This is a genomic window from Ralstonia sp. 110700041-2, assembly GCF_056280165.1.
The window spans coordinates 114004-165123 of sequence record NZ_JBSFAI010000017.1 but is presented as its reverse complement, the minus strand read 5'-3'; the positions used below and the strand labels follow the sequence as shown (position 1 = coordinate 165123).

General features: G+C 65.6%; 44 protein-coding genes, 1 tRNA gene, 2 pseudogenes and 1 riboswitch (1 of these 48 only partly in view). Of the genes and pseudogenes, 19 read left to right on the top strand and 28 right to left on the bottom strand.

The annotated features are described in order from the left end of the window. Positions 1-345, top strand: a pseudogene (locus ACUXH0_RS22815) (hypothetical protein); the annotation flags it as partial. 18 nt (positions 346-363) lie between these two features. Here the strand turns inward: ACUXH0_RS22815 and ACUXH0_RS22810 are convergent. From ACUXH0_RS22810 to ACUXH0_RS22790, 5 genes are all read right to left on the bottom strand, one after another. After that, on the bottom strand, positions 364-723 hold the full coding sequence (locus ACUXH0_RS22810; protein ID WP_012436818.1) for a DUF4369 domain-containing protein: 360 nt from the start codon (positions 721-723) through the stop codon (positions 364-366). Between the two features lie 14 nt (positions 724-737). After that, positions 738-1649: a bifunctional hydroxymethylpyrimidine kinase/phosphomethylpyrimidine kinase gene (gene thiD, locus ACUXH0_RS22805; protein ID WP_182594632.1), complete on the bottom strand. Its 912-nt coding sequence runs from the start codon at positions 1647-1649 to the stop codon at positions 738-740. 264 nt (positions 1650-1913) lie between these two features. Next, positions 1914-2609 (bottom strand): hypothetical protein, encoded by a 696-nt coding sequence (locus ACUXH0_RS22800; RefSeq protein ID WP_012436820.1) that lies wholly within the window; start codon positions 2607-2609, stop codon positions 1914-1916. A 75-nt stretch (positions 2610-2684) separates the two neighbouring features. Further along, positions 2685-4079: an alkaline phosphatase gene (locus ACUXH0_RS22795; RefSeq protein WP_012436821.1), complete on the bottom strand. Its 1395-nt coding sequence runs from the start codon at positions 4077-4079 to the stop codon at positions 2685-2687. A gap of 16 nt (positions 4080-4095) precedes the next feature. Next, complete coding sequence (locus ACUXH0_RS22790; protein ID WP_012436822.1) at positions 4096-5553, bottom strand: alkaline phosphatase; 1458 nt, start codon at positions 5551-5553, stop codon at positions 4096-4098. Between the two features lie 225 nt (positions 5554-5778). Here ACUXH0_RS22790 and ACUXH0_RS22785 point away from each other — a divergent pair. From ACUXH0_RS22785 to ACUXH0_RS22765, 5 genes and pseudogenes are all read left to right on the top strand, one after another. Then, a pseudogene (locus ACUXH0_RS22785) lies at positions 5779-6524 on the top strand (AAA family ATPase). Between the two features lie 42 nt (positions 6525-6566). Beyond that, positions 6567-6650, top strand: a riboswitch (S-adenosyl-L-homocysteine riboswitch). 108 nt (positions 6651-6758) lie between these two features. Next, the gene (gene ahcY / locus ACUXH0_RS22780; protein WP_004628358.1) at positions 6759-8183 is read left to right on the top strand and encodes an adenosylhomocysteinase; all 1425 of its coding nucleotides are present in this window, start codon (positions 6759-6761) and stop codon (positions 8181-8183) included. 54 nt (positions 8184-8237) lie between these two features. Continuing rightward, positions 8238-8582, top strand: coding sequence for a phage holin family protein (locus tag ACUXH0_RS22775; protein WP_004628357.1), 345 nt, complete (start codon positions 8238-8240; stop codon positions 8580-8582). A gap of 10 nt (positions 8583-8592) precedes the next feature. Beyond that, entirely contained in the window at positions 8593-9423 is an 831-nt protein-coding gene (metF, locus tag ACUXH0_RS22770) for a methylenetetrahydrofolate reductase [NAD(P)H] (RefSeq protein ID WP_004628355.1), read from the top strand. A gap of 29 nt (positions 9424-9452) precedes the next feature. Then, positions 9453-9920 (top strand): TfoX/Sxy family protein, encoded by a 468-nt coding sequence (locus tag ACUXH0_RS22765; protein ID WP_012436823.1) that lies wholly within the window; start codon positions 9453-9455, stop codon positions 9918-9920. Between the two features lie 4 nt (positions 9921-9924). Here the strand turns inward: ACUXH0_RS22765 and ACUXH0_RS22760 are convergent, their stop codons facing one another. Together ACUXH0_RS22760 and ACUXH0_RS22755 are read right to left on the bottom strand one after the other, a co-directional pair. Further along, on the bottom strand, positions 9925-10539 hold the full coding sequence (locus ACUXH0_RS22760) for a pyridoxamine 5'-phosphate oxidase family protein (protein ID WP_012436824.1): 615 nt from the start codon (positions 10537-10539) through the stop codon (positions 9925-9927). Between the two features lie 17 nt (positions 10540-10556). Then, on the bottom strand, positions 10557-11162 hold the full coding sequence (locus ACUXH0_RS22755) for a 5-formyltetrahydrofolate cyclo-ligase (protein ID WP_012436825.1): 606 nt from the start codon (positions 11160-11162) through the stop codon (positions 10557-10559). Positions 11163-11205: 43 nt separating this feature from the next. Between ACUXH0_RS22755 and ACUXH0_RS22750 the strand changes: the two genes are divergently transcribed. The 4 genes from ACUXH0_RS22750 to ACUXH0_RS22735 all read left to right on the top strand — a co-directional run bounded on the left by ACUXH0_RS22750 (position 11206) and on the right by ACUXH0_RS22735 (position 16543). Beyond that, positions 11206-13158, top strand: a complete 1953-nt coding sequence (locus ACUXH0_RS22750; RefSeq protein WP_004628348.1) for a lytic transglycosylase domain-containing protein — start codon at positions 11206-11208, stop codon at positions 13156-13158. A gap of 183 nt (positions 13159-13341) precedes the next feature. Further along, the gene (locus ACUXH0_RS22745; protein WP_004628346.1) at positions 13342-14346 is read left to right on the top strand and encodes a complex I NDUFA9 subunit family protein; all 1005 of its coding nucleotides are present in this window, start codon (positions 13342-13344) and stop codon (positions 14344-14346) included. A 224-nt stretch (positions 14347-14570) separates the two neighbouring features. Beyond that, entirely contained in the window at positions 14571-15260 is a 690-nt protein-coding gene (locus tag ACUXH0_RS22740) for a glutathione S-transferase family protein (protein ID WP_004628344.1), read from the top strand. Positions 15261-15310: 50 nt separating this feature from the next. Then, positions 15311-16543 (top strand): multifunctional CCA addition/repair protein, encoded by a 1233-nt coding sequence (locus ACUXH0_RS22735; protein WP_137910862.1) that lies wholly within the window; start codon positions 15311-15313, stop codon positions 16541-16543. 30 nt (positions 16544-16573) lie between these two features. Here the strand turns inward: ACUXH0_RS22735 and ACUXH0_RS22730 are convergent, their stop codons facing one another. From ACUXH0_RS22730 to def, 15 genes are all read right to left on the bottom strand, one after another. Then, complete coding sequence (locus ACUXH0_RS22730) at positions 16574-17479, bottom strand: glutamate/aspartate ABC transporter substrate-binding protein (RefSeq protein WP_012436827.1); 906 nt, start codon at positions 17477-17479, stop codon at positions 16574-16576. A gap of 83 nt (positions 17480-17562) precedes the next feature. After that, positions 17563-18396, bottom strand: coding sequence for a beta-keto acid cleavage family enzyme (locus ACUXH0_RS22725; protein WP_024542034.1), 834 nt, complete (start codon positions 18394-18396; stop codon positions 17563-17565). Next, the gene (locus tag ACUXH0_RS22720) at positions 18393-19748 is read right to left on the bottom strand and encodes an aspartate aminotransferase family protein (RefSeq protein ID WP_012436829.1); all 1356 of its coding nucleotides are present in this window, start codon (positions 19746-19748) and stop codon (positions 18393-18395) included. The genes ACUXH0_RS22725 and ACUXH0_RS22720 overlap by 4 nt, the downstream gene beginning before the upstream one ends. Before the next feature lie 16 nt (positions 19749-19764). Beyond that, positions 19765-20673: a MurR/RpiR family transcriptional regulator gene (locus tag ACUXH0_RS22715; RefSeq protein ID WP_012436830.1), complete on the bottom strand. Its 909-nt coding sequence runs from the start codon at positions 20671-20673 to the stop codon at positions 19765-19767. 183 nt (positions 20674-20856) lie between these two features. After that, a complete protein-coding gene (locus tag ACUXH0_RS22710; protein WP_004628332.1) occupies positions 20857-21162 on the bottom strand; it encodes a hypothetical protein in 306 nt (101 codons plus the stop codon). A 286-nt stretch (positions 21163-21448) separates the two neighbouring features. After that, positions 21449-21524, bottom strand: a tRNA-Phe gene (locus ACUXH0_RS22705). Positions 21525-21591: 67 nt separating this feature from the next. Beyond that, the gene (locus ACUXH0_RS22700; RefSeq protein WP_004628331.1) at positions 21592-22302 is read right to left on the bottom strand and encodes a response regulator; all 711 of its coding nucleotides are present in this window, start codon (positions 22300-22302) and stop codon (positions 21592-21594) included. 36 nt (positions 22303-22338) lie between these two features. Next, entirely contained in the window at positions 22339-24810 is a 2472-nt protein-coding gene (locus ACUXH0_RS22695) for a sensor histidine kinase (protein WP_012436831.1), read from the bottom strand. After that, a complete protein-coding gene (locus tag ACUXH0_RS22690) occupies positions 24807-25577 on the bottom strand; it encodes a DUF4390 domain-containing protein (RefSeq protein ID WP_012436832.1) in 771 nt (256 codons plus the stop codon). Before ACUXH0_RS22690 ends, ACUXH0_RS22695 begins: the two co-directional genes overlap by 4 nt. Positions 25578-25590: 13 nt before the next feature. Then, entirely contained in the window at positions 25591-26922 is a 1332-nt protein-coding gene (gene rsmB, locus ACUXH0_RS22685; protein WP_012436833.1) for a 16S rRNA (cytosine(967)-C(5))-methyltransferase RsmB, read from the bottom strand. 103 nt (positions 26923-27025) lie between these two features. Beyond that, entirely contained in the window at positions 27026-27886 is an 861-nt protein-coding gene (htpX, locus tag ACUXH0_RS22680) for a zinc metalloprotease HtpX (protein ID WP_012436834.1), read from the bottom strand. Between the two features lie 120 nt (positions 27887-28006). Continuing rightward, positions 28007-28663: a LysE family translocator gene (locus ACUXH0_RS22675; RefSeq protein WP_012436835.1), complete on the bottom strand. Its 657-nt coding sequence runs from the start codon at positions 28661-28663 to the stop codon at positions 28007-28009. A gap of 31 nt (positions 28664-28694) precedes the next feature. Beyond that, positions 28695-29678 (bottom strand): methionyl-tRNA formyltransferase, encoded by a 984-nt coding sequence (fmt, locus tag ACUXH0_RS22670; protein ID WP_012436836.1) that lies wholly within the window; start codon positions 29676-29678, stop codon positions 28695-28697. Positions 29679-29735: 57 nt separating this feature from the next. Next, positions 29736-31760 carry an ArnT family glycosyltransferase gene (locus tag ACUXH0_RS22665; protein ID WP_012436837.1) on the bottom strand — a complete coding sequence of 675 codons (2025 nt, stop codon included), beginning with the start codon at positions 31758-31760 and terminating at the stop codon, positions 29736-29738. Between the two features lie 10 nt (positions 31761-31770). Next, entirely contained in the window at positions 31771-32286 is a 516-nt protein-coding gene (gene def / locus ACUXH0_RS22660) for a peptide deformylase (protein WP_004628316.1), read from the bottom strand. A gap of 252 nt (positions 32287-32538) precedes the next feature. Between def and ACUXH0_RS22655 the strand changes: the two genes are divergently transcribed. The 4 genes from ACUXH0_RS22655 to ACUXH0_RS22640 all read left to right on the top strand — a co-directional run bounded on the left by ACUXH0_RS22655 (position 32539) and on the right by ACUXH0_RS22640 (position 38286). Further along, on the top strand, positions 32539-33726 hold the full coding sequence (locus tag ACUXH0_RS22655) for a LysM peptidoglycan-binding domain-containing protein (protein WP_012436838.1): 1188 nt from the start codon (positions 32539-32541) through the stop codon (positions 33724-33726). Between the two features lie 25 nt (positions 33727-33751). Further along, positions 33752-34960: a DNA-processing protein DprA gene (dprA, locus tag ACUXH0_RS22650; protein WP_012436839.1), complete on the top strand. Its 1209-nt coding sequence runs from the start codon at positions 33752-33754 to the stop codon at positions 34958-34960. Positions 34961-35021: 61 nt separating this feature from the next. Beyond that, a complete protein-coding gene (locus tag ACUXH0_RS22645) occupies positions 35022-35402 on the top strand; it encodes a thioredoxin family protein (protein ID WP_012436840.1) in 381 nt (126 codons plus the stop codon). Positions 35403-35655: 253 nt separating this feature from the next. Beyond that, a complete protein-coding gene (locus ACUXH0_RS22640) occupies positions 35656-38286 on the top strand; it encodes a DNA topoisomerase III (protein WP_012436841.1) in 2631 nt (876 codons plus the stop codon). A gap of 74 nt (positions 38287-38360) precedes the next feature. On the opposite strand, the gene ACUXH0_RS22635 is transcribed toward ACUXH0_RS22640, so the two are convergent. Next, complete coding sequence (locus tag ACUXH0_RS22635; protein WP_004628304.1) at positions 38361-39299, bottom strand: LysR family transcriptional regulator; 939 nt, start codon at positions 39297-39299, stop codon at positions 38361-38363. Positions 39300-39751: 452 nt separating this feature from the next. Between ACUXH0_RS22635 and ACUXH0_RS22630 the strand changes: the two genes are divergently transcribed. Beyond that, positions 39752-41440, top strand: coding sequence for an AMP-binding protein (locus ACUXH0_RS22630; RefSeq protein ID WP_009239398.1), 1689 nt, complete (start codon positions 39752-39754; stop codon positions 41438-41440). A gap of 36 nt (positions 41441-41476) precedes the next feature. Here ACUXH0_RS22630 and rodA read toward each other — a convergent pair whose 3' ends face one another. The 5 genes from rodA to ACUXH0_RS22605 form a co-directional block, all read right to left on the bottom strand. Continuing rightward, complete coding sequence (rodA, locus tag ACUXH0_RS22625; protein WP_004628301.1) at positions 41477-42628, bottom strand: rod shape-determining protein RodA; 1152 nt, start codon at positions 42626-42628, stop codon at positions 41477-41479. 23 nt (positions 42629-42651) lie between these two features. Continuing rightward, entirely contained in the window at positions 42652-45057 is a 2406-nt protein-coding gene (gene mrdA / locus ACUXH0_RS22620) for a penicillin-binding protein 2 (protein WP_004628300.1), read from the bottom strand. A 42-nt stretch (positions 45058-45099) separates the two neighbouring features. Further along, positions 45100-45612 carry a rod shape-determining protein MreD gene (mreD, locus tag ACUXH0_RS22615; protein ID WP_004628297.1) on the bottom strand — a complete coding sequence of 171 codons (513 nt, stop codon included), beginning with the start codon at positions 45610-45612 and terminating at the stop codon, positions 45100-45102. Positions 45613-45628: 16 nt separating this feature from the next. After that, complete coding sequence (mreC, locus tag ACUXH0_RS22610; RefSeq protein ID WP_182594633.1) at positions 45629-46675, bottom strand: rod shape-determining protein MreC; 1047 nt, start codon at positions 46673-46675, stop codon at positions 45629-45631. Positions 46676-46914: 239 nt separating this feature from the next. After that, positions 46915-47958, bottom strand: a complete 1044-nt coding sequence (locus tag ACUXH0_RS22605; protein WP_004628293.1) for a rod shape-determining protein — start codon at positions 47956-47958, stop codon at positions 46915-46917. Between the two features lie 498 nt (positions 47959-48456). Here ACUXH0_RS22605 and gatC point away from each other — a divergent pair, with 498 nt between their 5' ends. From gatC to ACUXH0_RS22585, 4 genes are all read left to right on the top strand, one after another. Further along, positions 48457-48756 (top strand): Asp-tRNA(Asn)/Glu-tRNA(Gln) amidotransferase subunit GatC, encoded by a 300-nt coding sequence (gene gatC / locus ACUXH0_RS22600; RefSeq protein ID WP_004628291.1) that lies wholly within the window; start codon positions 48457-48459, stop codon positions 48754-48756. A 98-nt stretch (positions 48757-48854) separates the two neighbouring features. Then, positions 48855-50354 (top strand): Asp-tRNA(Asn)/Glu-tRNA(Gln) amidotransferase subunit GatA, encoded by a 1500-nt coding sequence (gene gatA, locus ACUXH0_RS22595; protein WP_009239396.1) that lies wholly within the window; start codon positions 48855-48857, stop codon positions 50352-50354. Between the two features lie 39 nt (positions 50355-50393). Continuing rightward, the gene (locus tag ACUXH0_RS22590; protein WP_004628287.1) at positions 50394-50879 is read left to right on the top strand and encodes a hypothetical protein; all 486 of its coding nucleotides are present in this window, start codon (positions 50394-50396) and stop codon (positions 50877-50879) included. Then, positions 50876-51120 carry the start of a dienelactone hydrolase family protein gene (locus ACUXH0_RS22585; RefSeq protein WP_004628285.1) on the top strand. It continues 721 nt past the right edge of the window, so the window shows 245 of its 966 coding nt (coding positions 1-245); its start codon is at positions 50876-50878; its stop codon lies beyond the right edge, outside the window. The genes ACUXH0_RS22590 and ACUXH0_RS22585 overlap by 4 nt, the downstream gene beginning before the upstream one ends.

Here is a 51120-nt window from a genome sequence, read left to right as displayed (position 1 = left end):
AATCTGTTCTTCGGTGAATCGCTTCTTCATGACCGTTCCTCTCTTGGGAACGGACTCTACATCGTCAACGTACTAATCGCGGGGAGCAGGTCAGGACCGGCGCGGGCAGCCAGCTTTGCCGTCAATGCCGCGTTTGCGGCGGCGTATGCCGACCAGAGCGGCAAGAGTGCTGTCGTCACCAGTGTGGCGGATTCCACCGACAGCTGGGCAGTGCTGATTGGGCCGCCGCCGGGTTGGCAGCCCAAGCCGCCCGTGACGTACTGGCCGCGCGCACGAGGCGAGAACCGGGCGTACTGGGCTTGGTTTGGGGAACGGACCGACGGCAATAAGGCCAACGTTCAATGAGCCCGGTACGAGACAGGTTCAGCGCGCCTGACACGTCACCTGCACATTGTTCACATCGCCATTGACCGTGCCGCTGCCATTCGTCACCACGCAGTTGGCCGATGCGGGCTGCGTGCTGATCGTCACCACATAGCTGCCGTCGAACGGCACCAGCCCGCCAAACACGAACGGGCCGTTAGCGGCCAGCGTGAGCGAATCGCGGCCGTTGTTGAGCAATACGATCGACTGCCCGCCGGGCAGTCCGGACAACGTGCCGCCAATCGAGAAAGCGCTGCCGATGGGCGAGCCCAGGCTGATGTAGCCATTGCAGGCACCGAGCAGGGCGCACAGCGCTGCCACTGGCAGACAGCGCACCAGCGGGATCGGCAGGCGTTTCATGGCGGCTCCCCTGATCAGTCTTCCTCGACATCCACGTCGAGTGAACGCGGCGCTGCGAGCGGTCGCGGTGCGAACCCGTGGTTCAACGGACCCGCCCCGCGCCCAAGGGCCAGATGCCGGCCCGCGCCAATTGCGTGCAGCAGGTAATCGAGCGAGGCTTCGATGGCCGCTTCCAGCGCATCGCCACGCGCCAGACGTGCGGCAATGGCGGCCGACAGCGTGCAGCCCGTGCCGTGCGTGTGCGGCGTGTCGATGTAGGTGTGGGCGTAGATGCGCTCGGCGCCGTCGGCGGTGACGAGCACGTCTTGCAGCACGCCGTCTTCGCTGGCGGTAGACGCGCCGGCCAGATGCCCACCCTTGAGCAGCACGGCGCGGGGCCCAAGCGCCAGCAGGTCGCGCGCGGCGGGCAGCATGTCGTCGGCGGTGCGCACCTCGCGGCCGAGCAGCGCGCTGGCTTCCGGCAGGTTCGGCGTGACAAGCAACGCGCGCGGGAACAGCCATTTCGCCATCGCCTGCGCCGTGGCGTCGCTACCAAGCTGCGCGCCGCTGGTGCTGACCATGACCGGATCGACGACGAGGTTAGCGATCGGGTGGCGGTCCAGCGCCGAGAGAATCGCTTCCACCACCTGCGGCGTGCCGAGCATGCCGGTCTTGGCGGCGTCCACGCCAATGTCGCTTGCCACGGCGTCGATCTGCGCGGCGACGATGTCTGGGGTGAGCGATTCCACCGCCGTCACGCCCAGCGTGTTCTGCGCGGTGATAGCGGTGATGGCCGACATGCCGTAGCAGCCGAGCGCGGCAAACGTCTTCAGGTCAGCCTGGATGCCCGCGCCGCCGCCGCTGTCCGAACCGGCGATGGTGAGCACGCGCGGCACGTGCGAGGCGGGAGCGGCAAACGCAGCGAGGGTCGGGTCGGTGATCGTCATGTCGTGCGAATGTTTGGGGGGTGTTTCGCACTATAGCGCTATCGCGGCCGGATCGATGTGCGGGGTCCTGAACCTGATTGGCGAGGGTTTCCGCCTCAAGCGCGAGGCTCAGACCGTGGAACGCGACGGTTTTTGGCTCGAACGCGAGGCTCTGACCGTCGAACGCGACAGTTTCAGCCTGACACGCCAGGGTCGCAGGATGGGACGCCGTGCCTTCAGGCTCGAACGCAACGTCCGGCCGCTCGAGCTGCAGACGGCGGCACTTCAGTCCATCAGGTCGGTGTAATCGGCGGCGGCGTAGCGTTGGGCGCGTTCCCACGGAGCCGCGGCGGGCGCCGGCAATGCCGTCACGCGCGTGAGCTTGCGTTGCGTGCCGGTGGCGTTGCGCGATTCCACGCGACGCGGGTATTGGCCGGCCACGTCCCAATCGACGGTGACGGTGCGCTCGCCCCGCGTCGCGCGGTAGGTCTGCACGCCATTGCGTACCGGGCCTTCGGCACGCATGCCTTTGAGCGCGGCCGGGTCGAGCAGGTGATAGGCCGTCGCCCACGAGCCGTCGAAGCCGATGTTGGAATATTCGGCCGGTTCCACGGCGTAGTTTTTCTGCTGCGAGGCGCTCACCACGCGCACGGTCAGCGCGCCCTTGGCGTCGCGCTCAATCCAGCGCGGGGCAGTGTCGGTATCGGCGTGTTTGTGGCCGGCGTGGGCATTGGCGTGGTCATGCTCGGCGTGCGCCGACGCGGGCGGCAGTTCGCGGGCGATCCAGACGCGGTCGCCCTGCCGGTAGACGCGCTCGGCAAAGCGGACGTCGCGCTGAATGCCGTCGGCGCCGAGCGACGACAGTTGGTGTTCGACGCGCAGGGCGGTCAGCGAGTTGGACGAAGCCGGCCCGGCGGCCTGTGCCGTGGCAGCGAGCGCAGCGAGGGCAAACGAAAACAGAATGCGGACAGATCGGGTCATACGAATGCGGTCAGGCTGAAACGAAAAAAGCGCATGCCGATTGCCACGGCATGCGCATCAATGGAAACGCAGGAATCAGAGGCCCATGGCCGTCTTGACCACGCCGAACACTTTCGTGTTGTCCAGCGTGCCCTTCAGCGGTGCGCTGCCCGGACCAGAGGAGAACAGCATCACATCCCCGCCGCCGTGCGTTTCCGAACCAGGCGTGCCGAGCTGCACACCCACTTCCTGGAGGTAATCGTCTGCAGCCGTATCGACCGCGGCCACGTTGTCGCGGGTGGCCTTGCGCGTTGTGCCGCCGTTGCCGAATACCAGCGTGGTGTACGGCAGGCCGTCGGCGGCCAATTGCGGCTGGCCGGTCTTGATGTCGTTCGACACGCCGAGGATCGGGTTGCCTTTGCGGGGGTAGCCGTTGATCGTCATCGTGTGGTCGTGGTCGGCTGTGACGACGATGAGCGTGTTCGACAGATCCGCCGTGCCCAGCGCACGCTTGATGGCTTCGTCGAATGCGCCGGCATCTTCCAGTGCGCGCTTGGCATTGGTGCCGTGTAGCGCATGGTCGATACGGCCACCTTCCACCATCAGGAAGTAGCCCTTGCCGTTTTTCTGCAGCACGCGGATGGCCTTCTCGGTCATGTCGGCCAGGCTGGGCTCATCCACATTGTTCTTCTTGCGGTCCAGGTCGTAGTTCATGTGGTCCAGGTTGAACAGACCGAGCAGCTTGTTCGTCGTGGCCGGGTTGACGGCCGTCAGTGCCGTGCCAGTGGTCACGTACGTGTAGCCGGCGGTCTGGAACTGCGCGGTCAGGTCGGTCGTGTCGGTGCGCTTGCTGCCCGTCGTGCCTTGCGGCAGGTAGTGACGGCGGCCGCCGCCGAGCAGCACGTCCAGGCCATCCTTGAGCGCGGCGTTGTACAGCGCGTTGCCAGGCGTGCCTTGCGCGGCGATTTGGTTTTCACCGTCGCGGTGGCAGATGTGCGAGTACGTGGCGGCCGGCGTGGCGTGCGTGACGCGCGTGGTCGTGACCGCACCCACCGACTTGCCGGCACCCTTGGCCAGCTCCAGCAGCGTCACGGCCGGCGTGCCGTTGTTGGCTGGGCACGTGCTGTCTGCACCGCTCACGTAGCCCTTGCCCGTGGCATCGCTGGCCTTGGTGTCGGCCGACATGGAGATGACTTCGTTGTTCATCTTCACGCCGGTCATGTATGCCGACATCGACGGCGCGCTGTCGGTGGTCTGCGCATCGTTGGAGTACGTCTTGATGCGGGCCGTGCGCTTGAGCGATTCCATCGTCAGGCGGCCGGCCTCGCCCACCTTGTAGATGCGCGTGGCAGTGACGGTGGTTGGACCCATGCCATCGCCCAGGAAGAAGATCACGTTCTTGGCTTCACCGGCGGCGTGCGCCTGGGCGCAGGCAGCGGCTGCCAGTGCCAGCAGGCCGGCGCGGAAGATGCGGTTCGATTGCGTGTTCATGATTGCCCTCTCCCTCTTACAGACCCACGGCCTGCTTGATGAGGCCGAAGACCTCGGTGTTGTCCATCGTGCCGGTAAAGCGCTCGGCACCCAAGCCGCGTGCGCCGATGAAGACATCGGTGCCGCCGTGCGTTTCGCCGCCCGGTGCAACCGGGATCACGGCTTCCTGGTGGTAGCTCTTGTCGTACACGGCGGCATCCGTCAGTGCGCCGCGCGTGGCCGGGCGGTTCTCGCCGGTGCCGAAGCCGATGATCGTGAACGGGTTGCCGCCGGTGTCGGTGGCGTTGGCGCCCGTCACGTAGTTCTTCAGCAGGCCGAGCACGCCGGGGTTGCTGTCGCTGGTCGGGCCCGTGCGCTTGGCGTAGCCGTTGAGCACCAGCGTGTGGTCGTGGTCAGCCGTGACGACGATCAGCGTGTTCTTCAGGCCCGGGTCGATCGTGTTGAGCTTGTCGATCGCGCCGCGGATGGCGGAGTCGAACGCCACGGTGTCCTGCAGTGCCTTGCGGGCGGTGGTCTCGTGCAGCGCGTGGTCGATGCGGCCTCCTTCCACCATCAGGAAGAAGCCCTTCTTCTTGGCGGCGAGCACGTCGATGGCCTTGTTGGTCATCTCACCCAGGCTCGGCTCCTTGCTCGGGTCGCGGTCCAGGTCGTACGACATGTGGCTGCTGGTGAACAGGCCCACGACCTTGCCGTCGGTGGCTTGCAGCGTGTCGAACTCGGCCTTGTTGCTGGCATAGCGGTAGCCGCCCGCCTTGAGTTCGGCGATCAGGTCACGGCCATCGGTGCGTGCGCCGCCTGCGGTGGTCGGCTGGAAGTGCTTGCGGCCACCGCCGAAGACCACGTCCACACCATCGCCCAGCGCAGCGTTGAAGCCCTTGCCGGCCGGCGTGAGTTGCGCGGCGATGGTGTTCTCGCCGTCGCGGTGGCAGATGTGCGAATACGTAGCGGCCGGCGTGGCGTGCGTGATGCGCGTGGTGGTGACCACGCCCGTGCCGTAGCCCGCGGCCTTCATCAGTTCGAGCAGCGTCGTGACGGGCTTGCCGTTGCCGCTCGGGCAGGTGCTGTCGGCGCCCGAGAGGTAATCCTTGCCGCCCGCGTCATAGGCCATCGTGTCCGGCGACATCGAGATGACCTCGTTGTTCATCTTCACGCCGGTCATGTAGGCCGACATCGACGGCGCCGAGTCGGTCACCTGCGCGTTGTTCGAGAACGTGCGCACGAAGCCGGTTTCCGGCAGCGTGTCCATGGTCAGCTCGCCGTCTTCGCCCACCTTGTAGATGCGCGCGGCGGTCATGGTGGTCATGCCCATGCCGTCGCCCAGGAAGAACACGACGTTCTTGGCGGGCGTGGTGGGCGTACCGGCGTCGGGCGCTGCGGTGCCGGCGTTGCTGGATGTGCCGTCGCTGCCGCACGCTGCCATGGCGAGCGCGGCTGCCACGGCGGCGGCGTACTTCGTAAGTTTGTGGTTGTGCATCGTTGGCTCCCTGAACGATGCCCGGCACTTTGGAGGCCGCGTGTTGCATGTCCGTGATGCGGGTGCGCCACTTCCTAACCGGATCGCAAGGTTCGCCTCTGACAGCGCATTGACACTGCGGCGTGGTGCACGCTACGGAGGGTCGATTGCCTGAGCAGGCAACCGGTCCCGGGCCAGCAGGCGGCGCGATACGATGCGGCATCTGCGATTTGGCCCGCGCTTTCCATGCTCACTCGCCAGTTCGTCAGCCATGTCACGCTGCGGCGCGAGACCGTTACCGCCTTCGACGCCGATCCGTTCAGCCTGCCGGCCGTGCGCGCCCTCAATACGCTGGAGTTGCATCCCAAAGTCACGTTCCTCGTTGGCGAAAACGGCTCAGGCAAATCCACGCTCATGGAGGCGATTGCCGTGGCGCTCGTCTTCAACGCCGAGGGCGGCTAACTTCCACTTCAGCACGCATGCGTCGCACTCCGAGCTGCACGCGCATCTGCGCATTGCCAGGGGCTTTCGCAAGCCGCGCACCGAGTTCTTCCTGCGCGCCGAGAGCTTCTTCAACGTGGCCACGAATATCCAACAGATGGATGACGAGCCCGGCCTGGGCGGGCGCGTGATCGATGCCTACGGCGGCCGGTCGCTGCATGCGCAATCGCATGGGGAATCGTTTCTCGCGCTGCTGATGAACCGCTTCGGCCCGAACGGCCCGTACCTGCTCGACGAACCGGAGGGCGGCGCTGTCACCGCAGCGGCAACTGGCGGTGCTCTCGCGCCTGCATGGTCTGGTGCAGGCGGAAAGCCGGTTCGTGATCGCCACGCACTCGCCCATCCTGATGGCCTATCCCGACGCGTGGATCTACCAATGTGACGGCGGCGGCATCCGGCGCATCGCCTACGAAGGGACCGAACACTTTGAGGTCACGCGGGACTTTCTGGCGAATCCGCAGCGGATGCTGAATATGCTGCTGGAGCAATGAACGGCCGTGGTGGCGGACGGCCGAATCCGCTACAATCCAGCCCATTCCGAGGAGCGTTGCAACGACCGGCCCAAGTTCAGACGGGGCGGCCGCCAGGCTCGGAAGTTCAAACGGCGCTCGCAGTATCGTGGCTGACACGATGGCGAGAACGCTTCTATCCGGGGCCCCAGCATGGGCCCTGTCCCAGTGGTCATCTCCCCGCGTGCGGTCACCCCTCTTTTTCGGAGTGATCCAATGAACGCTGTCACCGATCTGAAACACGACTACCTCGTCGCCGACATCAAGCTGGCCGACTGGGGCCGCAAGGAAATCGCCATTGCCGAGACCGAAATGCCCGGCCTGATGGCGATTCGCGATGAGTTTGCCGCGAGCCAGCCGCTCAAGGGCGCGCGCATTGCCGGCTCGCTGCACATGACCATCCAGACCGCCGTGCTAATCGAGACGCTCAAGGCACTCGGCGCCGACGTGCGCTGGGCCTCGTGCAACATCTTCTCGACGCAGGACCACGCTGCCGCCGCGATTGCCGCAACGGGCACGCCGGTGTTTGCGTTCAAGGGCGAATCGCTCCAGGAATACTGGGACTTCACCCACCGCATCTTCGAATGGGCCGATGGCGGCACCCCCAACATGATCCTGGACGACGGCGGCGACGCAACGCTGCTGCTGCATCTGGGCGCCAAGGCCGAGAAGGACGTCTCCGTGCTTGCCCATCCGGGCAGCGAAGAAGAAACCTTTCTGTTTGCCGCCATCAAGGAAAAGCTGGCCAAGGACGCAACGTTCTACAGCCGCAACCTCGACGCCATCAAGGGCGTGACCGAAGAAACCACCACGGGCGTGCACCGCCTGTACCAGATGGCCCAGCGCGGCGAACTGCGCTTCCCGGCCATCAACGTCAACGACTCGGTCACCAAGAGCAAGTTCGACAACCTGTACGGCTGCCGTGAATCGCTGGTCGACGGCATCAAGCGCGCCACCGACGTGATGATCGCCGGCAAGGTGGCGATCGTGGCCGGCTACGGCGACGTGGGCAAGGGCTCGGCACAGGCACTGCGCGCACTGTCGGCGCAAGTGTGGGTGACCGAGATCGACCCGATCTGCGCGCTGCAGGCCGCCATGGAAGGCTACCGCGTGGTCACGATGGACTACGCTGCCGAGCACGGCGACATCTTCGTGACCTGCACGGGCAACTACCACGTCATCACGCACGATCACATGGCCAAGATGAAGGACCAGGCCATCGTCTGCAACATCGGCCACTTCGACAACGAGATCGACATCGCCTCCGTTGAGAAGTACCAGTGGGAAGAGATCAAGCCGCAGGTCGATCACGTGATCTTCCCCGACGGCAAGAAGATCATCATCCTGGCCAAGGGCCGCCTGGTGAACCTGGGCTGCGCTACGGGCCACCCGTCGTACGTGATGAGCAGCTCGTTTGCCAACCAGACCATCGCGCAGATCGAGTTGTGGACGGAAGCGGTGAAGGGCTCGAACAAGTACCCGGTGGGCGTCTACACGCTGCCCAAGCACCTGGACGAGAAGGTCGCGCGCCTGCAACTCAAGAAGCTGAACGCGCAACTGACCGAGCTGACCGACCAGCAAGCTGCGTACATTGGCGTAAGCAAGGAAGGCCCGTACAAGGCTGACCACTACCGCTACTAAGCCGTACCTGCCGGCGGCAATCTCCGCCGCCGGCATTCAACCCGAGGACTCCCCATGAGACTGCTCGCTGTCTGGGTCATCAACGCGCTGGCGTTGCTTCTTGTCGCCTATCTGCTCAAAGGCATTCACGTCAACGGCTTCGGCTCCGCGCTGATCGCGGCGCTCGTGCTGGGTCTGGTCAACACGCTGATCCGCCCGATCCTGGTGATCCTCACCCTGCCGGTGACGCTGCTCACGCTCGGGCTGTTCATCTTCATCATCAACGCGCTGCTGTTCCTGTTTGTCGGCAACCTGCTGGCGGGCTTCCAGGTGGCCAGCTTTGGCGCCGCGCTGCTGGGTTCCATCCTGTACAGCGTGATCTCGTGGCTGCTCTCGAGCCTGTTGCTGCGCGAGGCTTAAGGTTTCTGTCATGCAAGACCGTCAATTCAGTTTCGAATTCTTCCCGCCCAAGACGGCGGAAGGCGCCGAGAAGCTGCGCAACACACGCGCGCAGCTTTCGCCGCTCAAGCCGCGCTTTATTTCCGTGACGTTTGGCGCGGGCGGCACCACGCAGCAGGGCACGCTCGACGCCGTGGTGGAAATCCAGCGCGAAGGCATCGAGGCGGCGCCGCACCTGTCGTGCGTGGGCTCGTCGCGCGAGAGCATCCGCGGCATTCTCAACACGTATCGCGAGCACGGCATCCGCCGCATCGTGGCGCTGCGCGGCGATATGCCGTCAGGCATGGGCGAGATCGGTGAATTTCGCTTCGCCAATGAGCTGGTCGAATTCATCCGCCAGGAAACCGGCGAGGCGTTCCACATCGAAGTGGCGGCGTATCCGGAATACCACCCGCAGTCGCGCTCCGCCCGGCACGATCTGGAGAACTTCGCCCGCAAGGTGAAGTCCGGTGCGGACTCCGCTATCACGCAATACTTCTTCAACGCCGACGCGTATTTCCAGTTCGTCGACGACGCACGCAAGCTCGGCGTGGACGTGCCCATCGTGCCCGGCATCATGCCGATCACGAATTCGTCGCAGCTCATGCGCTTTTCCGAGATGTGCGGTGCGGAAGTGCCGCGCTGGATCGCCAAGCGCCTCGAAGGCTTCGGCGACGACCGTGAATCGATCCGCGCCTTCGGTCTGGACGTGGTGACGGCCATGTGTGACCGCCTGCTGCAAGGCGGCGCGCCGGGCCTGCACTTTTACACGCTCAACGCCGCCGGCTCCACGCGGGCGATCTGGCAGCGGCTGGGCCTGTAACCAGCAAGAGCACAGCAAAGGAGATCGTCATGGCAGCCGCACCCGATCCGCTGATCGCCTGGTTGCTTGACGAACTCCGGCCGCTCGCGGCACAGATCGGCGAGATCCGCGCCCGCCGGATGTTCAGCGGCGCGGCGCTGTATTACGACGACATCGTGTTTGCGCTCGTGCTGCGCGGCACGTCTTACCTGCGCGTGGACGACCTCACGCGCGAACGTTTTCTCGCTGAGAAATGCACGCCGTTCAGCTACGAGCGCAACGGCCGCACCATCAGCATGACGGGCTATCTGAGCACGCCGGCAGAGGCGCTCGATGGTGGACAGCCATTGCGCGACTGGGCGCGGCTGGCTATTGAAGCGGCGCTGCGTGACGCGAATGCCAAGGCGGCCAAGCCGAAGCGCGCCGCAGCGAAGACTGCCAAGGCGCCTAATGTGCCCAAGGCAACAAAGACAACGGCGACCAAGAAGGTCGCCGAAAAAAAGACAGCCAAGCGCTGAACCCTCAGTACAGCGTGGTCTTCAGGCGCTCGGGCAATTCGCGATCATAGGCGTCGCCATCAAATGCACCACCGCTGATGTGCTGCAGGATCTTGCCTGCGGTGGGTACGGCCGGTTTGTTTTCCTGCGCGCCGCGTTCCCACAGCTTTGAGCGCACCAGCGCCTTCGAACAGTGGAAATACACCGTCTGCACCTGCACGAGGATCACGCTGCGCGGCAGCCTGCCCTGCACCGCAAATGACGCGAGCAGCTCCGGATCGGCCGAGATGGTGGCTGTGCCATTCACGCGCAATGTTTCACCCACGCCCGGCACGATGAAGAGCACCGACACGCGGCCGTCTTCGACGATGTTGCGCAGGTTGTCGATGCGATTGTTGCCGGGTCGATCGGGAATCGCCAGTAGGCGTTCGTTCAGGATGCGGACGAAGCCCGGCGCGTCGCCCTTCGGCGAGGCATCCGTGCCCTGCGCGCCCACCGATGACAGCACGATGAACGGCGACGCCTCCACGAACGCGCGGTAGTCGGCGTTCAGGTGGTCGATCTCCTTGAGCAGCGAGCGCGGGTTCGGGGCGCCATACACCGCTTCAAGGTCGGCAAAGGTTTTCAGCGTGTGGGACATGGTCTTCCTGTGGCGGATTAAAACGCGCCGCACTCGGTGACGATGCAGTCCATCGCGATGTCGTGCGATTGCGGTGCGATGGATTCCACGCGGCTCACTTCGTATGCCACGCCAATCGTGCGGGGGCGGTGTCCGGCGGCATGCAGCGCAGCGAGCGTGCGGTCATAGAAGCCGCCGCCGTAGCCAATGCGATAGCGCTGCGCGTCAAAGCCCACGCAGGGGATCAGCAAGGCATCGGGCGTTTCCGTCTCACCCGAGCGGGGGATGGGGATGTTGTACGCGCCGGGCGTCATTTCACAATTGGGCGTCCATCGCCGAAACTGAAGTGGCGAAACTTTGTCAGTCACTACAGGCAGCAGTGCATGGCGCGTGGCGTCGGCCGCCAGCCAGTGGTCCAGCACGGTCAACGCATCGAACTCTCCCTGCGTTGGCCAGTAGGCGGCCAGGCGCTTGACGGGCAGTGTATTCAGCAACCCAGCCAGGTGATGCGCCAGCGCAGCATCGTGGGCAATGCGATCCGGCAGCGCGGCGCGTGCATCGAGCAACATGGTGCGCAGCGTGCGGCGCGATTCGATTGGCGTGGTGGGATTGGCCGGATCGTGCGGGTTGCCTAAGGCTGGCATGGGATAATTCGGCAGACCTAACAGTGATTGGATGGGGCAGGAGATGACATTGAAGGCCAAGGCAGTATATCGCGCGGTCGCGCTGGCTTTTGCGGGCGTGGTGGGCATGAGTGTGGTCGGCCCGACGCCGCTGGCGGTGGCCGCAAAGCGCCAGGCGCCGCAGGGCATTCCAGCCAATCCGGATGACGCGTTTGTCGAGCTGCGCAACGCGGCGCGCCGCAACGATGTGTCGCGCAGCTGGGAGCTGGCCGACAGCCTCTCCGATTACCCGATCCAGTCCTACGTGCAGTACTTCCGCATCAAGCCGCAGCTGTACGATGCCAGCGGCTATGCGCGTACCGATGCCCCGGAAGATGAGATCCGCTCGTTCCTGCAGCGCTACAAGGGCGAGGCGATCGCCGACCGGCTGCGCAACGACTGGCTGCTTGTGCTCGGCAAGAAGCGCGATTGGGCCACCTTCGATGCCGAGTACCCCAACTTTGTGCTGAAGGACGATGCGCAGGTCGAGTGCTATGCCCTGCTCTCGCGCGCGATGAAGGGCCAGAACGTGGCAGCCGATGCACGGAACACGCTGTCGGATCCCAAGGGCTATGGCGAAGGGTGTGTCGACCTGATCGGCTATCTGGCGCAGTCCAAGCAGTTCACCCGTGCGGATGTGGCCTTTGCGGCGCGGCTGTCGCTGGAGCAGAACCTCGTCACGCAGGCGTCGCGCATTGCCGCGCTGCTGCCCGACGGCGATCGCGTGGACAACGATACGCTGGCCAACGTGACACGCATGGCGCGCAACGATCCGTCGCAGGCGACGGCGTATCTGTTGGCGCAAACCGGCAGCCTGTCGCGCGAAGAGCAAGGCGCGGGCTGGGGCGTCATCGGCCAGTACGCCGCCAAGAAGCAGACGCCGGATGCGCTGGACGCCTACCGTCGCCAGCTGACGCTCGGCGGCGATGCCTACCTCTCCGACGAGTCGCAGGAGTGGCGCGTGCGCGCGGCCCTGCGCGCGGGGGATTGGAAGATGGTGCGTCAGGCCGTTGAAAAAATGCGTCCCAGCCTGCGCGATCGAGACCCCGCCTGGACGTACTGGTATGGCCGTGCGCTCAAGGCCGACAATCGCAACGATGAAGCTCGCCAGCAGTTCCAGTCGATTGCCGGCCAGTTCAACTTCTATGGCCAGTTGGCGCAGGAAGAACTCGGTCAGCGCATCACCGTGCCGCCCCGCACGACCGTGGCCGACGCCGAGATCGACGTGATGGGCCGCAACCACCCGGGCTTTGGGCGTGCCAAGAAGCTGTACGACCTGAATCTGCGCTTCGAAGGCAACCGCGAGTGGAACTGGGAGCTGCGCAACATGAGCGACCGCGAGTTGCTGGCCGCAGCCGAATATGGCCGCAAGCTCGGCCTGCTCGATCGCACCGTCAATTCGGCGGACAAGACCAAGACTGAGCACGATTTCTCGCTGCGCTTCCCGACGCCGTACCTCAATGTGGTCCAGCGCAACGCCGATGCGGTGGGGTTGGACATTGCCTGGGCCTACGGCCTGATCCGCCAGGAATCCCGCTTCATCATGGACGCACGTTCGTCGGTGGGTGCCTCGGGCCTGATGCAGGTGATGCCGGAAACCGCCAAGCACATTGCCAAGAAGATTGGCCTGCCGGGGTTCCGCGTTTCGCAGATGAGCGACATCGATACCAACGTGCTGCTGGGTACGGCCTACCTGTCGATGATCCTGACCAACCTGGACAGTTCGGTCACGCTGGCGACTGCCGGCTACAACGCGGGCCCAGGCCGCCCGAAACGCTGGCGCTCGACGCTCGCGCGCCCGGTGGAAGGCGCGATCTTCGCCGAGACGATTCCGTTCAACGAGACGCGCACGTATGTGAAAAACGTGCTGTCGAACGCGACGTACTACAGCGCATTGCTGACCGGTCGCCCGCAGTCCTTGAAGGACCGCCTGGGCAAGGTGGTGCCGGAATCCGTGACGCCGGACGATCTGCCGTAAGCGCATCATCGTCATCCGGTTGTCACCCAATGCCCGCCGCAACGCGGGCATTTTTCATGGGCGCGTGCGCTGGCTGGCGCACAGAAGTGTGGCCTGCGGCACGCCGTGTCGACTTACCTTGGGGGCGATCGCGTTCGGGATGTATTGTGGTGTTGCCCCCCCACCCGTCTTGGAGATGCCTCCATGCAGCCCTCCAATCTGCTCATCTTTGGCGGTACCGGTTTTATCGGTTCGCAGTTGCTGTCGCGGCTCGTGACGGAGACATTTTCTGCGCCGGGCCTGCCCGAAGGCCGCATGATCGTGCCCACGCGCGATCCTGAGTCGTCCCGCGCGCACAACCTCACGCTGCTGCCCCGTGTGGACGTAATGGATGCCGACATCTACGCCGACGACGCCCTCGACGCGCTGTTCCTGGCGCTGACCGAGCGCGGCGGCGAGCACTGTGCCGTCATCAACCTCGTCGGCGTGCTGCAGGATGCGCGCGAGATGCCGTACGGGCCGAACTTCCAGCGCGTGCATGTCGACCTGCCCCGCCGCATCGTCGCCGCATGCCGACGCCATGGCGTGAACCGGCTGCTGCACATGAGCGCGCTGGGCGCCGACCCGGCCGGCCCATCGATGTACCTGCGCAGCAAGGGCGACGGCGAACGCGTGGTCATGAACAGCGAGCTTGACTGGACGGTGTTCCGTCCCTCGGTAGTGTTCGGGCCGCAGGACCACTTCCTGAATCTGTTCGCGAGCATGCAGCGGATGGCGCCGTTTGTGCCGCTGGCCTGTGCCGATGCGCGCTTCCAGCCCGTGTACGTGGACGACGTGGCCGCCGCGTTCATCAATGCGCTCAAGAAGCCGGCGACGATCCGGCATGCTTACCCGCTGGTCGGGCCGCGCGTCTATACGTTGGCCGAACTGATGCGCTTTGCCGGACGTGCCAGCGGCCACCCGCGCTGGATCGTGCCGCTGCCCGAAGGCCTGGGTCGCATGCAGGCCGCGCTGCTGGAGCACCTGCCCGGCGCGCCGATCTCGCGGGACAACCTCGACTCCATGCGTGTGGACAACGTCAGCATGGAACCGGTCGCGCCCGAACTCGGCATCCACCCGCTCGGCATGGAGGCCGTGATGCTGCCGGCCCTGGCCGGCTTGGGGCCGGACCGCGGATTGCGTGCTGCACGTACGCGGGTCCATCGCTAGCCGCTACGGAAACGCGGAGGATTCGCCCTGTTTGTGAATCCGCTTCACAACCGTGGCCAATCCGTTTCATTTTGTGGCGCTGCAGCGCAGGGCTAGAATGGTTCGCTCGCCTTCGCGCTGCCGCTCGCCGCTTCCGATACAACAAAACTAGAGCGCCCGGCATTCCTGCGCGATGCTGGCGGGCTCCCACAACAATTGCAGTGCACTCTCCAAGGACGGGAATCATGAAACTGGTCATCGGCAACAAGAACTATTCGTCGTGGTCGCTACGGCCGTGGCTGCTCGCCAAGCAGGCCGGCATTCCGTTCGAAGAGATCCGCGTGCGCCTGCTGAGCGAGACCTTTGCCGCCGACGTGGCACGCCATTCGCCCGCCGGCCGCGTGCCGGTCTTGGTGGACGGCGACATGAACGTGTGGGATTCGCTCGCCATCTGCGAGACGCTGGCTGAGCGCTTTCCGCGCGCGCAACTGTGGCCGGCTGACCCGAAGGCCCGCGCGCATGCCCGCTCGATCTGCGCTGAAATGCACAGCGGCTTCACCAACCTGCGCAACAACATGCCGATGAACGTGACGGCCGTGCTGCCCGGCATGGGCTGGAACGTGGCGGTGCAGCGCGACATCGACCGCATTGCCGCTATGTGGACCGAGCTGCGCCAGAAGTACGCGGCAGAAGGCCCGTTCCTGTTCGGCCACTTCACGGTGGCCGATGCGTTCTACGCGCCGGTGGTCAGCCGCTTCGCCACGTATGGTGTACGTCTGCCGGAGGCCGCCAAGGCCTACGCCGACTCCATCCTCAACCTGCCCGCCATGCAGGAATGGATCGACGGTGCGCGCGCCGAGCATGACTTCCTCGCCGACGACGAGCCGTACCGCACTGCGCCGGACGAAGACACGCTGGTTGCCGCCAATCAATGACGGAACGCGCATCACAGACGGAAGCCATCGTCGATCCAGCCACGCACGGGCTGGATGTGTATGCCGTGGGCGGCGCCATTCGTGACGCGCTGCTCGGGTTGCCGGTGCAGGACCGGGACTACGTTGTGGTCGGGGCCACGCCCGAAGATATGGAGGCGCGTGGCTTCCGCGCCGTCGGCAAGGATTTTCCGGTGTTCCTGCACCCGGCCACGCAAGCCGAATACGCGCTCGCCCGCACCGAGCGCAAGACGGCTGCCGGTTACAAGGGTTTTTCGGTCTACTACGCACCGGACGTCACGCTCGAAGACGACCTCATCCGCCGCGACCTGACCATCAACGCGATGGCGCAGCGCGTGGCGGAAGACGGCGCGCTGGTGGGCCCCGTCGTCGATCCGTATGGAGGGCAGGCTGATCTGGCCTCGCGCACGTTCCGGCATGTATCCGATGCGTTCATGGAGGATCCGGTGCGCATCCTGCGGCTGGCGCGGTTTGCTGCGCGCTTTGCCGATTTTCATGTCGCACCCGAAACCAACGCGCTGATGCAGCGCATGGTGCAGGCCGGCGAAGTCGATGCGCTGGTGCCCGAGCGGGTGTGGCAGGAAATTGCCCGAGGCCTGATGGAGGCGCATCCGCAGCGCATGTTTGCCGTGCTGCGTGACTGCGGTGCGCTGGTGCGCCTGCTGCCCGAACTTGACCGGCTGTGGGGCGTGCCGCAGCGCGCCGACTACCACCCCGAAGTCGACACCGGCGTGCACACCATGATGGTGATCGAAACCGCTGCTGCGATGGCGACGTCGCTGCCGGTACGCTTTGCCGCGCTGGTGCATGACCTCGGTAAGGGCACCACCCCCGACGACATCTTGCCGCGCCACATCGGCCACGAAGGGCGCAGCGTGCCGCTGATCGAAGCCGTCTGCCAGCGCCTGCGTGTGCCGACAGAGTGCCGCGAGCTCGCCCTGGTGGTGGCGCGCGAGCACGGCAACATTCACCGCTGCGATGGCTTTGATGCGGCAGCGCTGGTACGCCTGCTTGAGCGTTGCGACGCCCTGCGCAAGCCCGATCGTTTTCGTCAGGCCCTGCAGGCGTGCGAGGCCGATGCGCGCGGTCGTCTCGGGTTTGAAGACCGCAGCTATCCACAGACGGAGCGCCTGCTGCGCGCGCTGGCGGCTGCATCGTCGATCGATGCTGGCGCCGTCGCAAAGCGCTATGCCGACAACCCGGCGCACATCAAGCAGGCCGTGCATCAGGCGCGCATCGAGGCCGTTGCACAGGCCGGCGTCTAGGTCGTCAACCGGAGCCGGCCATGCGGCCGCTCACTCGAACGGCGTGTCGTTCGGGTTGGCGTACAGCGCCTTCAACTGATCGTTCATCGGGAAATTGAAGTTCAGGTTCTTGGGCGGTACCGGCTTCTCGAACCACTTGGCGTACAGTGCTTTGACCTCGCCGCTTTTCATCACGCCGGCCATCGTGTCGTCCACCAGCTTCTTGAACTGAGGATCGTCGCGGCGCAGCATGAAGCCGTAGGCTTCGAACGACTGCGGCGTGCCGGTCACGACCCAGTCGTCGGGCTTCTGCGCCAGCGTGCGTGCGCCGGCCAGCAGCACGTCATCCATCATGAACGCCGCCACGCGGCCGCTCTGCAGCGTGAGGAACGATTCACCGTAATCCTTGCCGCTGATCACGTTCATGTTCATCTTCTTCTCGTCGTTCATCCTGCGCAGGATGCGTTCCGACGTCGTGCCCGCGTTGGTGATCACCGACTTGCCCGCCAGGTCCGGGAAATCCTTTACGCCCGATTTCACGTTGGTCAGCAGGCGCGTGCCGGCGATGAAGAAGGTGGTCGAAAACGCCGTCTGCTGCTCGCGTGATTTCAGGTGCGTGGTCACGCCGCACTCGAGGTCCACCGAGCCGTTCTGCACCAGCGATGTCCGGTTCTGCGACGTCACCGGAATGTGCTTGATGTCCAGGTTGGGCTTGCCCGTCTTCTTCCTGACGGCGTCGATCACGCGCGAGCAGAGGTCTGCCGAGAAACCGACGATCTCGTTCTTGCTGTCGCGGTAAGAAAACGGAATCGACGATTCGCGCACGCCGATCAGGATCGTGTTGCTGTCCTGGATTTTCTTCAGCGTGCCGTCCAGCGCCTGCGCGTGCGCGCCGATCGCGAGTAGGCTGGCCAGTGCCAGCGGGAAGGTTCGGATACAGCGGGTGGTCAAACGCATCTTTCCTCCAATGGTTGTGGTGCGCGGCCTGTTGTGTTGCGGCCGTCTGTGCTTTGACTTCGTGGCGATGAATGCGGAGCGTCTTATCGGCCGAACCAGTTGCGCAACTCTGCCGCGCTGGCCAGCGGCAGGTGCAGCGCGTCGAGATGCCGCCGCAGGTTGCGGACGAGCGCCGCGTTGTCGGGCGCCGTGCTGCCGTCGGGCAGCGCCATGTTGTTTTCGAACCCCAGGCGCGCATGGCCGCCGAGCAGCGCTGCGCTGAGCGCGCATTCGGCTTCACGCGGGCCGAACGCACACATCGCCCAAGGCACGTTGGCGGTGATGGCACCGCCGTCGGTCCACGCTTGCAGGAAGGGCAACAGGTCGGTGGGATCGGAGCGCTGGCCGGCGCTGTAGCGGCCGAGCACGAACAGCACCCAGTGCGGCGTGTCGGGCAGCACGCCGCGTGTGCGCAGGTCGCGGTAGCGCATCACGTCGTCAGCGGAATAGAGGATGTACTGGATCGCCGTGTGCGCGGCGGCAAGCTCACCAAAGAAACGCGCGGCTTGCGCGTCGTGCGCGGCATCCGGTGCCAGTTCGCGCAGCGCGGCGGAAATCGCTTCGGGCTGCAGCGCACGCACCGATGCCATCTGCTGTTCGGGCGTGTAGATGCCAACGGCCTCGGTGGTGATCTGAATCACCAGCGCATCGCCCACGGCTCGTTGCACGGCGGCGATGGCCGGACGGTAGTCGTCAGGCTCCAGGCTATGCGTGCCGTCGGCGCGGCGCACATGCAGATGCAGCATCGCGGCGCCGGCATCCACGCATTGGCGTGCGCAGGCGGCCAGTTCGTCGGGCGTGATCGGCAGTGCGGGATGATCGGCGTGCGTCTTGCGCGCACCGTTGGGCGCAACGGCGATGGCGATGGGCCGGGTCACCACGCGGCCTCCAGCGCCTTGGTGGTGGCGGCGTCAACCGCATCGCCCAAGCGTTCGACGATGGCGTCGATGTCCTGAGCGGTGGCGATGAACGGCGGCGCCAGCAGGATGTGGTCACCGCGCCGTCCGTCAATCGTGCCGCCCATCGGATACACCATCAGGCCGCGCTGCATCGCTTCGGCCTTCACGCGCGCGTGCGTCTTGCATGCAGGTGCCAGCGGCGCCTTGGTTGCGCGATCCGCTACCAGCTCCACGCCGATGAACAGCCCGCGCCCGCGTACGTCGCCTACGTGGGCGTGGTCGGCAAAGCGTGCACGCAGCGCTGCACGCAGTTGCTCGCCACGCGCCTGCACGTTGGCAAGCAGGTTCTCTTCTTCGATCACCTTCTGCACTTCCAGCGCCGCCGCGCACGCAGTCGCGTGGCCAATGTAAGTGTGGCCATGCTGGAAGAAGCCGCTGCCTTTCGTGATCGCGTCGACAATGCGGCGATTCACCAGCGTCGCGCCGATCGGCTGATACCCGCCGCCCAGCCCCTTGGCAATGGCGACCATGTCTGGCACCACACCATCTTCCTCGCAGGCGAACAGGTAGCCGGTGCGCCCCATGCCGGACATCACCTCATCGAGCAACAGCAGCACGCCGTGGCGATCGCACACTGTGCGGATCTTGCGGAAGTAGTCACCCACCGGCGGCACCGCGCCGGCCGTGGCGCCCACCACCGTCTCGGCGACGAAGGCCGCGACGTTCTCCGTGCCGAGTTCGACGATCTTCGCGTCCAGTTCATCGGCCAGGCGCTGCACGTATTGCGCGTCGCTCTCGCCATCCAGGCGCTCGCGATACGCATAGCAAGGGGATACATGGTGGGCAGGCACTAGCAGCGGCAGGAAGGGTTCCCGGCGCCATGCGTTACCGCCAATCGCCAGTGCGCCCAGCGTGTTGCCGTGATAGCTCTGGCGCCGTGCGATGAAGTACTGGCGCTGCGGCTGGCCGATCTCAACGAAGTATTGGCGTGCGAGTTTCAGCGCCGCTTCAATCGCTTCCGAACCGCCGGAGACGAAGTACACGTGGTCCAGATCGCCCGGTGCCGCAGCGGCCAGGCGTGCGGCCAGTTCTTCGGCCGCGTCCGTCGTGAAGAAAGACGTGTGCGCATAAGCCAGCGCGCGCACCTGCTTGCAGATGGCGTCCACCACGCGCGGGTGGCCGTGGCCGAGACACGAAACGGCGGCACCGCCGCAGGCGTCGAGATAGCGCTTGCCGTCGGAGTCGATGAGGGTCATGCCATCGCCGCCGACAGCGGTGGGCAGCGTCTTGCGTGGGTCGCGGTGGAAGACGGAGGTGGTGGACGGTGTCATGGGCGATCGGGAACGGTCAACGTTGGGTGGGCGGCACGGCGACAGCCGCTTCACTGCGGCGGGCGCTGCGCACGTAGGCGGCTTGTTGCTTGAGCTGGGCGTCGCTGTCGGCCAGGTGGGCGAGCGCCGTTGGGCCGGCGTGGCGGAACCACGTCATCAGCAGCGCGTCGAGCAGCGCCATCGGTGCGGCCAGCGAATGGAAGAACGACGGAATGGCGACAGGCGCGACGAGGTGTTGCCACGCCAGTTCAGCGCCGGGGGCGATGGCGCTGTCGGTCACGTACACGAGGCGCGCCCCGCGCGCATGCGCGTACTGCATCGCCTCGATGACTTCGCGCGTGTAGGGATCAAAGGTGACAGCCACCACAATGTCGCCCTCGCCGCAAAAGCGCAGCGGGTCGGCCAGCGTGTTGCCGCTGCCAGCGCACAACGTGACTTTCTCGTCGAACAGCTGGGCGGCATAGCCGAACGCATGCGTCAGCGCCAGGCAGCTGCGCGCGCCCAGCAAAAAGACGCGGCGCGCCCTGCAGAGGGCGGCGGCCACCGTGTCGAGTGCCGCCAGGTTGGCCGGCGAAAACGCCGATTGCACATGCGCACCGATGGTCATGCCGATGCGCTCGGCGTCTGATGCGCCTGCCGCATCGTCGCCCTGCAACGCGCTGGCGCGGCCGGCAAAGCCATCGGCCTGTTGGCGCAGGTGGTTCACGCAGATGTCGCGCAGGGCGGCAAAGTCATCAAAGCCCAGCGCGCGTGCCAGGCGCGAGAACGTGGCCGGCGGCAGGTCGCAGCGGCGCGCCAGGTCCCGCATCGAGAGCAGCGCGATGTCGCGCTGGTGCGTCTCAAGCAACATGGCGGCGCGCTGCAATTGCGGGGACAGATCGCCCGCGCGGTCGCGCAGCGTCTGCATGAGCCCATCGAATGTCATGAGGTGATCGTGGTGATTCAACTGTTTCGTAAACTACTTATTTGAAACAGTTGAGTCAATACCGAATTCACCTTGGCGGCGGTGCGCAAAAAATAAAACGGCCGCATCTCAAGGCGTACGGCCGTGGCGGGCAAACAAAAACGGAGGCCGAAGCCTCCGTTGTGCGTGTGATGCGCGCGTGTCTCAGGTTGCCGGTGCGTCGACCTGCTCCATGCGGAGCTGGAAGAACCCAGCCCCGATCAGGCCAAGCAGGCTCAGCGCCATGCACGTACAGGCAAGAATCATCACCGCGCCCAGCGACGAGATCCCGCTCATGAGCGGCGTATGCATCAAGGCTGACAGATTGCCGCCCACCCACATGGCCGCGACGAGGGCCATCAAACACATCAGCGCTGCGGCATTGCGCAACCACGTCAACCGCGTCTTGCGGCTGATGCCGTCGAAAGCGTGGAAATGGAAGTGGTGGTGACCGGTGCCAACGAGTGCCATGGAGAATCTCCTTGTGCTTGCCGTTTGATAGCGTTGAGTCACTATACCGAGACCTGCGACAGTTTGGCGCAGTTTGCGCCGCTAGGTATACCCTGAGCTGCGCTGCGTCAAGAGGTGCGGGTACATTTTTTGTGAGTGCGACACTGCGCCGCAGATCGGCGGCTGGAGCGGCAAAAGGGAGAGGGCGGGCGCCTGCGAATGGCGCCGCAGGAATGAAAAAAGACCTCGCGAGGAGGTCTTTTTTGTTGCTCTGCAAAATCAATCGATCTTGAAGAGCGAAGAATTTTGGTGGCCTGGGGCGGAATCGAACCACCGACACGCGGATTTTCAATCCGCTGCTCTACCAACTGAGCTACCGGGCCAAGCAAAGAAAAGCAAGTATGACAGGGTGTGCGCCTTGTCGTCAAGTACCTCCGAGCACTTTGATGATCAGGTCGCCGGTTCGCCCTTGTTACGCGAGAGTTCGACGCCCAGTTGCTTGAGCTTTCGGTACAGGTGAGTCCGCTCCAGACCGGTCTTTTCTGCTACGCGCGTCATGCTGCCGCCTTCACGCTGCAGGTGATATTCGAAGTACGCGCGCTCAAACAGGTCGCGCGCCTCGCGCAGCGGCATGTCGAACGAGAACTGCATGCCGCCGCTTTCGGCTGCACGGGTCGGTACGCCATTGATGTCGGTGCGCTCGAGCGCGGCGGGTGTACCTGCGGCGGCGTTTGGCATGGCGCCTGCGAGTCCCGCCACCGGAGCGGCAGCCGGTGTGGCCGAGCGCGGCTTTTCCTTGCTGCGCGACAGCCCCTGCTCCACCGCGGTCAGCAGTTTCTGCAGCGCGATGGGCTTCTCCAGGAAATTCAGCGCGCCGATCTTGGTCGCCTCGACAGCAGTGTCGATGGTGGCGTGGCCCGACATCATGATGACGGGCATGGTCAGCAGACCTTGCGATGCCCATTCCTTGAGCAGCGTCACGCCGTCGGTATCCGGCATCCAGATATCGAGCAGGACGAGGTCGGGCGTTGCGTTCGCGCGGTATTCGCGCGCGCGCTGCGCGTTCTCGGCGACTTCAACAACGTGCCCTTCGTCTCCGAGGATTTCGGAGAGCAACTCCCGGATACCCATTTCGTCGTCGACAACGAGGATGGTGGCCATGCTTTTCCTCTATGTGCGGCGGGATTGCCGTCCGCGCTACGCGAGTTTTACGAACAGTATGGAAACCTGGGCGCCGACGATGTCGGTACCCGATGTGCCCGATGTTGTGCTGGACTGGCGGTTGCGCAATTCGATGCGCGCCCCGTGCTCGTCCATGATTTTCTTCACCATGGCCAAGCCCAATCCTGTGCCCTTGGCTTTGGTCGTGACGTACGGCTCGAAGGCGCGGTTGAGGATGCGGGAAGAGAACCCGCCGCCGTTGTCCGCGATCGCAAGCCGCACGGCCTGCCGCCGCGCGCCCGAGGCGTCGTCGTATTCTACCGTGTCAGTTTGCAACATGACATGCGGAGCAGGTCGCCCGGCCGCTTCGTTCTCTGCCACGGCGTCCTGCGCATTCTGCAGGAGGTTGTGGATGACCTGGCGCAGTTGCGTCGGGTCGCCCTTGATGAGCGGCAGATTGGCGCCCAGCTTGGCCTCGATGACGGGATGGTCGCGGCGGTCAGGGTGATCGATGCCGTACAGGTGCAGCACCTCGGCGGCAAGCGCGTTGAGGTCCAGGTCCTGCAGCATGGCCGGCGGTGTGCGGGCGTAGTCCCGGAAGTCATCGACCATGCGCTTCATCGCCGCCACCTGGTTGACGATGGTGGTGGCGCCGCGCCGCAGCACTTCGGCGTCGGTGTCCGACAACTTGGGCGAGAGCTTCATCTCCAGGCGCTCGGCAGAGAGCTGGATGGGCGTGAGCGGATTCTTGATCTCGTGCGCGAGGCGCCGCGCGACCTCCCCCCACGCCACCGAGCGCTGCGCCGAGATCACGTCGGAAATATCGTCGAACACCACCACGTAGCCGCGCTCGGTGCCGTGTGCGCCCACCGACGGGCCGGGCAGGCGCGTGCCGCGCACCAGCAGCGTGAGGGGTTCATCTTCGTCTTCAAGCGGAATTTCGACCTGCTTCTGCCAGTGGGCTGCTGCGCCGCCGGCGGCCGTGCTTGCGTCTTGTTCGGCAAAGGCCTGTTCGACCACCGGTGCGAAGGCGGCCACCGGCGTGATGCTGGTCAGCGCCTGGCCGACCCACGCGCCGAAGGGCTGTTTGAAGATGCGCTCGGCACCCGGGTTGGCAGTCAGCAGCACGAAGCGATGGTCGAACACGAAGACGCCGGCGGTCAGGTTGGTCAGCACGCTCTCAAGATAGGCCTTCGATTGCTCAAGTGCCGCTCGATTCTGCTCTACGGCGCGGCGCGCGTCGGCCAGCTGCCGCGTCATCTGGTTGAACTGTTGGGTGAGCACGCCGAGTTCGTCGCGCGTATGCAGCTCTCGCTTGGGCGAGAGGTCGCCCTCGGCCACTTCGCGCGTGCCCTGGAGCAGCATCAGCAGCGGCCGTGCCAGCTGTGCGCCGAGCAGCAGCGCGAGCATCACCGCGATGAACACCGCCAGGAACAGCGTGAGCGTGAGCGTGCCGATGTACATCTTGCGCAGGCCCGTGCGGCCGAGCGCTTTCTCCTGGTATTCCTGGTAGGCGCGCTGGACGGCATCGGCATTGCGGGCGAGCGCCTGCGGCACCGGTTGCACGAGCTGCAGGAAGCGTTCGTCGCGGCCGCTCTCGCCGATCAGCCCGAAGCCGCGCGAAGTGCTGCTGCCATCGTCCGGCCGGCGGTCTGCCAGCAAACCGGTGCCGGCCCATTTGCGTGCGGGCGTGCTCAGCCCGAGGCTCGGCTCTTCGCGGAACGACGTGCCCAGCGCCACCACCACATGCAGTTGGTATAGATCGCTGCGGCGGCCACTGTTGCGTGCCGATGGCGCCGCGGCGGCCGGCGCGGAGGCGCCATCGGTTTCGGTATCGCTGCCGCCTTCCACGCTGGCATAGCCGCCCGGCGCGCGGGCCTGTTCGAGCACTGCCTGGTCGGGCAGGTTCGGCACAAGTGTGTCGTAGCTGTTTGACGCGGTGGCGATCACGCGGCCGCTGGCCGTGAAGATGGTCGCCTCCTGCACGCCGAACTGCTCGCGCAATCGATTGAGCGTGATGGCCGTGGCCGAGGTGGACCCATCGCCCACCTGCTCCGCGATCAGGCGGCCCTTGTTCTGCAGATCGGCCAGCGCCGTGTCCATGGTCGAGCGGCCAAGGTTCAGGCCGGCCTCCAGCGCCGATTCGACCTTCACGTCAAACCACGACTCGATACTGCGCGACACGAACTGCAGCGACACCAGATAGATCAGCACCCCCGGCAGGACGCCCACCACGCCGAAGAACACCGCCAGCTTGGTCATCAGCCGCGTGCCGAACTTGCCGCGCCGCGCGCGCAGCGCCAGCGCCAGCATCAGCCCGCCGATGATCACCACCAGCAGCACCCCGATGACGAGGTTGACCTTGTAGAGCAGCGCGAAATACCGGTCGAAGAACTCGGTGTTGGCCGATGCGGCAGCCAGCAGCCCGACCAGCACGATCGCCAGGAAGACGATGGTGCCGGCCACCACCTGATAGAGCAGCCGCTTGTAGCTGCGATCGAAGATCATTTGGCGGGCGCCAGCAACGTGCCTGCGCTGGACGGGCCGGCGCTCATCCCCCAGCCCGGATTGGGCGACAGGCCCGACGAACCGGAAGCAGGCGGCGAGGATGCCGGTGGGCTGGCCGGTGGCGCAGCAGGCGTGGGCGCCGGGGCAGGCGGCTCGTTCGGCACCAGCAGGCTGAAGCGCCTCCACTCTGAACTGAGATTCCAGTCGCGCGTGTTGACTGCGTTGATCTGGAATGGCTTGGGCAGCTGCGTCACGTCCAGGCGCATGCGTACCTCGGCCTGCACGGTTTCGCCGGCCTTGACGGCGCGCTGCTCGAACACGCGCCAGCCGCGCACGTGCTGCATGAAGTCGACGGCGTCTTTCAGCCGCGAGAACGGCACCTGCAGGCCGCCGGTCGATACGCGGTATTGGCGTGTGAGCGGGTGATACGACAGCCGCACCACGCGCGTGGCGCTGATGGCGTGGTCGTCAAACCAATACCAGCGCGGGCGGATCAGTTCGAATTCGACCAGGAAGTAGAGCGCGATGCCCTTGTTGACCGCGTCTTCGAGGTTGCTGGGCAGGTCGAAATCGAAATCGGCGGACAGGTTCCAGCCGCCGTCGGCGTATTCGAGTTGGGCCCGGTTGATTTCGATGGACTGTGCGGATGCCGTGACCGGGCACCACAGGAACAGCATGCTCAATGCGACCAGCGCGACCAGCCGTTGCAGAATCTGCCGGAACCGGGTTTGCAGCAGCCGGATCGATGGGCGAAGGATGACAGTCACAACGGTCGGTGCATCAGGGCCGTTTCTGGAAAACCGCGTAAAAGAAGCCGTCGTGATCGAGCGGCATGGGCGACGCGCCGGAGGCGAACCCGCTGGCCTGCGCCGCGTCGGGCGAGACCGGCAGCAACTGGCCGGGCGCGTGCAATCGTATCGCATCTTCCAGATGGCGTTCAAACCATCGGGCCTGGTCCTCGCCTTCCGTCGGAAAAATCGAACAGGTGACATAAACCAGCTTGCCACCGGGCTTCAGGCATGCCCACAGGGCGCGCACGATGTCCCGCTGCAGCGCGACCAGCGCCTTGAGGTCGGCCGGGCGACGCAGCCAGCGGATGTCCGGATGGCGCCGCACGATGCCGGCGGCCGAGCACGGCACATCGGCCAGGATGCGGTCGAACGGTCGGCCGTCCCACCAGGTGTCGGGTTTCGCCGCGTCGCCAACGCAAATGGTGGCGGTCTGGTTCAGGCGGGTGAGATTTTCGCTGATGCGCACGGCGCGTGCGGCATCCGACTCTAGCGCCGTTGCGTCCAGGCGGTCGGCTAGCTCAAGCAGATGGCCCGTCTTGCCGCCGGGTGCGGCGCAGGCATCGAGCACGCGTTGGCCGGGTGCCACGTCGAGCAGCGTTGCCGCCAGTTGCGCCCCGGCGTCCTGCACCGAGACATCGCCATCGGCAAAACCGGGCACATCGGAAACGGGAATGGCACGCGCAAGGCGTACAGCCTGTTCGCCGATGCGCTCGGCGTCGATGCCTGCTTCGGCCAGGCGCGCGAGATACGCGTCGACGGCAATGCGGCGCGGGTTCACGCGCAGCACCATCGGCGGGCGGCGGTTGCCGGCGGCCAGGATGGTTTGCCAGGCGTCGGGATACGCGCTGCGTACGGCGTCGATCCACCACATCGGGTAGTTGGTGGCGGCCGACGGATCCGCCTGCATGTCTGCGACCAGCGCAGGTTGCTCGCGCAGGAACCGGCGCAGCACGCCATTGATCATGCCCTTGCCGTGCGAAAGCTTCGGGTCGGCCGAGGCGGCCGTCACGGTCTGATCGACCACCGTGAACGGTGCATACGGCTGTGGATCGTCCAGCAATTGCGCGAGCGCCACGCGCAGCAGATTGGCGGCGCCTTCGGCTGGCGGGCGCGGGATCAGCGTGCGGATCAGCCAATCGGTGCTGCCGAGCCAGCGCGTGGCGCGGTAGGCGAGATCCTGCACGGCACCCCGCGCCGGCGCGGGCTGGCCGTGGCACACGGCATCGATGGCCTGCGGCAATGCTGTGCCCTGCCGCAGCTTGCCCAGTGCGGCAGCAGCAAGCGACAAGGCGTGGGCGAGGGAATCGGACGGCAGGCGCATCAGACAGCAGGAAATCAGGCGGACAAAATGCAACGAGCCCGCGATGGGCGGGCTCGTGCGGACTGCGGAAGTATAAAGGAAGCGCCCGGCCGGGCTGCCGCTTTTACGCCGGATATTGACCCGTCTGCGCCATCTGCATCAGGCGCGCGATGCGCTCTTCCGTGGCCGGGTGCGTGCTGAACAGGTTGGCCAGGCCCCCGCCGTGCAGCGGGTTCATGATCATCATCTGCGCGGTAGCCGGGTGGGCTTCAGCGGCGGCAAACGGAATGCCGGCCGCATAGCGGTGGATCTTGTCCAGCGCTGAGGCCAGCGCCTGCGGGTCGCCGCTGATGGTCGCGCCCCCGCGATCGGCCTCGAACTCACGCGCGCGGGAAATCGCCATCTGGATCATCGCGGCCGCCAGCGGCGCGAGGATCGCCACCGCAATCCCGGCGATCGGGTTGGCGGGACGGCCTTCGCTGTCGCGCCCGCCGAAGAACACGGCAAAGTTCGCCAGCGCCGAAATCGCGCCGGCCATGGTGGCCGAGATGGTCGAGATCAGGATGTCGCGGTGCTGCACATGTGCCAGTTCATGGGCCATCACGCCGCGCAGTTCACGCTCCGACAGGATGTTGAGGATGCCAGTCGTGGCCGCCACGGCGGCGTGCTCGGGGTTGCGGCCGGTGGCGAAGGCGTTGGGCTGGGCTTCGTCGATCAGGTAGACGCGCGGCATCGGCAGGCCGGCGCGGCCGGCAAGCTCCTGCACCATGCGGTAGAACTGCGGCGCGCTGGTCTCGTTGACTTCCTGCGCGTTGTACATGCGCAGGACCATCTTGTCGGAGAACCAGTACGAGAAGAAATTCATGCCCAGCGCGAACAGCAGCGCCAGCATCATCCCGCTGCGTCCGCCGATCATGCCGCCGATGACGATGAACAGCGCGGTGATCGCTGCCATCAACATGAAGGTCTTGATCCAGTTGAACATGGGGGCGTGGCTCCTGTGGGTCTCGGGTCTTGTGAATGCGTTAGATCGCGATAATCGCTGAGAATTCAAGGGTTTGCGCGGCACTTGCGCGATATTTCGCCGCAGATGGCGCTTGACGCATCAACGGGTGGTGAACGCCAGCCGCGCGCCCAGGCCGATGAACGCCGTGCCGACCACGCGATCGAGCCAGCGCTTGATGCCGGGCTTGCCCGCCACCCGGCGCGTGACGCTGGCGGCTACCCACGCCACGAGGCTATTCCAGATCGTCGACATGACAATGAACACCGCGCCCAGTGCCAGGAACGCCAGCGCCTTGTGCGCGGCGTGCGGATCAACGAACTGCGGGAAGAACGACAGGAAGAACAGCACGACCTTCGGGTTCAGCACATTGGTGAGAAAACCCTGCATGAACAACGACTTGAGCGGACGCGGGCGTTTGGCGGCGGGCGTTTCCGCTTCTTCGGCCGGGGCGTCGTCGCGTTCGGGCGGCGCCAGCAGCATGCGGCCACCCAGGTAGATCAAGTACGCCGCGCCCACCACCTTGATGACCGTGAACGCCACGGTGGACGCGGCCAGCAGCGCCGTCAGCCCGAACGCGACCGCCAGCACGTGCACGCAGCAGCCCGCCGATACCCCCAGCGACGACAGCAGCCCCGCCGCGCGTCCTTGCGAGACGCTGCGCCCGACGATATAGGCCGTGTCGGGCCCCGGCGTTACATTCAGCAGAAATACGGCCAGCATGAAGAGCGGCAGATTGACGATGCCCAGCGCGGTCATGACGAAATCCTCTTCTATATAGAGGGGGCGGTTAGCCGCGCGATGCGAAGCGCTGGCCGGGCTGGATCGCCAGGCCTTGCAGGAATTCGCGTGCGGGCAGGCGCTTGCCGCCTGGCTTTTGCAGTTGCGTCACGCGTAGCGCGCCGGCGCCGCAGGCGATGGTGACGCCCTCGGCATTGGCGGCGAGTACCACGCCGGGTTCCGCCTCAGCCGGGCGATCGGCCAGCACCTCCGCCTGCCAGAACTTGATCGCCACGCCATCCAGCGCGGCCGAGGCGCCAGGAAACGGATTGAACGCATGCACCTGGCGCAGCAGCGCGGCGGCGTGGCGCGACCAGTCGAGCGCGGCTTCGTCCTTGGCGATCTTCTCCGCATACGTGATGCCTTCGGCCGGCTGCGGCGTGGCGTGGAGCTTGCCGTCTTGCGCCAGTTTGGCGAGCGCCTCCACCACCATGCGTCCGCCGAGCGCGGCCAGCGTGTCGTGCAGCGTGCCGGTCGTGTCGGTCAGGCCGATGGGCACGCGCTCCATGGCGATCATGTCGCCGGTATCCAGTCCCGCATCCATCTGCATGAGCGTGATGCCGGATTCGGCGTCGCCCGCTTCGATCGCACGGTGGATGGGCGCGGCGCCACGCCAGCGCGGCAGCAGCGATGCGTGGATGTTGATGCAGCCAAAGCGCGGCAGATCGAGCACTTCCTGCGGCAGGATCAGGCCGTAGGCCGCGACGACCATCACGTCGGGGCGCTGGGCGGTCAGTGCATCGATGGCTTCGGCGGCTTCCTGTGGATACTTGCCAGTGCGACGTAGCGACGGCGGCTGGAGGATGGGCGCGAATCCATGCGTGACTGCGTACTGCGTGACGGGGCTTGCCTGCAATTGCATGCCGCGGCCAGCCGGGCGATCCGGCTGACTCAGCACGGCAACCACGGGAAAGCCGGCCTGGTGGATCGCCGCCAGGGCAATCTGCGCAAATTCAGGCGTGCCGGCAAACGCTACGCGAAGGGTGGACGTCATGGATGGGAAACGGAAAACGAGGGGAAGCGCGCTACACGACAGCGTAGCGCATTGGGCCTAACGACGGCCGCGATACGGGGTGTCGGTCAGCGGCACAATGGGCTCGGGCGACGGCAGCGCCTCAGACACGCCATTGCCGCGCCGCTGGAACAGCGAGAAGGTTTCGTTCGTGTCGCCCGGACGGCTGCCGCGCCACACCATTTCCCAGTTGTTTCCGTGGGGGCGGCGTCGGGCGTGTTCCGGTCGTTTTTCGAGCACCAGTATCAGGTCGCAGGTGCGCGCGATCGGGTTGGGGCGGTGATCGTCGCCGGCGCCGCTGTGGCCCAGCAGCCATTTGACGGGGCGCACGCCGGTTTCGTAGTGCATCAGCGCGCGCTCGCTTTCGCCCATGCCGCGTGTGGCCACGCAGATCTGCGCGGATTCGAGCACCGGCTTGATCGCCTGGAACAGCGGTCGGTAGCTGCGGGCGTCATCCACCCACGGCATCAGCAGGGTGCCGAGCAGGCCCCACACCATACCCAGGCCTGCCGCCCATGCGACCACGCCCGAGCGCGCGGGCCGCAGCCACACGCAGACGGCCCACAGCGCCGTGATTGCCCCTGCCGCCAATACGGCAAACGGGTGGACCAGCATGTCATACGGCAATGGCAGCACGCGGCCCAGCACCTTGGCCAGCCAGCCCGGCAGCAGCTGCCCGCCGCTGGTAACGAGCGCGCCCCACACGGCCCAGACCACCAGCCCGAGCACACCAAACAACGTTACCGCCGCGCCCCATGCACGCGCACGCCATGCGGGCGCAATCAGCAGCAGCATCGGCGCGCCCAGCACGGCCAGCGCCGGCTGCAGCGGCATCAAGTAAACATCGCGCAGCACGGCCGAGCGCAGCACCACGGCAATCGTCACCAGCACGAACAGCGAAACGACAAGGTGCCCCTGATATGGCAGCAGCCACGCCGTGCGCGCGCCGCGTCCGCGTTGCCGCGCGAGCTTGTACAGCGACACGCCCAGCACGGCCACCGCCGGCCACACAGCGGGCGTGCCGGTCAGGAAGATCGATCGGATGGTGGTCGTCAGCGACCCTTTCTCGCCGCCCAGATGTGAGAAGCCGAAGAAGCGGCCCAGGTTGTTGACCCAGAACCATTCGATGAACAGGTCCGGCGATTCGTGCCAGAAGATGGCCGGCCAGATCGCCAGCCATGGCAGCGCCACCAGCAGCGATAGGCCATAAAAACGCCATGCCTGGCGGTTGCGGAAATCCGGCAGCAGCGCGATCGCCGCCAGCAGCGTGATCGCGAACAGTCCCGGCACAAGCACGCCCTTGCCCAGGAAGGCCACACCGATGCCCGTGCCGAACCAAAGCGCTGGGCGCAGCACATCGACGCCCTTTGCGCCACCGGCTTCGCTCTCTTTGACGAAGCGCACGACGCCATACAGGGCGATCGCCGCGCCGGCCAACTGCGGCACATCGGCAATGAACTTGTGGACGTGCTCGACCAGCCCGATGCAGCCGGCAAACAGAAGCAGCGCGCCCAGCGCATAGTCGCGCAGCGCAGCACCGCCGGCGTCGAGACCGGCTTCGCGGCGTGCGGACAGCGTCAGCCCCGGACGTCCGCGCGCCAGATCCGCACCGACGCGCAAGCGCCAGTCGCGCGCTTCGCTGCGCAGCAGGCGCGCCGTGCGCCAGACCGCCCAGCACGTCAGCGCCATCCAGAACAGCACCGCCACGCGCACGGCTTCGTGGGGCGGCATGTCGGGCAGCGCCAGCGCGGCCAGCGCGCCCGTCCAGTACATCAGCGGGGGTTTTTCGACGAACGGCTCGAAGGCGACATTGGGGATGACCCAGTCGCCACGCTCGATGATGTTGATGACGATGCCGAAGGAATACGGCTCGTCGGCCTTCCACGGCGCGCGCCAGAACGTGCCGGCAACAAAATACGCGCACAGCATCAGCACGACGACGGCGCGCCAACGCCTCACCAGCAGCGCCGACAGGCGACGCGGGCTTACGTTGGTGCCTGCTTTGGCGGGAGCGATCGGCATCAGCGGGATGGAGCGAGGGCGCGCGTCGGCGTCGGCAGGCATCGGAACGCGTTCAACGGTGGGGCGCCGCGTCGCGTTGGTGCTTCTTGAGCTTGGACCGGATGCGCGTCTGCTTGAGCGGCGAGAGGTATTCGACGAAGACCTTGCCCATCAGGTGATCCATCTCATGCTGGATGCACACGGCCAACAGGTCGTCTGCCTCAAGCTCGAAGGTGTCGCCCTTCTCGTTTAGTGCGCGCACGCGCACTCGCGCCGGGCGGTCGACCTTGTCATAGATATCGGGCACCGACAGGCAGCCTTCGTCCCAGACCTTGTGCTCGTCACTTGCCCAGAGGATCTCCGGGTTGATGAACACGCGCAGCTCGTCGCGCGACTCCGACACGTCGATGGTGATCACGCGCTCGTGCACGTCGACCTGCGTGGCAGCCAGGCCAACGCCCGGCGCCTCGTACATGGTCTCGGCCATGTCGGCCACCAGTTTGCGGATGCGGTCATCCACAACGGCAACCGGTTTGGCGACTTTGTGCAGCCTCGGGTCAGGGTATTGCAGGATATTCAGTAGGGCCATGATGCTTGGCAACAACGGTTGCAGAAGGCCACGCTAACGAGGGGTTGCCTTCAATTGCGATCGCTTGGAATGTCATGCAGAATCGGGGGCGCTATCCGCCACATGGCTTAGGAAAAAGCCTGACGAATGTTGGATGCCATACCCCTCTTGCTGCAGCGCAGAACTGCGTACAGCCGCGGCGGTGAGGCGTCGAACAGGCACGCGGACCACTCGCCGATTCTTCATAGAATAATGCGCCATCGTAACACACCGATGCTCTCTCAGCCCGCCATGCAAGCCGCCACGAAAGCGCGCCAGCCTTACGTTTGCGCCCTGTCGGCGGTTGCCGCGGTAGCGCTTTTCTGCATGGGTGCCGCCCACGCCGCCGAGCGCACTGTGACGCCGGCGCAACAGGCGCAGGCCGCGACTGCCGCCCAAGCTGGCATCCCCGAATCCGAACTGGCCGCCACCGCGCCCGCACAGTACACCGTGCGCCGTGGCGACACGCTGTGGGCAATCTCGGGCAAGTACCTCAAGCGGCCATATCGCTGGCCCGAGCTGTGGGGCATGAACCGCGAGCAGATCCGCAACCCGCATCTGATCTATCCGGGCCAGATCCTGTATCTGCATCACGCGAATGGCCGCGCATGGCTGTCGAGTTCGCCGGCATCGGCGGATGGCAGCACGGTGCGCCTGTCGCCGCATACCCGCGTGTCGGGGCAGGACGGTGACGCCATCTCAAGCATTCCCGCCGCCGCCATCGAGCCGTTCCTGACCCAGCCGATCGTGGTGGATGAAGACACGCTGGCCACGCCGGCGCGCATCTTCTCGCTGCCCGAAGGCCGCGTTTATCTGGGCAAGGGCGAAAACGCCTACGCCCGCGGCCTGCCGCAGGGCGAAGGCGGCCAGGCCGGTAGCGAATGGCAGGCGTATCGCCCAGTCCGTCCGCTCAAGGATCCGGTGACGGGCAACGTGCTCGGCTACGAAGCCGACTTCCTCGGTACGCTGCGCGTGGTGCGCGCGGCGACCGGCCCGCAGGCGGTGACCAAGATGGAAGTGCTGTCGTCCAAGGAAGAAATGGGCGTCGGCTCGCAACTGATGCCACTGCCCCCGCGCGTGCCGGTGCGCTATGTGCCGCATGCGCCGGAAGGCGACATGCACGGCGCGGTCGCCAAGGTGACCGGCGGCGTACGCTTTGGCGGTACCGACCAGGTGGTTGTGCTGAACATCGGCAGCCAGCAGGGGCTCGAGCCGGGTCACGTGCTGTCGCTGGCACGCGCCGGCGCCGTCGTGAAGGACGCGACGGGCGGCAATGAAGCCGTGCAGCTGCCCGCAGAGCGCTACGGCCTGGCCTTCGTGTTCCGCGTGTTCCCGCACGTGGCCTATGCGCTGGTGACGGACGCATCGAACGCCGTGGAAGTGGGCGATAGCGTCAGCAACCCGATGTCGCAGCAACCCTGAACTACGCGCTACCGCAGTCCTCGATTTGACCGATGCCTCTCAGGCCGCGGCGTCCGCCGCGGCCGATTCCACTGCCGCCCTCTCCTGCACGCGCGATCCGACTGAACTGGCCGGGTGGCTTCGTCTGACTGAAACCCCCGGCGTTGGGCCCGTTGCCGCGCGGCAATTGCTGGCGGCTTTCGGGTTGCCGCAAGACATCTTCGCCCAGCCATATGCCGCGCTCGCCAAGGTGCTCCCGGAGCGGCAAGCGCGCGCGGTGCTCGCCGAGCCCGACGACACGCTCGCGGCGCTGATCGAGTGCACCGTCGCCTGGGTGAACGAGCCGGGCAACGCCATTTTCACGCTGGCTGATCGCGGCTACCCGCCCCGCCTGCTCGAACTGCCGGACCCGCCGACCCTCCTGTACACCAAGGGCGACGCCTCCCTGCTGCGCGCCGCCGCGGTGGGTGTGGTGGGCGCGCGCAGCGCCACGGCGGCCGGTATCGACAACGCCCGGGCGTTTTCCCAGGCGCTGTCGGCGGCGAGCGTGACCGTCGTGTCGGGCCTGGCGCTCGGCATCGATGCGGCGGCGCATGAGGGCGCGCTGGCCGGCCCGGGAAGCACCATCGCAGTCGTGGGTACGGGGCTGGATATTGTTTACCCGGCCCGCAATCGGGCGCTGGCGCATCGCATTGCCGAGGCTGGCGTCATCATCTCCGAATACCCGCTTGGCATGGGCGCACGCGCCGAGAACTTCCCGCGCCGCAATCGCCTGATCTCGGGTTTGGCGCGTGGGCTGCTGGTGGTAGAGGCGGCGGCGCAGTCCGGCTCGCTGATCACCGCGCGGCTGGCGGCCGAGCAGGGGCGCGATGTGTTCGCGATTCCGGGGTCGATCCATTCGCCACTGGCCAAGGGCTGCCACCTGCTGATCAAGCAGGGCGCCAAGCTAGTGGAAACCGCCGCCGATATCCTCGACGAACTCGGCTGGGGCCGGGCGGCTGCGCCTGCTAAACGTGCGACGCGTGCGGCCACGGCACAAGCGCCTGCTGGCGCACCTGTCACTGTTGCAGGCCCGGCGCCAAGTGCTTCTGAGGCCGCATTGCTCGATGCGCTCGGCTTTGATCCCGTCGATCTCGATACCTTGTGTGAGCGCACCGGTCAGGGCGCTGCTGCGCTGTCCGCACAGCTTCTGGCGCTGGAGCTCGATGGCCGCGTCGAGCGTCGGCCCGGCGGGCGCTTCCTGCGGCTTCCGTGAAAGCGTGCCTACAATAGGTGCGCCTCTTCGTCACCCCGCTGGTCGCTCAGCGCCTTTTTTCATGCCACTGCTCTTGCCTGACACCGACGCCGCCACGCTGCACGCGCGCATTCGCTCGGGCCAACTGCTGGTGGCGTGCCTGTGCGCTGAGTGGTGCGGCACGTGCCGCAGCTATCGCAAAACCTTCACTGAACTCGCGGCGCGGCACCCGGAGTGCTGCTTCGTCTGGGTCGATGTGGAAGACCATGCCGACGCGCTAGGCGATTTCGATGTTGAGAACTTTCCGACCCTGCAGGTGCAGCGTGGGAACGATGTGTTGTTTTTCGGCCCCGTCTTGCCTCACGCGGGTGTCGTTGAGGGATTACTTTCGCGTGATCTGCACGTTGCGCCCGCGGTGCCAGCGGCCCCGGACTTGCGAGGCTGGCTGTTGGAATCGGCGTGATCGCCGGCCTTGACAACCTCAAGCGAAGCATGCGCCACTCTATTGCGCCTGAAAAGGAACCGCGCTTATGATTGGCGGCCAAATTTGGGGCCGACGGGTTATTGAAGGCCGCCTAACGGGCACGCTGACAAGCGCCCGCGGCACTTGAAGTCGGCAGGCGTTGCCATAAGACTCTAAAAAACACGCGAACGGTCGTTATAGAAAAGCGACTTCTTCTTTACCCGATCACTTGCGATCGCCAGGATCCGCTCACATGTCCAAGGCTCTCATCATTGCCGAAAAACCGTCGGTCGCCGCTGATATCGCGCGCGCGCTGGGTGGCTTCACCAAGCACGACGAGTACTTTGAGAGCGACGAATACGTCCTCTCGTCGGCGGTTGGCCACCTGGTCGAGATTGCTGCCCCCGACGAATATGAAGTCAAGCGCGGGAAATGGAGCTTCGCCCATCTGCCGGTGATCCCGCCGCACTTTGATCTGCGCCCGATCGCCAAGTCGGAGTCGCGCCTGAAGGTGCTGACGCGCCTGATCAAGCGCAAGGACGTCACGGGCCTGATCAACGCCTGTGACGCGGGGCGCGAAGGTGAATTGATCTTCCGCCTGATCGCGCAACACGCGAACACCAAGCTGCCGGTGAAGCGCCTGTGGCTGCAGTCGATGACGCCGCAATCCATCCGTGATGGCTTTGGCAAGCTGCGCAGCAACGAGGACATGATGCCGTTGGCGGATGCCGCGCGCTGCCGCTCCGAGGCCGACTGGCTGGTCGGCATCAACGGCACGCGCGCCATGACCGCGTTCAACAGCAAGGGTGGCGGCTTCTTCCTGACCACTGTGGGCCGCGTGCAAACGCCCACGCTGTCGATCGTGGTGGAGCGTGAAGAGAAGATCAAGCGCTTCGTCCCGCGCGATTACTGGGAAGTACGCGCCGAATTCATCGCCGCGGCCGGCCTGTACGAAGGCCGCTGGTTCGACCCGAAGTTCAAGAAGGACGAGTTCGATCCCGAACGCCGGGATTCGCGCCTGTGGAGCGAGGCCGAGGCCAAGAGCATCGTTGCCGCGTGTCGCGACAAGCCGGGTTCGGTGACGGAAGAATCGAAGCCATCGACGCAGATGTCGCCGGCACTGTTCGACCTGACCAGCCTGCAGCGCGAGGCCAACGGCCGCTTCGGCTTCTCGGCCAAGAACACGCTGGGCCTGGCGCAGGCGCTGTATGAAAAGCACAAGGTGCTGACCTATCCGCGTACCGATTCGCGCGCGCTGCCCGAAGACTACATGGGCACGGTCAAGCAGACCCTCGACATGTTGGGCGAAAGCTCGCCCAACTACCTGACGCACGCGAAGAAGATTCTCGCCAACCAGTGGGTCAAGCCGAACAAGCGGATCTTCGACAACAGCAAGATCAGCGATCACTTCGCCATCATCCCGACGCTGCAGGCACCGAAGAACCTGTCGGAGCCGGAGCAGAAGCTGTACGACCTGGTGGTGCGCCGCTTCCTGGCGGTGTTCTTCCCGGCGGCCGAATACCAGGTCACCACCCGCGTGACCGAGGTGGCCGGGCATCACTTCAAGACCGAAGGCAAGGTGCTGGTGAACCCGGGCTGGCTGGTCGTCTATGGCCGCGAGGCACAAGGCGAAGATGCCAACCTCGTGCCGGTCGCCAAGGACGAGAAAGTCAAGACTGACAAGGTCGAGCCGGTCGGCCTGACCACCAAGCCGCCCGCACGCTACAACGAAGCGACGCTGCTGTCTGCCATGGAAGGTGCCGGCAAGCTCGTCGACGACGATGCGTTGCGCGAAGCCATGGCCGGCAAAGGCCTGGGCACGCCAGCCACGCGCGCGGCCATCATCGAAGGGCTGCTGACGGAAAAGTACCTCGTGCGTGAAGGCCGCGAGCTGATTCCGACGGCCAAGGCGTTCCAGCTGATGACGCTGCTGCGCGGCCTGGGCGTGGAAGAACTGACGCAAGCCGAGTTGACTGGCGGCTGGGAGCACAAGCTTTCCCTCATCGAGCGTGGTCAGCTGGAGCGTGACGAATTCATGCGCGAGATCGCGCAGATGACGCAGCAGATCGTCAAGCGCGCCAAGGAATACGACAGCGACACCATCCCCGGCGACTACGCGACGCTTTCCACGCCGTGTCCGCAATGCGGCCACGTGGTCAAGGAGAACTACCGCCGCTTCGCCTGCAGCCACTGCGACTTCTCGATCAGCAAGATCCCGGGTGGCCGCCAGTTCGAGCTGGACGAGGTGGAAGAGCTGCTGACCAACAAGACCATCGGCCCGCTGCAGGGCTTCCGCAGCAAGATGGGCCGGCCGTTTGCGGCCATCCTCAAGCTGGCGCAGGAAGATGGTCACTGGAAGATGGAGTTCGACTTCGGCCAGAACGACGAAGACGATGGCGAGCCGGTCGATTTCTCGGGCCAGGAAAGCGTCGGCCACTGCCCGAAGTGCAACGGCAACGTCTACGAGCACGGTCTGAAGTACGTGTGCGAGAACGCCGTGGCGCAGCCCAAGACCTGCGACTTCACCACCGGCAAGATCATCCTGCAGCAGGAGATCAGCCGGGAGCAGTTAGCCAAGCTGCTGACCGAGGGCAAGACCGACCTGCTGACGGGCTTCAAGTCGGCGCGCACGGGGCGCAACTTCAAGGCGTTCCTGGTCAAGCAGCCGGACGGCAAGATCGGCTTCGAATTCGAGCCGCGCGGCGAAGGCAAGGGCAAGCCCGGCGCCAAGACCGCGGCGAAGAAGACGACGGCCGCGGCAAAAACGCCCGCTGCCAAGAAGGCGCCGGCCAAGACCGCGGGCAAGACGGCCGCCAAGAAGGCTCCGGCGCGCAAGAAAGCCACGGAAGCCGAGACCGACGAGGAAAGCACCAGCGAAACTTGATTGCGGTTTCGCAGGCGCCCACGCAAACGGGAGGACACTGTCCTCCCGTTTTGTTTTGGCAATACGCTCTGCGCTTATGCGGCTTCACTCAGGCCGCGGCCCGCGCGCGCCTCACTGTGCTTGACCTCCATCGCTTGGGCCAGCATGTAGTCGATGAACGTGCGGACCTTCGTTGGCAGGAACTTGCGGCTCGGGTACACCAGCGACAGCGACCGCTGCGGCAGCTTGTACTGCGGCAGCAAGCGCACCAGCCGTCCGGACTCCAGATCCGGCCGGGCCATGTACGACGACAGAATCGCGATGCCCATGTCGGCGAGCACGGCACGGTGCATCAGTTCGGCATTGCTGGTGACGAGTGAGGGCTGCACCGGCACCGAAATCGACTGGCCGTCGGCGGTGCTCATCTCCCATTCGTGACGCAGTTGCGGGTGCCACATCGCAATGACGCGGTGCTCGGCAATATCTTCGGCGCGCTGCGGCGTGGAATGCTGGCGGAGGTAGGCCGGCGTGGCGGCCATGACCATCTCGGCGGAAATCATGCGGCGCGCCACCAGGTGCGAGCCGAGGCCGAGCTCCGAGACCATGATGCCGACGTCGCGGCCATCCTCGACGATGTCGATGGGGCGATCGGACAGCGCCACGTCAAACGTGACCTCGGGATAAAGCTGCTGGAAGCGCGCGAGCAGCATCGGTAGCACGTGTAGCCCGAACATGACGGGGGCGACGATGCGCAGACCGCCGACCAGCGCCTGGCTGCGCGAGGTGGCGAGCGATTCCGCCTCGTCAATGTCGAGCAGGATCTGCGCACAGCGCTGCAGGTAGGTTTCGCCCACGTCGGTCAGCGACAGGCTGCGCGTGGTGCGGTTGAGCAGGCGCGTGCCGAGATGCGCCTCAAGGTCGGCCACGTAACGCGTGACCACGGCATTGCTCATCGACAGATGCTGGGCCGCCCGGGCGAAGCTGCCAAGCTCCACCACCTTGGAAAACACCCGCATCGACTGCAAACGATCCATTCCAGCCTCTCACATAATTTGTTGTCAAAAATAGAACAAATCTGTCATGACGGCAAATATTTAATATTGTCACAAGCAATTCACTGCCTAGGAGCGATCCTTGAATGTGAGCACACGCTCATGTGAGAATGCCGACGCAATTTGCGTTTGCGATGTTTCATTGCCGGGGCTGCGTATCCGACTTCTCACCGATTGACGCAACAGCTGATTTGCGCCGAGACTCTATACCGAACGGTAGATTTTTGTGGGATTCGTCTTGCGCGAGGTTAGGTTCGGCCCAAATCGTGGGTGGAACAGGGTCTTGCGCAAATCGGTGCGGCGGTAGCCAGACGGCTTCGCCATACTCAAATGATGGATGCCGCGAACCCTGACCCGCATGAGCGCCCCGCAACGAGGGCAGCCATCACGGCCGATGTATCGCCCCGCGATGCCGGCGGCCGAGGAGACACCACATGACCATCCAGAACCGCGAACCGGTCAATTATCTGGCAGGCGAGATGCCGCTGCACCGGTATTGCGCCCACCATGCGCAGCAAACGCCCGAGCGCATCGCCCTGTTGTGGTACGGCCGCACGATCTGCTGGCGCGAGCTGGATCAGGCCTCGACGCGGCTGGCGGTGCAGTTGCAGCGGCTGGGCGTGACGCGTGGCGATCGCGTTGCACTGTTTCTGCACAACTGCCCGCAAGCCATCATTGCCCATCTGGCCACGGCCAAGCTGGGTGGCATCGTCGTGCCGTGCGGGCCGCTGTCGCGTCAACACGAGCTGCGCGACCAACTGACCGATTCTGGCGCCAAGATTCTGGTGGCCGCGGCAGACCTGATGCCGATCGTCGAGGCCGCCCGGCCCGGCACGTCGGTCATGACCGTCATCACGACGCGCTATGCCGATCTGCAGCCCGCGCAGCCGGCCTGCCGCAAGGCGCTGGCCGTGCCGCCCGAACTGATTGCCGCCGATGCCTCGTCGGCGCCGCCGCTCAAGAACAAGCCGGGCGCCGCGCAGCTTGACCTGATGCAGCTGATGGCTGAGCCCGTGGATGTGGCTGAGCGCAACGCCGTGGCGGCTATCCAGGTGAGCCTGGATGACGTCGCGCTGATGGTCTACACCTCCGGCACCACCGGCCGCCCGAAGGGCGCCATGCTCACGCATCGCAACGCACTGTACAAGACCGCCGTCACGGTGCAGGTCAGCGGCATCCACGCCTCGGACGTGATGCTGGCGGTGGCGCCGCTGTCTCATATCGCCGGCATGCTGATGGGCATGAACGTGATGCTGTATTCCGGCGCGACGACCATCCTGCTCTATCGGTTCGATCCCCTGGCGGTGCTGCAGGCCATTGACCGCTACCGCGTGACACGCTGGTACAGCATGACGCCAATGAACCTCGCGGTCATGGCGCATCCGGACGCGGCGCAGTACCGCATGGAATCCTTGGTGGCCAACCCGTGCACCAGCTTCGGCGTCACGCTGACAGAAGCGATTGCCGAGCAGTGGCGTGCCTTTGCCGGCCCGCAGTGCCGCATCTACGAAGCCGCCTATGGCCTGTCGGAAACCCACACCTGCGACGCCATCACGCCCGCCGATGCCCCGCGCTGGGGTTGGCACGGCAAGATCGTCCCGCAGACTGAGGTGCGCATCGTCGACCCGCATACCGGCGCTGAACTGCCACCCGGCCAGGCTGGCGAAATCACCATCCGCAGCCCCGGCGTGTTCCGTGGCTACTGGCAGCGAGACGAGGCCACGCGCGCCGTCCTGCACAACGGCTTTCTGCGCACCGGCGACATCGGCCAGGTCTCGCCCGACGGCTACCTTCAATGGCAGGGCCGCATCAAGGAAATGATCAAGGTGTCGGGCTACAGCGTGTTTCCGGAAGAGGTCGAGGCGCTGCTGTCGCGCCATCCGGGCATCCGCCAAGTGGCCGTGACGCCCATCCCCGATCCCGAAAAAGGCGAGGTCGTCTGCGCGCACGTGGTGCCGATGACCGGTGTAACGCTCTCGGAAGCCGAACTGATTGCCTGGTCGCGCGACAACATGGCGCCGTATAAGGTGCCGCGGCGCGTGAAGTTCCATGAGGCGCTGCCGGCTACCGCGACGGGCAAGGTGCTGCGAAGGTTGTTGCGCGAAGACGCCATCGCCGCGTGAAAGCAAAACGGCCGCCAGAATTGGGCGGCCGTTTTGTCAGGTCTGCACGAAGCGTTTCTGTCGGGCGATGCTCATCAGGATGCCGATGCCCATGCCCAGCGTGACAAGCGCCGTCCCCCCATAACTGATGAGCGGCAGCGGCACCCCCACGACAGGCAGGATGCCGCTCACCATGCCCATGTTGACGAAGGCGTAGGTGAAGAAGATCAGCGTGATGGACCCGGCGAGCAGGCGCCCGAACAGCGTGCCCGCATTGGCGGCAATAAACAGCCCACGCAGAACCAGCAGCAGATACAGGAACAGCAGCACGCCGTTGCCGACCAGCCCGAATTCCTCCGAGTACACCGCGAAGATGAAGTCGGTGTGCTTCTCGGGGATGAACTCAAGGTGGGTTTGCGTGCCCTTCAGCCACCCCTTGCCCGTCACGCCGCCCGAGCCGATGGCAATGATCGACTGGATGGTGTGGAAGCCCTTACCGAGCGGGTCGGTGGTCGGGTCGAGCAGCGTACAGACGCGGTGTTGCTGGTAATCGTGCAGGATCGGCCAGTTCACGCCCGGTGCGCAGATGCGCGATTCGAACGACACCACCAGCGTGATCGCCGTGACAGCAATGACCAGCACCGGCACGATCAGCCGCCAAGACAGCCCGGCGAAGTAGATCACGTAGATGCCTGCCGCCAGCACCAGCAGCGCGGTGCCCAGGTCGGGCTGTTTGGCAATCAACCCCACGGGAATCAGCAGCAGCAGGGCGGCCGCCAGATAGTCGTACCAGTGGATCACGCCCTCGCGCTTCTGGAAGTACCACGCCAGCATGAGCGGCATGGCGATCTTCATGATCTCGGAAGGCTGTACCACCACGCCGATATTGAGCCACCGCCGCGCGCCCTTGCGGATCAGCCCGAACGCCGCCACGCCAATCAACAACGCCACGCCGACGGTGTAGAGCGGCACCGCAAAGCGCATCAGCGTCTGCTGCGGCAGGTTGGCGATGATCCACATCAGCACGAACGACAGCAGGATGTTGCGGACCTGGTCTTCCACCCGGCCCGGCATGTCGATGGCGGCCGAGTACAGCGCGACCAATCCCGTGCCGAGCAGCAGGAAGACGATCAGCGCCAGCGGGCCATCGAAGCCGGTGAAAAGCGATTTGATGACGTTGAATATGCGGCGCTTGTCCAGTTTGTCCATGGCGAGATCCTCAAGCGCAAATATCAGGGCGCGGCCGGCTTGGAGGCCGGTTTCTGCGCGGGCTTCGGTGCCGGCTTGTTGCCCGGCTTGGTGTCCTTCGCACCCTTTGGCGTGGTCGCTGGAGCCGAAGCCGGTGCGGCAGCGTTGCCCCGTCCGCGCGGTGGCAGTTCGGGCGCCGGTTGTGCATGCGACAGCGCTTGCAGCACCTGGGCGTCCAGGGTGGCCGGGGCGACGGCTTCGGCGCTGGTGCCAGCCTCGCGCAGGGCCGGGGCTACCAGGTCCGGCGACAGCGGCGGCACACCGCGTGTGGTGCCCCCTGCCACCGACGACGCGGCCGGCGCCGAAGCGGCGGCCACTGCACTGGCGGCGGAGGCTGCCACGCCCGAAGCAGCAGCGACCCCGGATGCCGGCTCTGCGGTCACCTGCGGCGCAGCCGTCGCGCTGGCGATGGTGGCCGTCTTGCCGGTCGAGAACACACTGGGCGTATCCACCGGCGGTTGCTGCTGGGGCTTCGGTGCGGTGGCGGCCAGTTCCGCAGGCCACTTGCCGGTCAGGTAATAGTCCATGACCGCGCGTGCGATGGGTGCGGCCGATGCGGCACCAAAGCCGGCGTTTTCCACGATCAGCGCCAGCGCGATCTTCGGATGGTCCGCCGGTGCGAAAGCCTCGAACAGCGCATGGTCGCGCTTGTTTTCGGGAATGGCGTGGTGGTTGTACTTCTCGTTCTTGCCCAGCGAGTACACCTGCGCCGTACCGGTCTTGCCCGCCGACACGTACTGCGCGCCGATGAACGCCTTGGCCGCCGTGCCGGCCTGGTTCACGCCCACCATGGCGCGCTTGATCACGTCGATGTTCGCCTGCTTGAGCGGAATCCGGTAGCTCTCGGTCGGCACCGTCAGCGCGCGCGACTTGGACAGCGAATCTTCGACCGCCTTTACCAGGTGGGGCTTCATCACCACGCCGTTGTTGGCCAGCGTCGAAATCGCATGCGCGAGCTGCAGGATGGTGAAGTTGTTGTAGCCCTGGCCGATGCCCAGCGAGATGGTTTCGCCGTCGTACCACTTCTGCTGCTCGGGGCGCTTGTAGGCTTTGCGCTTCCAGTCGGTGGACGGCAGGATGCCGGTGCGCTCGCCCTCGATGTCGATGCCCGTCACCTGCCCGAAGCCGAACGGCTTCATGAAATCGTGGATGGCATTGACGCCCATGTCGTTGGCGAGCCGGTAATAATACGTGTCGCACGACGCCACGATGGAGCGGTACATGTCGACCCAGCCGTGCCCGCCCGGCACGTCGTCGCGGAAGGTGTGGTTGCCGAGCGTGAACGAGCCCGGATCAGCCATGCCCCACTGCGGCGTGCGCTTGCCCAGCTCCAGCGCGCCCAGCGCCATGAACGGCTTGTACGTCGAGCCCGGCGGATACGTGCCGCGCAGTGGCCGGTTCAGCAGCGGCTTGTCCGGCGAGTTGTTCAGTTCGCCCCAAGTCGTGCTGTCGATACCCTCAATGAACAGGTTCGGATCGAACGTCGGCTTGGAGACAAAGGCCAGGATGTCGCCCGTCTCTGGCTCGATCGCCACCAGCGCCCCGCGCCGGTTGCCGAAGAGCTGCTCGGCCAGCCGCTGCAGGTTGATGTCGAGCGACAGGATCAGGTTGTTGCCCGGCGTTGCCTGTGAGGTCGACAGCGTCCGGATCGGCCGGCCGCCCGCGCTCACCTCCACCTCTTCGTAGCCGGTCAGGCCGTGCAGCTCGGTCTCGTAGCTCTGCTCGATGCCGACCTTGCCGATGTACTCCGTGCCGCTGTAGTTGTTGGAATCCTTGCGCGGGTCATACGTCACGCCAGGCTGGCTGTTGGCATCGCTCATGTTGTCGATGCGGTCCAGGTCGCGCTCGGAGATGCGCCCGATGTAGCCGATCACGTGCGACGCCGATTCGCCAAGCGGGTATTGGCGGAACAGCCGCGCATGCACGTCCACGCCCGGAAAGCGGAAACGCTGCGCCGAGAAGCGCGCGACTTCCTGGTCCGTCAGCTGACTGCGGATCGGCAGACTTTCGAAGCTGCGCGCGTCTTCCATCAGGCGCTTGAAGCGGCGGCGGTCGCGCGGCTGGATATCGACGACCTGGGCAAGCTGGTCGATCGTGTTGTCGAGCGTGTCCTGCAGCTTGGACGGCGTGATCTCCAGCGTGTAGGCCGAATAGTTGCGCGCCAGCACCACGCCGTTGCGGTCCATGATGATGCCGCGGTTGGGCTCGATGGGCGCGACCGAGATGCGGTTGTCTTCCGCCTTGGCCGAGTACTGCTCGTGCTTGACCTGCTGCAGCCAGAAGAAACGCGCCAGCAGCAGCCCGAAGCAGATGAGCACGAACAGGGCGGCCGCCGCCAGCCGCAGGCGGAAGCGCGACAGCTCCTGTTCGACGTTGCGGATTTCGGTCATGCCAGGTGAGGGCGAATAGCGGGGCGCATCAGGTCGGCCGCCTTAGATGGGCCGGGTTTCGTCGACGCTCTCCGGGCGACGCTGCGGCGCCAGCAAGAAGGCGTTGGCGAACGGCCACAGGGCGGCTTCGATCAGCGGCGGCAGGATGACCTGCCAGTCCGGCAGGTGCGCGCCCATCAGCAGACGGATGACGATCGGTACGGCGTGCGCCAGCACCAGCAGCGGCAGCACATGCAGCGCCTGCGACAGCACCGTGAACCACAGCACGCGCCGGTGAATCGTGATCGCGAAGTACGACAGCATCGTGTACGCCATCGCATGTTCGCCAAGCAGGCGCGCTTCGTGCACGTCCATCAACAGGCCCAGCAGGAAAGCCACCACCATGCCCACGCGGCGCGGCTGATGGATGTTCCAGAACACCAGCACCAGTGCCACCAGATCGGGAATCCACTGCATGTGGCCCCACGGCATCAGGTTGAACAGGAACGCCAGCACGAAGCTGAAAGCGATGAAGCCAGGGTTGACCGGGCGCAGCAGATATTGGGGCGAGTTCATGATCGATGGCCTCGCTTCAGCGTTTTTGCGCTGAATCGGTGTCCAGCGGATTGCCGTCGGCGTCGGTCGGGCGCGGTGGCGGGGCGTTTTCGTCGGCTGCGGGCGCGGGTGCCGGCACATTGGCTTCGGCGGCGGCGCGTGCGGCGCGGTCCTTTTCTTCGCGGGCATCGCGGGCAGCGTTCTTGCCTTTGGCTGCGGGCGGCGGCGACAGATCCGTCGGCGGCGGGAAGCCCGATTCGTACTTCACGATCAGCAGGTGCCGGTTGCTGCGGATGCCGGCCACCGGCTCGCAGATCACGCGCGAGAACGCGGTATCAGCCTTGCGCTCGATTTGCGAAATGCGCGCCACCGGCAGGCCCGCCGGATAGACCCCGTCCAGCCCCGACGTCACGAGCAGGTCGCCCTGCTGCAGATCCGCCGAGGCGGCCATGAAGCGCAGGTCCAGCGCGCCCGGTCGGGCACCGCCAAAGGCGACGCTGCGCAGGCCGTTGCGCACCACCTCCACGGGGATCGCCTGGTCCTTGTCGGTTAGCAGCGTGACTTGCGATTCGAACAGCGACGCGCGCGTCACCTGGCCGACCACGCCGCGGTCATCGATGACCGGGTAGCCGGCGCGCACGCCGTCCTTCGAGCCGCGATCGATCACGATGCGCTGCGTATAAGGGTCACGTGCTTCGTAGAGGACTTCCGCCGCCACCGTGGGCACCGCCGCGTGCTGCTTCAGATTGAGCAGCGTGCGCAGATTGCGGTTCTCGGCTTCGAGCTGCGAGGCGCGCAGCGATTGCTGCGCCTGGGCAACCGCCGATTCGCGCAGGTTGCGGTTATCGACGGCCAGCCTGGTGGACGATTGGGTGTAATCGAGCGCGGCGCGTGCCGTATCGCGTGGAATCAGCACCAGGCGCTCGACGGGGTACAGGATGACCGACACGACTTGCCGGACTACACCCAGCACGGACATGCGGGCATCGATCACCAGCAAGGCAAGTGCAAGCGCGAGCAAAGCGACCAGCCGCGCGGTGGCGGACGGACCCTGCTTGAAGAGGGGCGGCGGGGAGTAATCCATGACCCGGACGCTTCAAATGGGCACGGCAGACGCGTGACGGTCAACGTCAAGGTCAACGGCCTGCCGGCAACAGATTGGGTGTGGCGCTGGTGCGGTGCCCAAGCCCTGGGTGGGCGGAGCACGGTGCACCTGCGCGAGACGCATCTCAGCGGTCCGCGAAGGCGGCTGGCGTGACCACAACGGCAGTCACGAAATCGGTCGCAACAGCGGAACGCGGATCGGCGTGGCGCATGGTCCCGTTATTCGTACGAGAAGATGCTGCCGAGCTTGTCCATGCGCTCAAGCGCCATGCCCGAGCCGCGCACCACGCAGGTCAGCGGGTCTTCGGCCACCAGCACCGGCAGACCGGTTTCTTCGGCCAGCAGGCGGTCGAGGTCGCGCAGCAGTGCGCCGCCGCCGGTGAGCATCATGCCGCGCTCGGCAATGTCGGCGCCCAGTTCCGGCGGGGTTTGTTCCAGCGCGATCTTCACCGACGAGACGATCTGGTTCAGCGGGTCGGTCAGCGCTTCCAGAATTTCGTTGGACGACACCGTGAAGGCGCGCGGAATGCCCTCCGACAGGTTGCGGCCCTTCACTTCCATCTCGCGCACTTCCGAACCCGGGAAGGCCGAGCCGATTTCCTTCTTGATGGCTTCGGCGGTCTGTTCGCCGATCAGCATGCCGTAGTTGCGGCGGATATAGTTGACGATGGCCTCGTCGAACTTGTCGCCGCCCACGCGCACGCTGCCCTTGTAGACCATGCCGCCCAGCGAGATGATGCCCACCTCGGTGGTGCCGCCGCCAATGTCCACCACCATCGAGCCCGACGGCTCCGACACCGGCAGACCGGCGCCAATGGCAGCGGCCATCGGTTCTTCAATCAGGTAGACCTGCGATGCGCCGGCACCCAGCGCCGATTCACGGATGGCGCGACGCTCGACCTGGGTCGAACCGCACGGCACGCAGATGATGATGCGCGGGCTCGGGCGCAGCAGCTTGGTGTCGTGCACCATCTTGATGAACTGCTTGAGCATCTGCTCGGTGACGGTGAAGTCGGCGATCACGCCGTCTTTCATCGGGCGGATCGCCTCGATATTGCCCGGCACCTTGCCCAGCATCTGCTTGGCTTCCTTACCGACAGCCTGGATGGTCTTCTTGGCGTTCGGGCCACCTTCCTGGCGGATGGCCACCACCGACGGCTCGTCAAGGACGATGCCCTTGTCGCGGACGTAGATCAGGGTGTTGGCAGTGCCGAGGTCGATCGCGAGATCGTTGGAGAAATAGCTGCGCAAAAAGCCGAACATCGAATGAATCCTGTTTTTCGAGTCATGGGCGGCCCAGCAGCAGGATTGCGGCGCAACGGCTGCACCAACGCGCGGACGTCGCAAGGGCATGCCATGCGGTCCGATCCTGCTACTGCGCTCCCGGGAATGTCGCGGGCTCCGTGGTGATCGACGGTGGGGTGCCGTGGCACTGGCCATCCTGCCGAGGCTGGGCCGCCCGGAGAGGGGGCCCCCAAGGAACCTTTGATTAAGTGTCGCCTGATGCTGACGGTGCGACTGCCGGGAGGTTCCCGGGGTACTTAATCAGAGGGTCCGTGACTGCACGAAGTCGCCTGCTGACTTAGAAATTTAGTCGGCAATCATACCTTATAATTCGAGCGTTTCGCGGGCGTTTGCCTCCAATTTTGCGGCCAATCGGCACATCCGGGGCCCACCTGCGCGTGCGTTGCGCGCAGTACCCGTCGCTTGCCGCAGCCGCACATGCTGCCCGCCCGCCGCTGCACTCACTGATCCACTCCGATGGCACTCGAACTCTCCGACGTCAAACGCATCGCCCATCTCGCCCGTATCGAAGTCTCCGAAGGCGAGGCCGCGCAGACCCTCACGCAGCTCAACCAGTTTTTCTCGCTGGTCGAGCAGATGCAGGCCGTGGACACCACCGGCATCGAGCCGATGGCCCACCCGATCGAGCAGGTCCAGGCGCAAGCCCAGCGTCTGCGCGACGATGCCGTCACCGAGGCCGACCGCCGTGCGGACTACCAGCAATGCGCCCCGGCCACCGAGGCCGGCCTGTACCTTGTGCCCAAGGTGATCGAGTAACCCGCGGTAATTCGCGTAAACGGCGCGTCCGCGCTTGTCTTGAGCCCACTCCATTCGACGTCGCCGGCCGCTGCCGGCAGCCCATCCGAACGTATTCGATGACCGCATCCACGATCAAAGCCCTGTCCGCCCAACTCGCCGCCAAAGAGGTTTCGGCGGAGGAACTGGCGCGCCATTACCTGTCGCGCATCGAGGCCGGGGCGCATCTCAACGCCTTTACCCATGTCGACGCCGAGGCGACGCTTGCCCAGGCGCGGGCCGCCGACGCACGCATTGCGGCCGGCAACGCGGCGCCGCTGACCGGCGTCCCGATCGCGCACAAGGACGTGTTCGTCACCCGCGGCTGGCGTGCCACGGCGGGCTCCAAGATGCTCGGCAACTACGTCAGCCCGTTTGACGCCACCGTGGTCGAGCGCCTGGGCGCGGCCGGCATGGTGACGCTGGGCAAGACCAACATGGACGAATTCGCGATGGGCTCGTCCAACGAGAACTCGGCGTTCGGCGCGGTCAAGAACCCGTGGAACCTCGAGCACGTGCCGGGCGGCTCGTCGGGCGGCTCGGCGGCAGCGGTGGCGGCCGATCTGGCGCCTGCTGCAACCGGAACGGACACCGGCGGCTCGATCCGCCAGCCGGCATCGTTCTCGGGCATTACCGGGATCAAGCCGACGTACGGCCGCGTGTCGCGCTACGGCATGATCGCTTTCGCTTCGTCGCTGGACCAGGGCGGCCCGATGGCGCGCACGGCCGAAGATTGCGCGCTGCTGCTGTCTGCCATGGCCGGCTTTGACCCACGCGATTCCACCAGTCTGGAACCCGGTCGCGGTGGCGACGTGGAAGACTTCGGCCGCCTGCTCGGCCAGCCGCTGCAAGGCGCAGATGCCGCACGCCCGCTGGCCGGCCTGCGCATCGGTCTGCCCAAGGAGTATTTTGGCGAAGGCCTGGCCGATGACGTACGCACCACGGTACGCGCCGCGCTGGCCGAGCTGGAAAAGCTCGGCGCCACGCTGGTCGACATCAGCCTGCCGAAGACCGAGCTGTCGATCCCGACGTACTACGTGATCGCTCCGGCAGAGGCTTCGTCGAACCTGTCGCGCTTTGACGGCGTGCGTTACGGCCACCGCGCGGCGGAATACCGCGATCTGGCCGACATGTACCGCAAGTCCCGTGCTGAAGGTTTCGGCTGGGAGGTCAAGCGCCGCATCCTGGTGGGTGCCTATGTGCTGTCCCACGGTTATTACGACGCCTATTACCTGCAGGCGCAGAAGATTCGCCGGATCATCGCGCAGGATTTCCAGAACGTGCTGGCTGGTGCCAACCGCCAGTGCGACGTGATCATGGGCCCCGTGGCCCCGACCGTCGCCTGGAAACTGGGCGAGAAGACGAGCGACCCCGTGCAGATGTACCTGGCCGACATCTTCACGCTGTCGACCAGCCTGGCCGGCCTGCCGGGCATGAGCGTGCCGGCCGGTTTTGGCGCCAACGGTCTGCCGGTTGGCTTGCAGATCATCGGCAACTATTTTGAAGAGGCACGCATGCTGCAGATTGCGCATGCGTTCCAGCAGGCGACCGACTGGCACCACCGCCAGCCGGCGGCTTGAGGCCCGTACAGACGTATCCGCTCCATGCAGGAGGCACGCATGAACCACTGCATCCGCACTGCACTCGGGCTGGCGCTTGCCGCCGGCCTGCTGGCGGCGTGCGTGCCGATTCCGCTGCCGTCGATTCCGGGCATCAGCCGCCCGACGACCAAGCCGCCGCCGATTTCCGACCGCCGCATCGACGTCAACGGCTACTGCAGCCAGACCGAAGAAGACGGTTTCCGCGAGCAGGCGACGCTGACCGTGGCCGACAACAATGTCAGCGCCATGCAATGGCAGTTGTGGGTCGGCCGGCGCGGTTCGTGTCAGTTCGATTTGTCGACGTTCCGGCAGACCAAGCGCCGCCCCAGCATCGAGCTGCGCGAGCGCTACGGCAATTGCACGCTGATGGTCTGGCAGGACCCGCGCCGCGTCACGCTGGCGCACGCCAACTGCGAGGCGCATTGCACGCCCGGCATCTACGAAGAAGCCTGGCCGGTGATGTTCGACCCGCAAACGGGCCAGTGCGCCCGGAATGCCCGGTGACGCGGACATCGCTTCGCGTGCTGGCGGCGCTGGCGGGCGCGCTGGCGTTGCACGCCGTCGCGCAACCGACGCCGGACGCCGAAGGTGCCCTGCCGGATATGCCCGCTGCGCGTGCGCTCTCGTCGGCGGAGCTTGGCGTGCAGACGGTGGAAATTCCGCGTGCGTCCATGAAAGACGCAGAGGATGCACCGCAAACGCTGACCGCCTACTGGGTTGCATCGCCCCTCAAGGCGCCGGCGAC

What these genes read in the sequence shown, in the direction of transcription:
- ACUXH0_RS22665 (WP_012436837.1), bottom strand. Translation starts at nt 31,760, where the DNA reads ATGCCTGCCGACGCCGACGCGCGCCCTCGCTCCATCCCGCTGATGCCG.
- ACUXH0_RS22605 (WP_004628293.1), bottom strand. Translation starts at nt 47,958, where the DNA reads ATGTTCGGCTTTTTGCGCAGCTATTTCTCCAACGATCTCGCGATCGAC.
- ACUXH0_RS22635 (WP_004628304.1), bottom strand. Translation starts at nt 39,299, where the DNA reads ATGGATCGTTTGCAGTCGATGCGGGTGTTTTCCAAGGTGGTGGAGCTT.
- ACUXH0_RS22760 (WP_012436824.1), bottom strand. Translation starts at nt 10,539, where the DNA reads ATGTCCCACACGCTGAAAACCTTTGCCGACCTTGAAGCGGTGTATGGC.
- ACUXH0_RS22775 (WP_004628357.1), top strand. Translation starts at nt 8,238, where the DNA reads ATGAGACTGCTCGCTGTCTGGGTCATCAACGCGCTGGCGTTGCTTCTT.
- metF (WP_004628355.1), top strand. Translation starts at nt 8,593, where the DNA reads ATGCAAGACCGTCAATTCAGTTTCGAATTCTTCCCGCCCAAGACGGCG.
- rodA (WP_004628301.1), bottom strand. Translation starts at nt 42,628, where the DNA reads ATGGACAAACTGGACAAGCGCCGCATATTCAACGTCATCAAATCGCTT.
- ACUXH0_RS22795 (WP_012436821.1), bottom strand. Translation starts at nt 4,079, where the DNA reads ATGAACACGCAATCGAACCGCATCTTCCGCGCCGGCCTGCTGGCACTG.
- mreD (WP_004628297.1), bottom strand. Translation starts at nt 45,612, where the DNA reads ATGAACTCGCCCCAATATCTGCTGCGCCCGGTCAACCCTGGCTTCATC.
- ACUXH0_RS22790 (WP_012436822.1), bottom strand. Translation starts at nt 5,553, where the DNA reads ATGCACAACCACAAACTTACGAAGTACGCCGCCGCCGTGGCAGCCGCG.
- gatA (WP_009239396.1), top strand. Translation starts at nt 48,855, where the DNA reads ATGACCGCATCCACGATCAAAGCCCTGTCCGCCCAACTCGCCGCCAAA.
- mreC (WP_182594633.1), bottom strand. Translation starts at nt 46,675, where the DNA reads ATGGATTACTCCCCGCCGCCCCTCTTCAAGCAGGGTCCGTCCGCCACC.
- ACUXH0_RS22655 (WP_012436838.1), top strand. Translation starts at nt 32,539, where the DNA reads ATGCTCTCTCAGCCCGCCATGCAAGCCGCCACGAAAGCGCGCCAGCCT.
- ACUXH0_RS22675 (WP_012436835.1), bottom strand. Translation starts at nt 28,663, where the DNA reads ATGACCGCGCTGGGCATCGTCAATCTGCCGCTCTTCATGCTGGCCGTA.
- thiD (WP_182594632.1), bottom strand. Translation starts at nt 1,649, where the DNA reads ATGACGATCACCGACCCGACCCTCGCTGCGTTTGCCGCTCCCGCCTCG.
- ACUXH0_RS22765 (WP_012436823.1), top strand. Translation starts at nt 9,453, where the DNA reads ATGGCAGCCGCACCCGATCCGCTGATCGCCTGGTTGCTTGACGAACTC.
- ACUXH0_RS22720 (WP_012436829.1), bottom strand. Translation starts at nt 19,748, where the DNA reads ATGACACCGTCCACCACCTCCGTCTTCCACCGCGACCCACGCAAGACG.
- ACUXH0_RS22710 (WP_004628332.1), bottom strand. Translation starts at nt 21,162, where the DNA reads ATGGCACTCGTTGGCACCGGTCACCACCACTTCCATTTCCACGCTTTC.
- gatC (WP_004628291.1), top strand. Translation starts at nt 48,457, where the DNA reads ATGGCACTCGAACTCTCCGACGTCAAACGCATCGCCCATCTCGCCCGT.
- def (WP_004628316.1), bottom strand. Translation starts at nt 32,286, where the DNA reads ATGGCCCTACTGAATATCCTGCAATACCCTGACCCGAGGCTGCACAAA.
- ACUXH0_RS22695 (WP_012436831.1), bottom strand. Translation starts at nt 24,810, where the DNA reads ATGATCTTCGATCGCAGCTACAAGCGGCTGCTCTATCAGGTGGTGGCC.
- rsmB (WP_012436833.1), bottom strand. Translation starts at nt 26,922, where the DNA reads ATGCGCCTGCCGTCCGATTCCCTCGCCCACGCCTTGTCGCTTGCTGCT.
- ACUXH0_RS22745 (WP_004628346.1), top strand. Translation starts at nt 13,342, where the DNA reads ATGCAGCCCTCCAATCTGCTCATCTTTGGCGGTACCGGTTTTATCGGT.
- ACUXH0_RS22800 (WP_012436820.1), bottom strand. Translation starts at nt 2,609, where the DNA reads ATGACCCGATCTGTCCGCATTCTGTTTTCGTTTGCCCTCGCTGCGCTC.
- ACUXH0_RS22750 (WP_004628348.1), top strand. Translation starts at nt 11,206, where the DNA reads ATGACATTGAAGGCCAAGGCAGTATATCGCGCGGTCGCGCTGGCTTTT.
- ACUXH0_RS22740 (WP_004628344.1), top strand. Translation starts at nt 14,571, where the DNA reads ATGAAACTGGTCATCGGCAACAAGAACTATTCGTCGTGGTCGCTACGG.
- ACUXH0_RS22645 (WP_012436840.1), top strand. Translation starts at nt 35,022, where the DNA reads ATGCCACTGCTCTTGCCTGACACCGACGCCGCCACGCTGCACGCGCGC.
- ahcY (WP_004628358.1), top strand. Translation starts at nt 6,759, where the DNA reads ATGAACGCTGTCACCGATCTGAAACACGACTACCTCGTCGCCGACATC.
- ACUXH0_RS22715 (WP_012436830.1), bottom strand. Translation starts at nt 20,673, where the DNA reads ATGACATTCGATGGGCTCATGCAGACGCTGCGCGACCGCGCGGGCGAT.
- ACUXH0_RS22700 (WP_004628331.1), bottom strand. Translation starts at nt 22,302, where the DNA reads ATGGCCACCATCCTCGTTGTCGACGACGAAATGGGTATCCGGGAGTTG.
- ACUXH0_RS22810 (WP_012436818.1), bottom strand. Translation starts at nt 723, where the DNA reads ATGAAACGCCTGCCGATCCCGCTGGTGCGCTGTCTGCCAGTGGCAGCG.
- htpX (WP_012436834.1), bottom strand. Translation starts at nt 27,886, where the DNA reads ATGTTCAACTGGATCAAGACCTTCATGTTGATGGCAGCGATCACCGCG.
- mrdA (WP_004628300.1), bottom strand. Translation starts at nt 45,057, where the DNA reads ATGACCGAAATCCGCAACGTCGAACAGGAGCTGTCGCGCTTCCGCCTG.
- fmt (WP_012436836.1), bottom strand. Translation starts at nt 29,678, where the DNA reads ATGACGTCCACCCTTCGCGTAGCGTTTGCCGGCACGCCTGAATTTGCG.
- ACUXH0_RS22640 (WP_012436841.1), top strand. Translation starts at nt 35,656, where the DNA reads ATGTCCAAGGCTCTCATCATTGCCGAAAAACCGTCGGTCGCCGCTGAT.
- ACUXH0_RS22590 (WP_004628287.1), top strand. Translation starts at nt 50,394, where the DNA reads ATGAACCACTGCATCCGCACTGCACTCGGGCTGGCGCTTGCCGCCGGC.
- ACUXH0_RS22730 (WP_012436827.1), bottom strand. Translation starts at nt 17,479, where the DNA reads ATGCGTTTGACCACCCGCTGTATCCGAACCTTCCCGCTGGCACTGGCC.
- ACUXH0_RS22755 (WP_012436825.1), bottom strand. Translation starts at nt 11,162, where the DNA reads ATGCCAGCCTTAGGCAACCCGCACGATCCGGCCAATCCCACCACGCCA.
- ACUXH0_RS22630 (WP_009239398.1), top strand. Translation starts at nt 39,752, where the DNA reads ATGACCATCCAGAACCGCGAACCGGTCAATTATCTGGCAGGCGAGATG.